The sequence below is a fragment of the Streptococcus sp. C150 genome, assembly GCF_000187445.1.
GTDB lineage: Bacteria > Bacillota > Bacilli > Lactobacillales > Streptococcaceae > Streptococcus > Streptococcus raffinosi.
This window is the reverse complement of the sequence record NZ_GL698449.1, coordinates 847,645-901,695: the sequence shown is the minus strand read 5'-3', so window position 1 is coordinate 901,695 and position 54,051 is coordinate 847,645. Positions and strand designations below refer to the sequence as shown.

Here is a 54,051-nt window from a genome sequence, read left to right as displayed (position 1 = left end):
CAATTTCGCTGGCACTTGAAGCAGTAGTATCAACTAAAAGCAGGTCTCCGTAAGCATCATCGTTAGGATGGTGGTCAATTTTGATAAGAAAGTCGCCCTTACTATATCGGTCATCATCAATACGAGGAGTATTGGCGGTATCAGTAACGATAACAAGAGCTCCTTCATAATCCTGATCAGCTACTTCATCCATCTCAGCAATCCAAGATAGAGTTGGTTCATTGATACCCGTTGCAAGGACCTTTTTATCTGGAAAGTTTGTTTTCAAAATTTCCTTCAAACCTACCTGACTACCGATGGCATCAGGGTCTGGTCGTTGGTGGCGATGAATAATAATAGTGTCATAAGCTTTGATTTTTTCTAAAATAGCTTGAAATACAGTCATGAAAATCTCCTTGTGATTTTTTTCTATTATATCATGAATAGAAGCAAAAACGATTAGCCTAAACTAACCGTTACAAAGATTAAATCTCTTTATAATCAACATCAAGGCCACGCTGAACAGCTGGACGGTTGCTGATCTTATCAGCCCAAGCTTGAAGATGCTTGTATTCTTTAACGTTAAGGAAGATACCAGCCTTGTCCCAAATCTTATCCTGAGCAAGTCGGCCATACCAAGACCAGATTGCGATATCAGCGATAGTGTACTCATCTCCAACGATATAAGGTTTGGTTGCAAGTTCTTTATCAAGCAAGTCAAGTTGGCGTTTGGCTTCCATAGCAAAACGGTTGATGGCGTATTCGATTTTTTCAGGAGCGTAATGGAAGAAGTGACCAAAACCACCGCCTAGGAAAGGTGCAGCGCCTGTTTGCCAAAAGAGCCAGTTGAGAACTTCAGTACGTTTAGCGTGATCAGTTGGAATAAGTTTTCCAAACTTTTCAGCCAAGTAAAGGAGGATGTTAGCTGATTCAAAGACACGAACGGGTTGGTCTTCGGAATAGTCCATCATGGCAGGAATCTTTGAATTTGGATTGATAGCAACAAAGTCTGATCCAAACTGGTCACCATCACCAATCTTAATACGATAAGCATCATAACCTGCTTGAGTCACGCCGAGTTCTTTAAGTTCTTCTAACATGATAGTTGCCTTGATACCGTTTGGCGTCGGAAGAGTATAGAGTTGGAAAGGTTGATCGCCTTTTGGTAAGGTTTGTTCAAAACGGGTGCCAGCAGTCGGTTGGTTAATACCACCCCAGGCTCCTCCCATAGCAGCTGGATTTTCCCAAACTTCGGGTAAAATATAGTCAGACATGATAATTCTCCTTGTATCCTTGATAGTTACATCCTAACAAAATGCTAGTGGCATTTCAAGAATCTGCCACGTCTCATTAGCTCTAGCATCTTGACTTTTTTCTATGGAATGATAATATAGTAAAAATTAATTTTATTTGATTAACAAAAACAAAGATTGGGAGAGTAAAAAATTTGACAGCTATCGATTTTCATCACTTGGCTAAAACAGAATTACACTGCCATTTGGATGGTTCTTTGTCAATAGAGACCATTCGTCATCTTGCTAAATTAGCACAGATTGAACTGCCAGAAGATGACGAAGAGCTCAAACACCATGTGACAGCTCCACATACCTGTGAGAGTCTTCTAGATTATTTGGAGGCTTTCGATTACATTCGCCCACTGTTACAGACTAAGGAAGCTTTAACCCTTGCTGCCTATGATGTGGCTAAGCAGGCTGCTCTTGAGAATGTCATCTATATTGAAGTGCGTTTTGCACCTGAATTATCTATGGATAAGGGGCTTACTGTCGTTGAAACTATCCAAGCTGTTTGTCAAGGGTTACGTCAAGCTCAGGACGAATTCGGTATTGTGGCTAAGGTCTTGGTTTGTGGAATGCGTCAATCGGACCAAGATTTGACTTCTCGTATCCTTGATGAAGCCAATAAGGTTGAAGAGACTGATTTTGTTGGCTTTGATTTTGCTGGTGATGAGCATCATTATGGACCAAAGGCTATTGAATCTTTGATTGAACAAGTTCAGACTTACGACCGTCCTATGACTTTCCACGCAGGTGAATGTGGCTGCCCAGCCTTTCTAGCTCAGTCTATTGCAATGGGAATCAAGCGTAATGGACATGCGACTATCCTGGCTCAAGAGCCTGAACTTTTGGAAGAATTTGTAAAAAATGGTGTCACAGGTGAATTGTGTCTGACAAGTAATCTTCAGACCAAGGCAGCTGTGACTGTTGCTGATTTCCCTTACCTAAAAATGAAAGCAGCGGGGGCAAACATTACGATTAATACGGACAATCGTACCGTTTCTGATACAAACCTAACCAAAGAATACGAACTCTATCACAAGCATTTTAACACTTCTGTTCAAGATTTCTTTGTTCACAATAAGACAGCGATTGAGGCTTCCTTTGCTAGTAATGAAGAGAAAGAAGAACTTCTTGAAAAATTGACTCAGGCTTATTCATAAGAAATAAGGTTAAGATAAAGCAGATGTAAGAGCTAAACGAGTGTAGCTCAAACAGAATGACTAAGTGCTCTGTTAAAAAGGTTGGTACTGATTTTCTTATTTGAGTCAAGAATAAGAAGACAATGTGAATTTTTTCAAAAATTGTTCAGTATCAGGCCCTTTTGCGTCTCGAATTATGATAAAATAAGTACAAAATATATTTTAGAGGAGTCTGGTTTGGCACAGCTTTATTTTCGCTACGGCACCATGAATTCGGGAAAATCTATTGAAATTCTAAAGGTGGCCCATAATTATGAAGAACAGGGAAAACCAGTTGTGCTTATGACTAGTCGTCTGGATAATCGAGATGGTGTAGGTTATATTTCTAGCCGAATAGGTATGAAACGTAAGGCTTATCCAATTGGTAATGACACGGATATTTTTGGATACATTGCTGCTATGAATCCCCGTCCTTATTGTGTTTTGATTGATGAGGCTCAATTTCTGACTCGGGCAAATGTCTATGATTTGGCACGTATTGTTGACGAATTGGATATTCCCGTAATGGCATTTGGCTTAAAAAATGATTTTCAAAACAACCTGTTTGAGGGATCAAAGTATCTCTTGCTTTTATCTGACAAGATTGATGAAATAAAAACCATCTGTCATTACTGCTCTAGGAAGGCAACTATGGTTCTACGCATGGAAAATGGAGAGCCGGTTTATGAAGGGGCACAGGTTCAAATTGGAGGTCATGAGAGTTATATTTCCGTTTGTCGAAAGCACTGGTTTAACCCACCTCGCAAGAAAATAGTTCCTTTGAAAGAGGATTAAAAACGATTATCAGTTATACAAGGAGTAACAGTAACAAATGAACATTTATGATCAGTTGCAGGCGGTTGAAGACCGTTACGAGGAATTAGGAGAGCTACTTAGTGACCCTGAGGTTGTTTCGGATACTAAGCGTTTTATGGAATTGTCTCGTGAGGAGGCTAATACCCGTGAAACTGTAACCGTTTACCGTGAATACAAGCAAGTTATCCAAAACATCACAGATGCTGAGGAGATGATTAAGGAAGCAAGTGGTGATCCTGACTTGGAAGAAATGGCTAAGGAAGAACTCAAAGAATCCAAAGCCGCTAAAGAGGAGTACGAAGAACGTTTGAAAATTCTTCTCTTGCCAAAAGACCCTAATGATGACAAGAATATCATCCTTGAAATCCGTGGGGCTGCAGGTGGTGATGAAGCAGCTTTGTTTGCGGGAGACCTCTTAAATATGTACCAAAAATACGCTGAAACACAAGGTTGGCGCTTTGAGGTCATGGAAGCATCATATAATGGTGTTGGAGGTATCAAAGAAGTGGTTGCCATGGTTTCAGGACAATCAGTCTACTCTAAACTCAAATATGAATCGGGAGCGCACCGTGTACAACGTGTCCCTGTGACTGAGAGCCAAGGACGTGTCCATACTTCAACGGCAACTGTCTTGGTCATGCCAGAAGTTGAAGAAGTGGATTATGAAATTGATCCTAAAGACCTTCGTGTTGATATCTATCACGCTTCTGGTGCTGGTGGTCAGAACGTCAATAAGGTTGCGACTGCCGTTCGTATGGTCCATATTCCAACTGGCATTAAGGTTGAAATGCAAGAAGAACGTACGCAACAGAAAAACCGTGATAAAGCCATGAAGATTATCCGTGCCCGTGTGGCTGACCACTTCGCACAGATTGCTCAAGATGAACAAGATGCTGAACGTAAATCAACTGTTGGTACAGGAGACCGTTCAGAGCGTATCCGTACGTACAACTTCCCACAAAATCGTGTGACGGATCACCGTATTGGTTTGACCCTTCAAAAACTAGATACGATTTTAGCTGGTAAACTAGATGAAGTTGTTGATGCTTTGGTTCTTTACGATCAAACACAAAAATTGGAAGAGCTTAACAAATGATTTTAGCGGATGTCCTGGCTGACTATGAGAAGGAACTTGGGGCTGTTGGAGAAGAGCAGGAGGCTCTGTCCTTTGTCTATCGTGGTTTGAAACACTGGGATTTGACGCAATTTATTCTTCATCTACGACAAGAAGTTTCAGAGGAAGACGAAAAGCTTCTTTCTAGTATCTTTAATCAACTAAAAGCGCATAAACCTGCTCAGTATATCCTAGGTTTTGAAGATTTTCATGGCTTACGTTTTCAAGTTGATAAGCGTGTTTTGATTCCTCGTCCTGAAACTGAGGAATTAGTGGAGCTAATTTTGGCGGAAAACCCAAAGACAGAGCTTAAGGTTCTTGATATTGGAACAGGGAGTGGTGCTATTGCAGTGTCTCTGAAAGAGAGTTGTCCTCTTTGGCAAGTGACAGCCAGTGACTTGTCTGTGGATGCTTTAGAACTTGCTAGAGAAAATGCCAAGCTCAACCGAGTAGACATCAGTTTTATTCAATCGGATGTTTTTGAAAATATTTCTGGTAGTTTTGATATTATTGTGTCCAATCCTCCCTATATTTCTGAAAATGATAAGAACGAAGTTGGTTTAAATGTCTTGACTAGTGAGCCCAAGTTGGCTTTGTTTGCTGATGAAGATGGCCTTGCCATTTATAGACAGATTATTGAGAGGGCTGCTAAGCATCTAAGTCCTCAAGGAAAACTCTATTTTGAGATTGGCTATAAGCAGGGCAGTGATTTGAAGAAACTCTTGTCTCTACATTTTCCAGATAAGTGTGTGCGTGTCCTTAAGGACCAATTTGGGCAGGATAGAATGGTTGTGATCGATGATGGAAACTAACACGGATTTAAAAGCAATCTTGGCAAATGGAGGGGCAGTCGTCCTTCCCACAGAGACGGTTTATGGTCTTTTTGCTAGAGCTTTGGACGAGAAGGCGGTCAATCATGTCTATGAGCTGAAAAATCGTCCTAGGGATAAGGCTATGAATTTGAATGTCGCTTCTTATGAAGATATCTTGACCTATTCAAAAGAGCAACCCGACTATCTCAAAAAACTTTACGATGCTTTTTTGCCTGGACCTTTGACCATCATTTTAAAAGCTAATGGCCAAGTACCTAAGTGGATTAATTCGGGTTTGGCGACGGTTGGCTTTCGCTTGCCAAACCATCCCGTGACTAGAGAATTGATTCAAGCTGAAGGACCTCTGATTGGTCCATCCGCTAACAAGTCGGGGATGGCAAGTGGCCGTTATTTTGACCACATCAGAGCGCAGTTTGATTTTCAGGTGACAGGCTATCAAGATGATGATGCCCTGTTGGGCCTAGATTCGACGATTTTGGACCTGTCTGATACTCCAGCTAGAATACTTAGACAGGGAAAGATTACAAAAGATGACCTATTGGCAGCTCTACCAGAGTTGACCATAGAATAAATGACTAACAGAGACCCGGGAAAGTGTGAGAAAACTTTCAGTTGTGTATGGGTGAGTTGAGAAAAACCCATTAGACCAATAAATAGGAGATCTCAATGATTTTTGACAAAGAAGATTACAAAGCATTTGACCCTGAACTTTGGGAAGCCGTTGCCAAAGAAGAAGAACGCCAGCAGAACAATATTGAATTGATTGCTTCTGAAAATGTCGTTTCTAAGGCTGTTATGGCGGCTCAAGGAACACTTTTGACTAACAAATACGCTGAAGGCTATCCTGGTAAGCGTTACTACGGTGGTACAGATGTTATTGATGTGGTTGAAACCCTTGCTATTGAACGTGCTAAGAAACTTTTTGGTGCAAAATTTGCCAATGTACAACCTCACTCAGGTAGTCAGGCCAATGCTGCTGTTTACATGTCTTTGATTCAACCAGGTGACACTGTGATGGGTATGGATTTGTCAGCTGGTGGTCACTTGACACATGGTGCGCCAGTTAGTTTCTCTGGTAAGACTTATCACTTCGTTGCTTACAATGTTGATAAGGAAACTGAGCTTCTTGATTATGATGCTATCCTTGCTCAAGCAAAGGAAGTAAAACCAAAACTCATCGTTGCGGGGGCTTCAGCTTACTCACGTATCATTGATTTTGCTAAATTCCGTGAAATCGCTGATGCAGTAGGTGCTTATCTCATGGTAGATATGGCTCATATTGCTGGTCTTGTGGCATCAGGCCATCATCCAAGTCCAGTACCTTACGCACATGTGACAACCACAACAACTCACAAGACTCTCCGTGGTCCTCGTGGTGGATTGATCTTGACTAATGATGAAGACATTGCTAAGAAAATCAATTCTGCCGTCTTCCCTGGTTTGCAAGGTGGTCCTTTGGAACACGTTATTGCAGCTAAGGCTGTTGCCCTTAAAGAAGCACTTGATCCTGCCTTTAAGGAATACGGTGAAAATGTCATCAAGAACGCCGCAGCTATGGCAGATGTTTTCAATCAACACCCAGACTTCCGTGTCATTTCAGGCGGAACCAATAATCACCTCTTCTTGGTCGATGTGACTAAGGTTGTTGAAAATGGTAAGGTTGCTCAAAATGTTCTTGAAGAAGTGAATATTACCTTGAACAAAAATGGTATTCCTTATGAACAATTGTCACCATTCAAAACATCTGGTATTCGTGTAGGTAGCCCAGCTATTACAAGTCGTGGTATGGGTGAAGCTGAGAGCCGTAAGATTGCTGAGTTGATGATCCAAGCTTTGGAAAATCACGACAAACCAGAAGTTTTGGAACACATTCGTGGTGAAGTCAAAACACTTACAGATGCTTTTCCACTTTATTAAGGGATTATGTTAGATTTATATATTAAACGCATTATCATTCATCAGTTTTCGCCAAATGATACGGAGCTGGTATTGGCAGAAGCGCCTCTTGAAATAACACCACGTTTGGATGAGTATTTCCGGAAGAAACTGTCAAAAGTTTTCTCGGATGAGGCTAAACGTGGGTATTTCGAAGCAGAAAATGTTTTCATCAGTCATCTAGGGGATGATTTGATGGAAAGTTCTGTCAAAATTGCCCAACTTTGGAAGGAAGAATTTGTCATTTCTGAAGATCAAAAGACCAATGATTTGGTCTTTATTCAGTTTGACAAAGAAGGACAAGAGTATTTTGCATTCTTGCGCATTGCCCTAAAGGACAGTTTGATTCATTCTTTGGGAGATAGCCAGCATCCAATTCAATTGTCACAAAATAATCTGCCTTCTGCGGCTCAGACACCAGATGAAGCTTTGATAATTAACCGTAGCAGTAAGCAGTATTATCTGATTGAAAAGCGTATCAAACACAACGGTAGTTTTGCCAATTATTTCTCTGAAAATCTCTTGCAGGTCCAACCTGAACAGTCTGTCAAGAAGTCAATTAAGATGGTTGAAGACACGGCTCAAAAAATTGCTGAGAATTTTAATCAAGATGACTTTAACTTCCAAGGAAAAATGAAATCGGCTATTTTCAATAATTTGGAAGAAGACCAGGAATTGTCTCCTGAAAAATTGGCAGACCAGCTTTTTGATAATAATTTGACAGCTCGTTTGACCTTCGTTGATGAGCTTAAAGAGGCTATTCCTGAGCCTATTTCGGTCTCAGATATTGACCATTCTCGTCAAATTAAGAAATTAGAGAATCAAAAGCTATCGTTATCAAACGGAATTGAGTTAATTGTGCCTAATAACGTCTATCAGGATGCTAACAGTGTTGAGTTTATTCAAAATCCTGATGGCACCTATTCAATTCTCATCAAAAATATCGAGGATATCATCAATAAATAATATGTTTAAATGGATAAGACGTCTGGTGGTTCTTGTGCTAGTCCTCTTTCTAGGAATTCAAGCCTATCGTCTGCATGCCAATATACAACATGTCTTAGCTTATGAATCCATGGTTAAGGAAGTGTTGGCAGAGGATGATGTTGATAATACAACCAATGTAGATTTGGTCCTAGCAATGATTTACACAGAAACCAAGGGGAAGACAGATGACGTGATGCAGTCCAGTGAAAGTTCTTCAGGGGTTACTAACTCCATCAAAAATCGAAAAGAAAGTATTCGTCAGGGGGTGACAGTACTTTCAGAGAATCTGGAAGAGGCTGCCCACCATAAGGTGGATCCTTGGACAGCAGTGCAAGCCTATAATTTTGGTAAAGCCTATATTGATTATGTAGCTGATAATGGTGGAGTAAACACTGTTGAACTAGCAAAGGCCTATTCTAAAAATGTCGTTGCTCCAAGTCTTGGAAATACCAGTGGAAAGACCTACACCTATTACCAACCAGTTGCCATGTACTATGGTGGTGGAAAGCTTTATACAAATGGCGGAAATATTTATTACGCTAAGGAAGTACAGTTTAATCTCTTTTTGATGCGTATGTTCTCACGTCTCTAAGAGTGGCTACTTCATTTTTAAGGAAAGACCAATGAAAGCATTATTAGTTTATTTTAGGGGATATGTCAAAGACAGTATCCTGGGACCCGTGTTTAAATTAATCGAAGCCTGTTTTGAACTCCTCGTTCCGCTAGTGATTGCTGGAATTGTCGACACAACTATTCCGAATAAAGACCAAAATCATCTGTTTATGATGATTTTTCTCTTGTTTGGACTTGCCTTTGTTGGCGTTGTTGTTGCTGTTTCAGCTCAGTATTTTTCATCTCGAGCAGCAGTTGGCTATGCGCAAGGTTTGACTAATAATCTTTATGCCAAAATCATGCGATTATCAAAGGAAAAGCGTGATGAGATAGGAACTTCGAGTTTGGTGACACGCCTAACTGGTGACACTTTTCAGATTCAAACGGGGATTAATCAATTTTTACGACTCTTTTTGAGAGCTCCCATTATTGTGACAGGTGCTATTATTATGGCATTTCGGATTAGTCCACGCTTGACCCTCTGGTTCCTTGGTATGGTTCTAGTGTTGACGCTTATTATTGTGGTGGCAAGCCGTATCGTCAATCCCCTATATGCTAAAATTCGGGTGATTAATGAGTCAATTGTTACTAGTACTCGTCAGCAACTTGAAGGAATGAGGGTTATCCGAGCCTTCGGACAGAGTGAGCGTGAGTTAGATAACTTTACAACTGTCAATAAAGACTTGAAGACCTGGCAACTCAAAACCGGGGTCATAGCAAGTCTCATTAGTCCTTTGACTTTTTTGGTTGTTAATATGACCTTAATTGCCATTCTTTGGCAAGGAAATCTCCAGATTCAAGGTGGACTCTTGACGCAAGGAATGCTGATTGCCTTGGTTAATTACCTCTTGCAAATTTTGACGGAGCTCCTTAAATTAGCCATGATGTTAACTAATCTCAATCAAAGTTTTATATCTGCTAAACGTGTAGAAACTATTTTCAATCTTGAGGATGAGGACATTAAGGCACCTTTAACAATTAAGAAGGCTGATCAAGAAGCGTTAGTGCTTGCTATAGACCAGATGTCCTTTACCTATCCGACAGCTAGTCAGCCATCTCTTCAGGGGAGTAACCTTAGACTGACCGAAGGAGAGTCTCTAGGCATTATTGGAGGTACAGGTTCGGGTAAATCGACCTTGGTCAACTTAATCATGAACTTATATCAACCTCAGCTTGGCAGCTTAACCATCTTTAATAATCAAGCATCACCAAAAAATCTAAAGGAATGGCGTTCTTGGGTGGCCTATGTCCCTCAAAAAGCTGAGTTATTTAGGGGAACCATTCGTTCTAATCTGACCCTGGGACTTAAGCATGAACCTAGCGACCAGGAACTATGGCATGCGCTTAACATGGCTCAAGCTGCTGACTTTGTTCGAGATAAGGAACTTGGTTTAGATGAGCCAGTCGAGTCATTTGGCCGTAATTTTTCTGGTGGTCAACGTCAGCGTCTGACTATTGCGCGTGCTTTGATGAGACCAGCACCTTTTTTGATTTTGGATGATTCAACCTCAGCATTGGATTATTTGACTGAGAGTCGACTATTAGCAGCCATAAGAGAAAATCTTACATCAACCAGCTTGATCATTATTTCGCAAAGAACCAATAGTTTAAAAGCTGTCGATCAGATTTTGGTTCTTGATAAGGGCCATCAACTTGGTCTGGGTAATCATGAAGAATTGCTTGCCACTAACAAACTTTATCAAGATATTCATTATTCTCAGCATCAAAAGGAGGCTGCTGATGAAAGCTAGAAATAATAAGTCAACGCTTAGACGTCTCGGTCGAGACATCTTAAGTCAGCGCTCTCTCTTAGTCATAGCGACAGTTGGTACTATTATTCAGGTTGCTTTAACGGTTTATTTACCTATTTTGATTGGTGATGCAGTGGATGCTGTTCTCAAAAAGAATGCTGTCCTTCTAATATCACGTTTAATATGGCAAATGCTTGCGGTTATCGTAGCTAATAGTGCTATCCAGTGGCTAAATCCTTTGATTTATAACCGTTTGATATATTCTTACAGCGAGAGTTTGCGTGAGAGGGTTATGATGAAAATTCATGCCCTGCCTCTCAGTTACCTTGATCGTCAAGGAACTGGAGATATGGTTAGTCGTGTGACGACTGATAGTGACCAACTGAACAACGGACTTCTCATGGTTTTTAACCAATTTTTCGTTGGTCTCTTAACCATTTTTGTCATTATCATTACCATGGCTCGCTTAGATTGGTTCATGATGCTTCTGGTTCTGGTGATGACCCCTTTATCTGTCCTTGTCGCTCGCTTCATTGCCAGAAAAAGTTATCAACTTTATCGACATCAGACCAAGTGGCGAGGGATGCAGACCCAGCTGATTGAGGAAAGTCTTACCCAAGAAGCTCTGGTCCAAAGTCTAAATGCCCAAAGTCAGATGGTCCGAAACTTTAGAGAAGTTAATGGTAAGTATGCTGCTTATTCAAGGGGGGCAATCTTTTATTCATCAGCGGTCAATCCGGCCACTCGCTTTGTCAATAGCCTTATTTATGCGCTGATTGCAGGTGTCGGAGCTTACCGTATCATGTCAGGTGGTGCTTTTACAGTCGGCCAATTAACAACCTTTCTCAACTATGTCACGCAATACACAAAACCTTTCAATGATATTTCATCAGTCCTTTCAGAGCTTCAAAGTGCTCTTGCCTGTGCTGATCGTCTCTATATGATTTTGGATGAAAATGAAATCCCAGAAACGGGTCATTTGGTTTTGGAAGAGGAAGACGTGCAGGGACAATTTCAATTTAACCATATTCAATTTGGTTACTTACCAAACAAATCTCTTATCAAGGATTTGAACATTGATATTCCTGCTGCAAGTACTGTTGCAATCGTTGGTCCGACAGGTGCAGGTAAATCAACCCTTATCAATCTCTTGATGCGCTTTTATGATTTAGACAAGGGCCAATTGCGACTGGACGGCAGATCGATTACAGATTACACTCGAGAGAGTCTTCGTAAGCAGATTGGTATGGTGTTACAAGAGACCTGGCTTGAAGTTGGAACTATCCATGATAATATCGCCTACGGCAACCCCAAAGCTAGCCGAGAGGAAGTTATAGCTGCAGCTAAAGCCGCAAATGCTGACTTCTTTATTAATCAGTTACCTCAAGGCTATGACACTTATCTAAGTGATGCGGGTCAATCTCTTTCTCAAGGGCAACGTCAGCTACTGACGATCGCTCGTATATTTGTTAATTTGCCTAAGATTCTTATCTTAGATGAAGCTACCTCAAGTATTGATACCCGTACGGAGCTTCTCATTCAGGAAGCGTTCGCTAAACTAATGAAGGGCCGAACGAGTTTCATCATTGCCCACAGACTCTCAACCATTGAAAATGCCGATCTTATTTTAGTCATGAATAATGGGGATATTGTTGAGTACGGAACTCATCATCAACTAATGCAAGCTAAGGGTATGTATTATCAAATGCAGACAGCCCAAAAGACACAAAACAGTTAAAACAGAGCTTTTTTAGCTCTGTTTTTAAGATATTTAGGTATTAGTTTGTGCAAAAATAACTAGTGATGAAATTGAATAATTTTTCCTTTTTTATTGGAAATAATAAGAATAAGATGGTAAACTAGAGTGGATATTATATAAAAAGAAGGTATCGAAAATTAGAATGTTAAAAAACAAAAATGTCCTTGTTTTTTGGGGACAAACCTTGCTTTATTTCATCATTTTTATGGCTCTAATATATCTCTACAATTACCTGGGACAAGGTCAAGGTAATTTTATCTATAACGAATTCTAGGAAGAATAATGACGAACACAAAAATTAAAGATATGCTTGAAACGATTGAGCAATTTGCTCAATCTCAACCAGACTTTCCTGTTTACAATATTCTTGGGGAAGTCCATACTTACGGTGACCTAAAGGCTGATTCAGACAGCCTAGCTGCTAAGATTGATAGTCTTGATATTCCAGAAAAATCACCAGTTGTGGTTTATGGTGGTCAAGAGTATGAGATGTTGGCAACCTTCGTTGCTCTAACTAAATCTGGTCATGCCTATATTCCAATTGATAGTCACTCAGCTCTTGAGCGTGTGACAGCTATTGTTGAAGTGGCCGAGCCGAGTCTGATTATTGCTATTAACGATTTCCCACTAGAGGATATTAAAGCGCCAATTGTGACTCTAGATCAAGTGAAGGCAAGCTTCGCTAACAAATCTAGTTATGAAGTGACCCATCCTGTTAAAGGTGATGATACTTATTACATCATCTTTACATCTGGAACGACGGGTAAACCTAAAGGCGTACAGATTTCGCACGATAATCTCCTTAGTTTCACCAACTGGATGATTACGGACAAGGAGTTTGCGACTCCAAAACGCCCACAAATGCTGGCCCAACCACCTTACTCATTTGACTTATCAGTGATGTATTGGGCGCCGACTTTGGCACTTGGAGGTACACTCTATGCGCTTCCTTCAGCTATTACTCAGGACTTCAAAAAGCTCTTTGAAACGATTTTCTCACTTCCGATTGCTATTTGGACCTCAACACCATCCTTTGCTGATATGGCCATGTTGTCTGAAGATTTCAATGCAGAGAAGATGCCAGAGATTACGCATTTCTATTTCGATGGAGAAGAGTTAACCGTTAAAACTGCTCAAAAGCTTCGCCAACGTTTCCCAGAAGCACGTATTATCAATGCTTATGGTCCAACAGAAGCAACCGTAGCCTTGTCGGCTGTAGCAGTAACTGATGAAATGTTAGCTAATCTTAAACGCCTGCCAATTGGTTATACCAAGGAAGATTCACCGACTTATATTATCGATGAGGACGGAAATATCCTTCCAAATGGTCAACAGGGTGAAATTATTGTATCAGGTCCAGCAGTTTCAAAAGGTTACATGAACAATCCTGAAAAGACTGCGGAAGCCTTCTTCGAGTTTAATGGACTTCCTGCCTACCATACTGGTGATGTGGGTACTATGACTGATGAGGGTCTCCTTCTTTACGGAGGACGTATGGACTTCCAGATTAAGTTCAATGGTTTCCGTATTGAGTTAGAGGATGTTTCACAAAACCTTAACAAGTCTAAGTACATCGATTCAGCAGTAGCTGTACCGCGTTACAATAAGGACCATAAGGTTCAGAATCTCTTGGCTTATGTCATTCTTAAGGATGGCGTTCGTGAGCAGTTTGAGCGTGATATTGATATTACCAAGGCGATCAAGGCTGACTTGGAAGACATCATGATGTCTTACATGATGCCAACTAAGTTCCTCTATCGTGAGAGCCTGCCTTTGACACCAAATGGGAAGATTGATATCAAGGGGCTTATCAGTGAGGTCAACAACCGATGATAGACTTCTTGAAACAGCTTCCTCATTTAGAGGCCTATGGTAATCCTTTCTATTTCATCTATCTTGGACTAGCTTTATTACCGATTTTTGTAGGACTCTTCTTTAAAAAGCGTTTTGCGATTTACGAATGTTTGGTTAGTTTAGCTTTCATTGTTTTAGCCTTGACGGGTACCCATGCGAGTCAACTATTAGCCTTGCTTTTCTATATCGTATGGCAAATCATTTGGGTTTATTCTTACAAGCGTTACCGCAGTCGAAAGGATAATAAGTGGGTCTTTTACCTGCACTCCTTTCTTGTGGTTCTACCTTTAGTTTTTGTTAAGGTTGAGCCAGCTATTAATGGTAACCAGTCGCTTTTTAACTTCCTTGGTATTTCTTACCTCACTTTCCGTGCAGTAGGTATGATTATCGAGATGCGTGATGGGCTGCTTAAAGAGTTCACACTAGGAGAATTTCTCCGATTCATGCTCTTTATGCCGACCTTCACAAGTGGTCCTATTGATCGCTTCAAACGCTTTAATGATGACTATCAAGCTATTCCTGAGCGTGATGAGCTGTTGAACATGTTAGAGCAAGCTGTAAAGTATATTATGCTTGGTTTTCTCTATAAGTTTGTTTTGGCTCAGATTTTTGGAAGTATGCTTTTACCACCATTAAAAGCACAAGCCTTGAGCCAGGGCGGTATCTTTAATCTACCAACGCTTGGTGTCATGTATGTTTATGGGTTTGATCTCTTCTTTGATTTTGCGGGCTACTCTATGTTTGCCCTCGCAGCATCTAATCTCATGGGGATTAAGAGCCCAATAAACTTTGACAAGCCTTTCATTTCACGTGATTTGAAAGAATTTTGGAACCGTTGGCATATGAGTTTGTCTTTCTGGTTCCGTGACTTTGTCTTTATGCGTATGGTTATGGTTTTGATGAGGAATAAGGTTTTTAAAAATCGTAATACCACATCAAACGTGGCCTATGTTCTCAATATGCTGGTAATGGGATTCTGGCATGGGGTTACCTGGTACTATATTGCCTACGGTATTTTCCATGGTATCGGTCTCGGTATTAACGATGCTTGGTTACGTAAAAAGAAAACTATTAATAAAGAACGTAAAAAAGCAGGTCTTGAGCCTCTTCCTGATAACAAATGGACAAAGGCTTTAGGAATCTTTATCACATTTAACACTGTTATGTTGTCATTCTTGATTTTCTCAGGATTCTTGAATGAACTTTGGTTCACTAAAAAATAAGTAAAGGAAATATAAAAATGGATGTAAAATCACAAGTTATTGAAATTATTGATGAGCTTTTCATGGAAGATGTTTCTGACATGATGGATGAAGATCTCTTCGACGCTGGTGTCCTTGATTCAATGGGGACTGTTGAACTTATTGTTGAATTGGAATCACGTTTCGATATTCGTGTGCCAGTTTCAGAATTTGGTCGTGATGACTGGAACACTGCCAATAAGATTGTTGAAGGGGTAACGGAGCTTCGCAATGCTTAAGCGTTTATGGCGGATTTTTGGTCCAGTAATTTGTGCTCTTGTCTTAGTAGTAGTGGTTATTTATTGCTATCCACAAGGCAGAAAACATAATTATCAGACTGATAAACGTAATGCAGTGACACTGACGACAGCTAACTTTAAGAGTCGTATTAATAAGACAAATGCCCTTTCCAATAAAGAACATCGTTTTGTACCTTTCTTTGGTTCTAGTGAGTGGTTACGTTTTGATGCCCTTCATCCAGCAGTTTTAGCTGAAAAATACGATCGTAACTATCGTCCATATTTTATTGGACAACGTGGTGCCGCCTCTTTAAACCAGTATCTTGGGATGCAACAAATGCTTCCTGAACTCAAAAATGGTACAGCTGTTTACGTCTTGTCTCCTCAATGGTTCACTAAGAAGGGTTACAATTCAGCAGCCTTTCAACAGTTCTTCAGTAATGATCAGCTCAGTAGTTTCTTGAATCAAAATGAAACTGATGAGAATTCAGAGTATGCTGCAAAGCGTATCTTAGAGATGAAGCCTGAGATTGCGATGAAGTCTCAACTTACTAAGGTCGCGAAAGGTCAAGAACTAAACGCTTTTGATAAGACTTATGTACAATTCTTGGCTGAGCTTAATAAACGTGAAGACGCCTTATTTAGTCCATTTGCAGCACCAAATAATGCCAATTACGATAAAAAAGTTCTTCCCTATTTAAAAGAATTGCCTGATGAATTTTCTTATGAAGCCCTTGATCAAGTTGCAGTAAGAGATGCGGAAGAACATACGAAATCAAATAGCTTTGGTATTGATGATCGTTTCTATAAGAAACGCTTGTCTAAAAAAATTGGCAAGCTTAAAGGCTTCCAAGAACACCTTTCTTATGAAGTTTCACAAGAATACGGTGACCTACAATTGGTTCTCAATCAATTTGCTAAATTAAAAACTAATGTTATCTTTGTCATTCCACCAGTCAATAGTAAGTGGATGGCCTATACAGGACTTAACCAGGAAATGTATGATGCAACAGTTTTGAAGATTCGTTATCAATTGGAAAGTCAAGGTTTTACCAATATTGCTGACTTCTCAAAAGATGGAGATCAAGCTTACTTTATGCAAGATACCATTCATATGGGCTGGAAAGGTTGGGTAGCCTTTGATAAGGCTGTTGATCCTTTTGTAAGTAATCCAACACCTGCCCCAAGTTATCACTTGAATGATCGTTTTTATAGCAAGGATTGGGCAAACTACACAGCCAACCCAAATGAATTCAAGTAATATTGTTTAACAAAAAGAGGCCTGGAGAAGGCCTTTTTGTTATGGGTAAAAATCATTTTGACTTCAACTTACAGTCTGTTAACTCATTGTACGAGCATATAAGTAATAAAAAGTGACAGATTTAAAATGATTTTACTGGTGCAATACATTCATATTTGGATTTCATACGAAGGCTTCAGAACATCCTATTTTTAAGCTATAGCAAGTTTGTAAGGATATATTGATTTCATTCTAAATCTTTACTAAGCTATGATTTAATGAATCAATTTATACTATGCGATGGACAGAATAGTGAACAAATAAAAAGGATTGGAGGTAATTAGAAACGTCCAATCCTTTTTGAGATTTAGCTAAATAGTTTATGCTAATTCTTTTTTGTAAGGGCCTTTCGAATGAAATCTGCTGGTATAATCAATACAGCAATCAGAAGAGCAACGATATAGTGATGAATATCCATTGGAACAGTACTAAATACTTTTCCACCGAATTGGATAATCAAGGTTTGAACAACAGCGATAGAAATCATTACAATTGAGAATTTCTTGTTTTCGCTGATATGTTCAAACACATTGAATCCATTACTACGTGTATTAAGCGAGTTGAAAATGACGGCATAGATAAATACAGTAAATGTAAATGTTGTTACCATTTCAAAGTTTCCAGTTCCATTTGTGATAAAGTCTTGGATACCACCAACATTTTTGAGAATTGCCAAACATACGACAGTAATGAAGACACTAGCTACACCGATAGCAGACTTCATATAGCCAGTAAGAATATTTGCTTTCTTAGCAACTGGTTTTTCGTTCATATAACGATCTAGCGTAGGCTCTTCACCAAAGGCAAGGGCAGCAAGTGTATCCATGATAAGGTTAATCCACAGAATTTGGATAATTGTAAATGGCTCTTTGAGACCTAAAAGTGGTGAGAGAAGTGACATGGCAATAGTCGTCACGTTAACGGTTAACTGGAAGATAATAAATTTACTTACTGACTTACTCATGGTGCGTCCATAGAGGACAGCTTTTTCAATCGAAGTCAATGAATTATTCAAGATAACGATATCTGAGGCTTCTCGTGCGACTTCAGTACCGTCACCCATTGAGAAGCCGACATCAGCTGATTTGAGGGCAGGTGAGTCGTTAACTCCATCTCCTGTCATACCAGCGACCATATCAAGGTCCTGAGCAGCTTCAATAAGGCGTTTTTTATCCATTGGAAGAGCACGGCTAACAACTTTCAAGAAAGGTAATTTTTGCTTAAGTTCTTGATCTGAAAGGGCAGTGAGTTCATCATGAGTTAGAACAAGGTCGTTTTCTCCAGTAACAATACCAGCCTCCTTAGCAATGGCAACGGCAGTTTCCTTACGGTCACCAGTTACCATAACGACTTGAACACCTGCACGGTTCATGGTTTCAACAGTTTGTTTAATTGAAGAACGGACATTATCACGGATACATACGATACCAATCAAGACTTTATCATTACCATTTGTATTAAGGATAGCAAGCAAACGCATTGAACGGTTCGCTTGTTCCAAAGATAATTCTTGGAAACGAGCTTTAATATCATCTGTAAAGTTTTGCTTATGTCCATCTTTATCAAGATAGTAGTAACAGTCATTTAGGATAAATTCTGGTGCACCCTTGATGTAGGTTTTTCCGTCATTAGTCGTCACACTTGCAAATTTTGTTGCTGAGTTGAATTGTTGCTTCTCAGTAATAGAGTTGGTATCAAAATTAAGGCTATCACGTCCAATAAGGAAGTCAAGAAGTGCACGGTCTGTAGCATTACTACCAACAGCATTGCCATCTGCTATCATAGCATCGTTATTAAGACCGATACCATTAATCATTTCTGCTTTAAGGCTATCTGACATTGTGTCAAAATCTGTAGCATCAGTTTCACCAGTTGCTGCATAGAGTGTTCCATCAGCAAGGAAAAAGTCAACTACAGATAGTTTACCTTCAGTGATAGTACCAGTCTTATCACTGAAGAGGATATTCATGTATCCAGCTGTTTCAATGGTATCAGGATGGCGAACCAGGATATTTTGAGCCAAAAGTCGACCTGAGTTCATAGAAGAAACAAGGGCCAACATCATTGGAAGTCCTTCTGGAACAGCCATGATGATGATAGTAACCGCAAAGAGAATTGTTTCAATGATAAGAAGGAAAATTGAACCACCATTGAGGTTATTAGCCTTATTGAGGGCAATAAAGCCTAATACAAGGTTGATAACGGAATAGGCACCACCGGCACTATAACCAAGGACACCGATGTTTCCGGCAAGTTGATTAAGCTTTTCTTTAGAAGGAGAATCTTTACTGTCTTCTTGAAGAGAGGTATTAATACCTCCTAAGACTGTATTGTCACCAATTTGTGTAGCCTCCATAACAGCTTCACCAGAAGTCACAACAGTTCCACGGAAGACTTTGAGCTCTGTAAAGAGGTCTGAAGAATCTGGTTCTTCTTGATCACCAAGAGGAAGTTTTTTAGCATCCTCGCTCTCACCATTAAGGACAGCTTGGTTTACTTTTAACTCACCTTCCAGGATGATACCGTCCACTGGAACCTTGTCCCCTGATTGAAGGAGGATTTGATCTCCTTTTACAATATTATCCACGAGAACCTCTTTAAGTTTACCATCACGATAAACCTTAGCATTAGTTTTTGAAGCCTCTTCCTGAAGGGTATTAAATTTTTGCTCGTTACGGTATTGTGAAATGGCTGAAAATCCTGTAGACATCAAAATGGCGAAAATTAGGGAGATAGCCTCATACCAATTAGCTTCACCAATAGTAGGGAAAATCATTCCAACAAAGTTGAAGATAATTTTTAATCCTAAGGCAGCCAAGAGGATAAGAATCCATTGATCTTGGAAGGCTTCGATAAAGATTGAGAGAAGCGAGTTAGCTTCTTTGCTAGAGAGTCTATTATCGCCATGGGTGTTTTTACTTGCTTGAACTTCAGCAGAAGTCAAGCCTTTAAAATTTTTCATTTAAGGTTTTTGTCCTTTCTAAAACTGTTCCTGAGCTTTAAGTTTCAGGATTGCGTTATTTGTCATTAAAGGAATCATAGCTTTAATGACTGCTATCTAGTATTATACTGCATTTAAACTGAAATGGTTAATTATTCAATAGAAGAAATAGTAATAAAACTTAATCGCTAGCAGTGACGGAATGGTAGAAAACACAAAGTGGTCCTTTAAAGCTCAGGTTAACCTCTAATACTTAATTCATACAATCCTCTCACAGCATTACAAGCATAGATAGCTTGAGCTTGTTTTAGGTCATCTAAAGTTAATACCTTTTCTTTAACTTCTTTTTGAGCTATCAGGTGCTGTCTGTAAATCCCATTTAGGATACCAAGTTGCACAGGAGGTGTGTAAAGTTGGTTATTAATTTTGACAACGAGGTTACCGATAGAGGTTTCTAGGAGTTGCCCCTCATGGTTATAGTAGATTTGCTCATGAGGTCCAATACTAAGGTGAGGTCGGTAACTTGTTTTAAAGAAGGTATAGGGGCTATCCAAAGGATGCAATTGCTCTACTAATCTTGCTTGGCAAAAACTATCGGACAAGTCTATTAGTGGAGAATGGTCAAACTTTAGTTCACCGTCTTTTGAAAGAGAGAATTTAAGACGATAGTCTGTGTCAACATCAAAAGACTGACACAGGGATTCTACTTGATAGTGAGCTTCTTCCTTCTTAAAAGGAAAATCAAAGTAGCGGCTGGCCTCTTGTAAGCGATTAAGGTGCTCCTCTATAAAGAGTAATCTTCCTTGATGGACCAGACCAGTTGAAATGAGATCAAATTTAGGATTCTGACGATATAAAACAGCTGCTTTTTGCTTGGTTTCTTCATATTCATCTGCCCAATTGCTATCCCAGGTAATGCCTCCCCCGACACCATAGATAGCTTTTGTTCCCTGCATTTGAAGGGTTCGGATTGCAACATTAAAAATCGTCGGTCCCTGAGGTGGTAAAATACCGATAGCCCCACAATAAACACCACGCGCCTGTTTTTCTACCGCTGAGATAATAGACATAGTAGCTATTTTGGGTGCTCCAGTGATTGATCCACAAGGGAAAAGTGCTTGAAAGACATCACTTAGATTCCTATTTTCTAAGAGCTGTGTTTCAATCGTAGAAGTCATTTGCCAAACTGTAGAGTATTGTTCAACGTGACAAAGGCTTTTGACCTTTTCACTACCTATTTTTGAGATACGGTTCATATCATTGCGTAGGAGATCAACAATCATCATATTTTCTGAACGATTTTTTTGATCATGCGCAAGCCACTGAGCCTGTTTGAGGTCAGTGGCAGTTGTTAAACCGCGATTGGTCGTGCCTTTCATAGGACGTGTGGTTAGTGTATCGCCCTCTTTCTTAAAGAAAAGCTCTGGACTTATTGAAATAATAGAAAGGTCATCATGTTGAATAAAGGCGTTGTAGTGAGCATTCTGCTCGACAACAAGCCGGTTATAGATGGCAAAAGGGTCTGCAGTTAGGTCTTGTTGCAATTGAACAGTATAGTTGACCTGGTAGGTATCTCCTTGTCGGATATGATGATGTATTTTCTGGATAGCTTCCTTATATTCAGAAGCTGAAGTTAGCTCCTTCCATGAATCCGGTAGAGAAACTGGCTCATACGATAATGGAAGAGGTTCCGTTTGAACGGTTTCATGAATGGTGAAATAGAGGAGATATTCAGACATTAAGGGTCCATTCAAAACCTCAAACTTAGGTTCAAAGGCCGCAGACGCTTCGTAGGAAAGGTAGCCCACTGCATAATAGCCTTCTTTTTGATAGGCCTCTACTTGGGCTAGAAGTGGTTTAACTTCATTAATATCTTTGGTTTTTAATTCTTTGAGAGGATTTTTAAAGACTTGTCTCAGCCCAAAATCTTTAAAATCAATAACAGTTTTCTTATGCATAGTTAGAGTATAACATAAGAAGTTTGTCTCTGGTTATTTTTCATGTTTTAAATCTTATTCTCAAAATTTTAACCAAAGATGAACTTTTCAGATAGTTTTACATATGTTATAATGAAAGGAGTAAAAGAAGATTTTAGAGGGAATTATGACTGAAAAAAATAAATTTGAGAAAGGTAGCAGCAACCTTTCAAATAAAAAAACAAAAAAAGGCAATTCTTGGAAACACCAGATGTATGAACTTGAAATTGCCATTGCCAAAGAGTCTAATAACAAAAAGAGAGATGAACTGATTAAAATTCATAATGGCTATATGAATGAATATGACAGTTTAAAGAAACAAATCATTTGGTTAGCCGTTTTGGGAATTTGTTTCCTACTTGTACTAGCAGTTTTTGGTTATTTTATTTGGAATAGTTATAATAGTGAAAATATGTCTTATACATCATCTTGGATTCAAGAGAGAGTGATAGAATCTATTAGGAGTTAGTCATTATAGGTCTGGCTTTCTCTATTAATACAGCAATAAGGAGAAAGGTAAGACTTAAGCTATCAGGTACAGCAACAAGAATCTCTAGACAAATGTCTAGGGATTTTTTGCTACCATACCTATAGTTATTAGCTATAATAATATCTAAGCAGAAGGAGATAACAGAAAGGACAAATCCCTTAGTTTATAGGTTATAGCTAAAAACTATATATAGAGAAAACTAATACCAATTATACAGAAAGCTATTTCTTTGGTAAGATTAATGCAACAACAAAGAGGAGGACACAAGATGTCAACTACTATCATTGGTTTCCCACGTTTGGGTGAATTCCGCGAATTAAAATTTACAACAGAAAAATACTTTAGAAAAGAAATTACAGCAGATGAACTCTTGGCTGCAGCTAAAGACTTGCGTGCTAAGCATTGGAATATTGTCAAAGAAAAAGGTATTACTGAGATTCCTTCAAATGACTTTTCTCACTATGATAATTTCCTTGATGCGGCTTTCTTATTCAACGTTGTGCCTGCATCTGTTCAAAACTTGGATTTAACAGAATTGGAACAATATTTTGCTTTGGCGCGTGGTTACCAAGGTGAAAAAGGGGATGTACGTGCCCTTCCGATGAAAAAATGGTTCAATACTAACTACCATTACATCGTTCCTAAATTTGAAAAAACAACAGAAGTTAAACTTGCTGGTCACAAGATTTTTGATGAGTACCAAGAAGCAAAAGAATTGGGTATCAACACTCGTCCAGTTGTTGTTGGACCATTCACTTTCCTTCAATTATCTGACTTTGAAGATGGTGTAAAAGCTGAAGACTTCGTTGATAGTTTTGTAGCTGCCTACCAAGAAGTTTTTGCTAAATTGACTGAACTTGGTGCGACTCGTATCCAACTTGATGAACCAGCACTTGTTAAAGATTTGACAGCTGATGAAAAAGCACTCTTCTTGAATCTTTACAATAAACTCTTGGCTGACAAGAAAGGCCTTGAAGTCTTGATTCAAACCTACTTTGGTGATGTTCGTGATGTCTATAATGATCTCGTGAACTTGCCAGTTGACGGTATTGGTCTTGACTTTGTCGAAGGTAAGAAGACACTTGAACTTGTTAAAGGTGGTTTCCCAGCTGACAAGACTCTCTATGCTGGTATTGTTAATGGTAAAAATATCTGGCGTAATAACTATGAAAAGAGCTTGGAAATCTTGGATCAAGTTCCAGCTGAAAATGTTGTCTTGACGACTTCATGTTCTCTTCTTCATGTACCATTTACAACTGCTAATGAAGACTTTGAACCAGCCATTTTGAATCACTTTGCTTTTGCCGTTGAAAAATTGGAAGAACTTCGTGATTTGGATGCTATCCGCAATGGTCAAGGTGCTGAAGCACTTGCTGCTAACAAAGAGCTCTTTGCTACTGAACGTATTGGTGAAAACGCTGAACTTCGTGCTCGTATTGCAGGCTTGACAGAAGCAGATTACACACGTTTGCCAGCTTTTGCAGAACGTGAAGCTATTCAAAAAGATGATTTCAAACTTCCATTGCTTCCAACAACAACTATCGGTTCATTCCCTCAAACTAAGGAAGTGCGTTCTAAACGTTTGGCTTTCCGTAAGCATGAATTGTCACAAGAAGATTACGATGCTTTCCTTGCACAAGAAATCGATGAATGGATTAAGTGGCAAGAAGAAGTTGGATTTGATGTTCTTGTCCATGGTGAATTTGAACGTAACGACATGGTTGAGTACTTCGGTCAAAACTTGTCTGGTTACCTCTTCTCTAAAAATGGTTGGGTGCAATCATATGGTATGCGTGGGGTTAAACCACCAATCATCTGGGGTGATGTCACTCGTCTTAACCCAATCACTGTTAAATGGTCTAGCTATGCACAAAGCCGTACAGACAAGCCTGTTAAGGGTATGTTGACTGGACCTGTTACTATCCTTAACTGGTCATTCCCACGTGAAGACATCTCTATCAAGGATTCTACTCTTCAAATCGCCCTTGCTATTAAGGATGAAGTTCTTGACCTTGAAGCAGCAGGCGTTAAAATTATCCAAATCGATGAAGCTGCACTTCGTGAAAAATTGCCACTCCGTCGCAGTGACTGGTACGAAGACTACCTTGACTGGGCTATTCCAGCCTTCCGTTTGGTACACTCAACAGTAGCACCAGACACACAAATCCACACTCACATGTGTTACTCAGAATTTACAGATATTATCCCAGCTATCGATAACTTAGATGCAGATGTTATCTCATTTGAAGCTAGCCGTTCAAACCTTGAAATCTTGGATGAGCTTAAAGCGAAAAACTTCCAAACAGAAGTTGGACCTGGGGTTTACGATATCCACTCACCACGTGTCCCTAAAGACGGTGAAATTGATCACACAATTGAAGCAATCTTGGCTAAAGTTCCAAGTAGCAAAGTATGGATCAATCCAGACTGTGGTTTGAAAACTCGTGGTATCAAAGAAACTAAAGAAAGTTTGATTAAGCTCGTAGCAGCCGCAAAAGCAGCTCGTGAAAACTTGTAATTAACATTATAATACCTTGAAGACCTTCTTACTGAGTGTAGAGGGTCTTCAATAGGTAATGATTCCTAAAGATTTTTGCAAGTAGGCTAGCTAAAATTGTTTCTATGTGGTTCTGAGATGACTAAACACTAAAATTTGCTTTTGTCTCAACAAAAATCTAAAAAGAAGAAGGTAAAATATATGACAAGCCAAACACCATCACTCTCTTTTGAAGTCTTTCCGCCTAATCCAGCTGTAGGTAATGAAAAAATTTTGCTTGCCCTTGAGGATATGAAAGGACTGTCACCCCATTTTATTAGTGTCACAGCTAGTAATAACAAATATAATATCAAAGAGACAACGGTTCCTTTGGCAAACCATATTCAAAATGATCTAGCTATCCCGACAATTGCCCATCTTCCAGCTATTTATTTGACAAAAGAAAAGGTTGCGGACACACTTCGTGAATTAGATGCTGTCGGTGTGCATCGTATTTTGGCCCTTCGTGGTGATATTATCCCAGGGGTTGAACCTCTTAAAGATTTCACATATGCTACTGATTTGATTGAGTTTATCAAGGAAAAGGCTCCTCAATTTGATATTGTCGGTGCTTGTTATCCTGAAGGTCACCCTGATTCACCAAATCAAATCTCCGATATTCAAAATCTTAAGAAAAAAGTTGATTCTGGTTGCTCTAGTCTTGTGACTCAACTCTTCTTTGATAATGAACGCTTCTACGATTTCCAAGATAAATGTACTCTTGCTGGTATTGATGTGCCTATCCATGCTGGTATTATGCCTATTTTGAATCGTAATCAAGCCTTACGCCTACTTAAGACCTGTGAAAATATCCACTTGCCACGTAAATTCCGTGCTATTTTGGATAAGTATGAGCATGATCCTGAATCTCTTAGAGCTGCCGGTTTAGCATATGCTGTTGACCAAATCGTGGATTTGGTTACACAAGACGTTGCAGGAGTTCACCTGTATACGATGAATAATGCAGCGACAGCTAGACATATTTACAATGCGACACATGCTTTATTTAAGAGTCATTCAAATTCTGAGAAGTAATAAAACGATTTTAAAACCACTTATAGATTTATCTATAAGTGGTTTCTTTGTCTCTCAAAAGGTAGTGGCATAAAGATGTTCTGATTTCCCTCAAACTTAAAACAGACATAAAGGAAATCATAAAAAGGTTAGACAGAATCAATGTTCCATCTAACCCCTGTAAGCTTGTATAGTCTGAGAGACTATTCAATATAATCTTGTGTTATTTGATGTCTAAACAGTTAAATCTTATTACCCTACGAAAGCGTTAATTTCTGCTTCAATATTGGCAATCTTTTGTTTAGCATCTGCTTCAGATTCTCCAACTGTTGCAATGTAGAATTTGATTTTTGGTTCTGTACCTGAAGGACGAACGGCAAACCATGAATCATCAGCCAAGAAGTATTTCAATACATTACTTGGAGGAGTTGTCAATTTTTCTACGCCGGCAGCAGTAGTAGCTGTTTGTTCCAAGAAGTCTTCTGTCTTAGCAATATCAGTGTTGTTGAATTGTTTAGGAGCATTGCCACGGAATTTATCCATGATTTTCTTGATTTCAGCAGCACCATCAACACCTGAGAGAGTAACAGAAATAGTTTTTTCTGCGAAGTAGCCGTATTCTTTGTAGATTTCTTCAATACCATCAGCCAATGTCATGCCACGTGAACGGTAGTAGGCTGCGATTTCTGCAACGATAAGAACAGCTTGGATAGCGTCTTTATCACGTACAAATGGTTTGATGAGGTAACCGAAGCTTTCTTCAAAACCAAGCATGTAAGTGTAATTGTGTTGTGTTTCAAATTCATGAATCTTTTCACCGATAAATTTGAAACCAGTCAAGACGTTAAACATAGTAGCGCCGTAGCTTTCCGCAATCTTAGTTACCAACTCAGTTGATACGATTGATTTACAAAGAGCTGCATTAGTTGGAAGGGTACCAGCTGTTTTGTGAGCTTCGAGGATATATTTGGCGATGATAGCACCAATTTGGTTACCTGAAAGGTTGAGGTAAGAACCATCTGGTTGGCGAATTTCAACACCAAGACGGTCTGCATCAGGGTCAGTTGCAACCAATACGTCGGCATCTACTTTACGACCGAGTTCTTCAGCAAGAGCAAAGGCTTCTTGGTTTTCTGGGTTTGGTGATTTGACAGTAGAGAAGTCAGCATCTGGAACAGCTTGAGCTTCAACGACTTGAACAGCATCAAATCCAGCTTGAGCAAGTGCACGACGTGCCAACATTTCACCTGTACCATGAAGTGGTGTGTAGACAATCTTCATGTCACGACCGTATTCATTAATCAAGTCTTGGTTGATGTTGACATCTTTAACTTCTTTCAAGTATTCAGCATCAACATTTTCACCGATGACTTCAATTAGTCCACTAGCCTTGCTTTCTTCTAAATCAGCCAATTTCACTGTGAAAGGATTTTCGATAGCACGGATGAAGTCTGTCAATGCATCTGCATCTGCTGGTGGCATTTGTCCACCATCTTCTCCGTAAACCTTGTAACCATTAAATGGTGCAGGGTTGTGGCTAGCTGTTACCATGATACCAGCAAATGTGTGAAGATGACGTACTGCAAATGACAACTCAGGTGTTGGACGAAGGCTTTCAAATACATAAGATTTGATACCGTGCGCTGCCAAAACTTGTGCAGATTCAAATGCAAATTCTGGAGAGAAGTGACGGCTATCATAGGCAATAGCAACCCCACGTTTTTTAGCTTCCTCACCTTTTGAGTCGATTAATTGCGCCAAACCTTCAGTCGCTTGACGGACCACATAAATGTTGATACGGTTTGTACCAGCACCAATCAAACCACGCATACCAGCTGTACCGAATTCAAGGTTGGTATAGAAGGCATCTTCTTTGGTTTTTTCATCCATTGAGACCAACTCGTCACGAAGGTAAGTTGGTAATTCAGCAAAATCGAGCCATTTTTTGTAATTTTCAGTGTAAGACATAGCATTCTCCTTTATATTCTTAACCACTTACATTATAACAAATTTTTTCAGAAAATTCTAGCGATAATTGTAAATCTTTTTAAAAAGAAAATGGTATCTGAAATGTAAATGAAAATAAAAGAGCCAAGACATATCAGTCTCGACCTAACTAATTATTTTAATCTTTCAAGCGTCGGAACGGCTGCAGTTGCGACAAGAACTGTAGCAATGACTTCAATAAGAGAGTTTGTTGTCAAAATCAAAGCAAGAAAATGTTGAAAGCTGCCACCATAGATGTTGCCGAAGAAGATGTAAATTCCTAATAGAACAAAAATGGTATTGGTCATAGATCCGACAATAGCAGCTGTTACCAAACCAGTACGATTGTGTAACCATCGATAGACGAAGTAAGGAGTCACTCCAATTAAAATACGTGGAACCAGTGCAATAATGAGAGAATAGAGGTTTCCATGTGAGACAAAGGGACTAAAGAGGAAACTTGCTGGTGTCAAGACCAATGTATTCATGGTCACACTAAAGAGTCCCATTAGGAGTCCCAAAATGGCTCCAATCCTAGGTCCATAAATGACGGAAGCGATAACAACAGGAATATGAACCAAGGTCGGTTGAATCCCAGATGGAACAAATTCGAGAATGAAAGACGTCACAAAATGAATGGTGAGCATCACTGCAAAAAAGATGGCAATTCGTGCAATAGCGGTTGATTTTTTCATAAAAATTTTCCTTACGAGTTTGTAGAATAGTATCTGATTTTCAGCACTATCCATAGATTAAATAATTTACTTTTTCAATCGTAGAAGCATAGGAGTGATACTTACTGTCAAAAGTCCAGCAATAACCATTTCGGCAATCGAGTTGGTTGTAAAAATGGTTGCCATTAACGTTTTGCCACCCTGTGAGTAGAAATTAGGAATTAAAAAGTAGATACCTAAGAGTACGAAAAAGGTATTTGTAAAGGCTCCAATGGCTCCAGAAAGTGTCAAGCCTAAGCGGTTTTGAAGTATCTTATAAACAAAATACGGTAAGATACCGATTAATACACGAGGGACAATAGCAATAACAGCAGATGCCCAAGTTCCACCTTCAACAAAGGGACTAAAAAGGTAGCTGCTCACTGTGTAGATCACTGTGTTACGGACGATACTCATAAGTCCCATGAAACCACCCAAATAGGCTCCAATTTTGGGGCCATAGACGATACTAGCAATAATCACTGGAATATGTGTTAGGGTTGGTTTGATGGGGAGTACAAAAGCAGCGAAAATAGTTTGACTGAGCACTTCAATGACCACCATTGTAGCTATCAAGAGTGCCAACTGCGCTGTTTGGTTTGCCTTACTTTTCTTATTCATCTTCATCTCCTATTGTTTGTAGAAAGTTAATTTATTAGCTTAGAGTCAATTGCTTCAAGAATGACATCAATATCAGCCAAAGCACCACGTCCCGTATCTCCACAGGCAAGTACACCAGACTTAGGAAGAATTTCTTGGTAGCCAAGGTCATGCAAAGTATCTAAATTTTTCCTAGTCAATGGATTGTCATACATTTTCGTGTTCATTGCTGGTGCAATTAGTTTTGGGGTGGTGCTGGGTAGTGCTAAAGCAGTAGCTGTGAGCATGTTATCAGCCATCCCGTTAGCTAACTTAGCAATAGTATTGGCTGAAGCTGGAGCGACAATAAAGAGGTCAGCTTCCTTACCTAGGTCAATATGATTGATACGGTCAGCTAATTTTTCTTCCATGACATCAGTGTGAACGGGGTTCTTCGAGAGAACTTGAAGTGTCAGAGGGGTGATAAAGGCTTGAGCAGCTTCAGTCATAATGACGTGAACATCATAACCTTTTTTCTTTAACCTGCTTGTTAAATCAGCTGCTTTATAGGCGGAAATGGATCCTGACACAGCTAGAATGATACGTTTAGTCATGACATATCCTTTCATATAAGGCTTGAGCAATCTCAGATTTTGTTGCCACTTTCTCTTGACTTTGTTCATCAACCAGATAAGCGATATGTTGATTAGCTGAAATGTCACTTAAATCATTTGCTACAATCAGGTCAGCCTGATTGCGTTTAAGACTGGTACGAGCAACCTCAAAAAGTTCCTCCTTGCTGACATTTACGAGAAGTTTGAAGCCAACTAATAGAATATTGGGATTCCATTGTTTGATAAGACTAATAATCTTTGGTGTCTTCTTGAGAAAAAGAACCTGATAATCTGAAGCGGATGAAATTTTGCTTTCAGAGTTAGACTTGTTTAGGAACTCTGTAAGGTCCTCACTATTTTCCAACTCATTAAAATTAGTCATATAAACAGGGGTGTAGTCTGAGACTGCCATGCTATGGATGAGAACGTCATGTTCTTTAACGAGAGGTTCCATGGTTTCAAGAAGACTCTCTACGTTGGTAATTTCAGTAATATTTAGATTTTCTTTTGGTTCTGGTTTAACCGCAGCTTTGGTTGTTACTAAGGTTACTTGGTGACCTTTAGCTATAAATAATTCAGCGATTTTTTTACCAAGGTGTCCTGTTGAATGGTTTGTGATTCCTCGTACGGAATCAATTTTTTCAGTGGTACCACCCGATGTAATCAATATTTTCATAGTAGTATTGTACTAAAAATCGGTGTTTTAGTAAATAAAAGTAAGTATTCTTGGATGTTTACCATATAAAATAAAGTTATAACAATCCATAATTTTTTAAAAACCGAACAATAAAAACTATTCACTTAAAAATAATGCGTTTTTTCTATCTATTTGTTATAATAGAAACTAAGAAAAATATAGAGGAGTGTCTCATGAAATCAGATATCGAAATTGCTCAAAGTGTAGAATTAAAACCAATCACAGAAGTAGTTGAAAAAGTTGGAATCGGCTTTGACGATTTGGAACTCTACGGAAAATACAAGGCAAAATTGTCTTTTGATAAAATCAATGCAGTCAAAGATAATAAACCAGGAAAATTGATTTTGGTTACAGCTATTAACCCAACACCAGCAGGTGAGGGTAAATCAACCATGTCAATCGGTCTTGCAGATGCTCTTAATAAAATCGGTAAGAAAACCATGATTGCCCTTCGTGAACCATCTCTTGGTCCAGTTATGGGTATCAAAGGTGGTGCTGCTGGTGGTGGTTACGCTCAAGTGCTTCCTATGGAAGATATTAACCTCCACTTCACAGGTGATATGCATGCTATCACTACAGCCAATAACGCCTTATCAGCACTTCTTGACAATCATATTCACCAAGGAAATGCACTTGGCATTGACCAACGCCGTATTATTTGGAAACGTGTCGTTGACCTTAATGACCGTGCTCTTCGTCATGTAACAGTTGGTCTTGGTGGACCGCTTAATGGTATTCCACGTGAAGATGGTTTTGATATTACTGTTGCTTCTGAAATCATGGCGATTCTTTGCTTGGCAACGGATATCAATGACCTAAAAGAGCGTTTGTCAAATATTGTTGTTGCCTATCGTTATGACCGTACGCCTGTTTATGTACGTGACCTTGAAATTGAAGGGGCATTGACTCTTATTCTTAAAGATGCCATCAAACCTAACTTAGTTCAAACGATTTATGGTACACCTGCCTTTGTTCACGGTGGTCCATTTGCCAATATTGCTCATGGATGTAACTCAGTTCTTGCAACATCTACAGCGCTTCGCTTGGCTGACTATACAATTACTGAAGCTGGTTTTGGTGCGGATCTTGGTGCTGAAAAATTCCTTGATATTAAAACGCCAAACCTTCCAACGACACCTGATGCCGTTGTTATCGTTGCTACCCTTCGTGCTCTTAAGATGCACGGCGGTGTCGCTAAAACTGACCTTTCTGAAGAAAACGTTCAAGCCGTTCGTGATGGTTTTGCTAACTTGAAACGCCACGTTGAAAATGTTCGTAAATTCGGAATTCCAGCTGTTGTTGCTATTAATGAATTCGTTGCTGACACAGAAGCTGAGATTGCAGCCCTCAAAGAACTTTGTGCAGAAATCAATGTTCCTGTTGAATTGGCTAGTATTTGGGCTAATGGAGCTGATGGTGGTATTGACCTTGCTAATGCAGTAGTAGATGCTGTTGAAAATGGCAATGCTGATTACAAACGTCTCTATTCGGATGATGACAGCTTGGAAGAAAAGATTACTAAGATTGTTACTGAAATCTATGGTGGTAAATCAGTTGTATTTGAGAAAAAAGCTAAAACCCAGCTCAAACAATTTGCAGAATTTGGTTGGGACAAATTGCCAGTATGTATGGCTAAAACACAATACAGCTTCTCTGATAATCAATTCTTACTCGGGGCTCCAGAAGGCTTCGATATCACGATTCGTGAGTTCATTCCTAAGACTGGTGCCGGCTTTATCGTAGCTCTTACAGGTAATGTCATGACCATGCCTGGTTTGCCAAAAGCCCCAGCAGCCCTCAAGATGGATGTTGCTGAAGACGGAACAGCAATTGGTTTGTTCTAATAACAAATATTTCTTGGAAACAGTGCCAGTTGGTGCTGTTTTTTTGCTCTATTTATGAAAAACTTAAGGAAGATAAGATAAACTGAGTCTTAACGAAAGAAAATAAAGCACTAGAAGATTAAGTGTATTTTCGATATAATGGGAAGACTTAGAGAGATATATGACTAGGTTTTGCACCTAGTAAGGGAGATAACTATGATTAAAATATTATTAGTTGAAGATGATTTGAGTTTGTCAAACTCAGTTTTTGATTTTTTAGATGATTTTGCTGATGTTATGCAAGTTTTTGATGGTGATGAAGGTCTCTATGAGGCTGAGAGTGGGGTTTATGACTTAATCCTTCTAGATCTTATGTTACCTGAAAAAGATGGTTTTACGGTCTTGAAGGAGCTACGTGAAAAAGGAGTCACAACACCTGTTCTCATTATGACCGCTAAGGAAAGTCTTGATGATAAGGGGCACGGTTTTGAGCTTGGCGCTGATGATTACCTTACCAAACCTTTCTATTTGGAAGAGCTAAAAATGCGTATTCAAGCACTTTTGAAACGCTCTGGTAAATTTGACCAAAACACCCTCTCTTTTGGGGATGTCCGTGTTAATCTTTCTACGAATTCAACTTTCGTGGAAGACAAAGAAGTAGAACTTCTAGGTAAAGAGTTTGATTTGCTGGTTTACTTCCTACAAAATCAAAATGTCATCCTACCTAAGTCACAAATTTTTGACCGTCTCTGGGGATTTGATAGTGATACTACCGTCTCTGTTGTTGAGGTTTATGTTTCAAAAATTCGTAAGAAATTGAAGGGAACTGACTTTGCGGCTAACCTTCAAACTTTGAGAAGCGTGGGGTATATTTTGAAGAATGCTGACTAAGTTTTTCAATTATCTCTTAAGGAGAATCAAGTCAGACGGTTTTAAGACTTTCATCCATTTCTTTGCGACTTTTTCTGGTATTTTCCTCATCATGACTGTCATGATATTGCAAATTTTGAGTTATGGTGTTTACTCTAATGTTGATTCTAGTTTGAAAATTGCAGCAAACAAATCAAATTCTTATTTAGAAATGGAGATGTTGAAACGAGAACTCTTTGTGACTTCTGAGGTAGATCAAAACAATACGACAACTATTTATCAGACATATGATACCAAAGGGTCTTTAGGGCAGCCTAAAACCAGTGCTAATAATCAAGATTCTAAAAAGAAAAAATCTAAGATGGAAGATGCTCCTCATGATTTATCAGTGGCTGCTAATACAAATGTTCTCGTTCTTGATAAAGATGGCAAGGTCTTAAATACTGTTGATAAATTTTCTAGCTTGACCAATCTCTCAATTGATAGAAGTAATCTTGACATTATTAGTCAAGGTAGTGCTCAGAATTACTTCAATCAAACTGAAAAGTATCGTTTGATTACTGAAAAGGTAGATAGTAGTCTATACCCTGATGCTAAGTATGTTGTTATCGCTATTAACACGACTCAGTTAGAGGAGGCGACTGAACGTTACGTTAAGCTAATCGTCATTATGATGAGTTTCTTCTGGCTGTTGTCTGTAGCAGCAAGTATGTATCTGGCCAAATGGTCAAGACGTCCTATCCAAGAAAGTTTGAAAAAGCAGAAGGCCTTTGTTGAAAATGCTAGTCACGAGTTAAGGACGCCTCTTGCAGTCATTCAAAACCGTCTTGAAGTTCTTTTCCGTAAGCCAGAGAGTACAATTTTAGACAATTTGGGGAATATTGCATCAAGTCTAGATGAAGTCCGTAATATGCGTCTTTTGACAACAAATCTTTTGAATTTGGCCCGTCGTGATGATGGGATTAAGCCAGAGATTGAAACGATAGATTCAGCTTTCTTCGATACTGTTTTTGCTAATTATGCGATGATTGCTGAAGAAAGTGAGAAGGGCTTTACTGCTCGAAATCAAGTTATTCGTCCTATTCAGACTGATAAAACCTTGTTGAAACAGTTGATGACGATTTTATTTGACAATGCTGTTAAATATACGGAAGATGATGGACAGGTGACCTTTACCGTTCGCACAAATGATCGACATCTTTATATCTCTGTTGCGGATAATGGTCCTGGTATCTCAGATGCTGATAAGAAAAAAATCTTTGATCGATTTTACCGGGTGGACAAGGCCAGAACCAGACAAAAAGGTGGCTTTGGACTAGGCTTATCCTTAGCACAGCAAATTGTAGTTGCACTTAAGGGAACGATTACTGTAAAGGATAATCAACCTAAAGGGACTATTTTTGAAGTTAAAATTACTGGAGTATAACTGCATGAAGAAAACCCCTGCTAGCTTTTAGGCTAGCAGGGGTTGTTGTCTTTAATGATTTTTAGACACTAAAAAAACTCCTTATGGAGCTTTAGATTAGTTAGCCAATTTAGCTGCAAGACGTGATTTATCGCGGCTTGCTTTGTTTTTATGAATCAAACCTTTTGAAGCGGCTTTATCGATGCTTGCTGATGCAGCGCGGAAAGCTTCTTCAGTTGGGTTAGCGTTGAATGCTTTAATAGCAGTACGCAAAGCTGATTTTTGAGCTGAGTTTTTTTCGTTTTGTTTAACGTTAAGTTCAGCGCGTTTGATAGCTGATTTAATATTTGCCAATGTTTTCACCTCCAAATTTATCTAACTATGTCATTATACGTTATTTTAGGTCCCTTGGCAAGCTTTTTCTATTTTTTTAAATGAATGAGGTCAATTTTGTGATTGTCACCTTTATGAAGAATGAGTTCAGCACGGTTACGTGTAGGTTCGATATAATTTTCCAAATTAACCAAGTTTATATCTCGCCAGGTCTTTTGTGCTAGAGCTAAAGCGTCTTCTTTTCTGATTTTGGTGAAACGATGGTAATAGTTTTTTTCATCATTCTTTGCGAGATCCAAAAGGGTTTGGAAGCGCTCAAGGTACCAAGTTTCAATATTATCGACACCAGCATCAATATAAAGGGAAAAGTCAAAGTAGTCTGTCATATAGAGACGTTGGTTGAGAGGGTTTTGGAAAACATTGATTCCTTCAACGATTAAAAAATTTGGTTGCTTAATCTCTTGTGTTAGCCCTGGTACAATATCGTAGATTTCATGAGAATAGACAGGAATTTTGACATCCCCACCATTTTTTATAATGTCTAAAAAATTGAGCAGTAATGGCATATCATAAGATTCGGGGAAACCTTTACGATCAAGGATTCCCTTGTCAATTAAAACTTGGTTAGGATAGAGAAAGCCATCAGTTGTGACGAGTTCGACCTTAGATTGCGGAAAAGTCCTTTGCAACAAGAGTTGGAGCAAACGACTGGTGGTTGATTTGCCGACAGCAACCGAACCCGAAACACCAATAATAAATGGACGGTTAGTCTGCGTTTTTTGCAAAAAAATACTTTTCGAGAAGGTTAAATCGTTGGCAGTTTTTTGGTAAATGCGAATGAGATTGATAAGGGGGAGATAAATATCACTGACTTCCTGAACATCGATCTTATCGTTTAGGCTTCGAATGGAATCAAGTTCTTCAGCAGTCAAGGGAGCGTTAGCCTCTTGGTGGAGACGTTGCCATTCTTTGCGAGAAATCGTCTCAAAATTGATAAATTCATTTAGCATAAGTCTCATTATAGCAGAAAAAGCAAGAAAATGTAAGCCCTATCATATAACTAGCGTTAGCCTTCTATTTCTGATAAAATAGAAAAAACTACAATTAGAAGGACACATTATGTCAAAAATGTACTATGCTGAGACGCCAGATGCGGCTCACGATATTCATGATTTAAAGGTAAATTTGCTAGGAGAAAGTTTCCAGTTTTATACGGATGCTGGGGTTTTTTCAAAAAAGATGATTGATTTCGGAAGTCAAGTGCTCTTAAATTCACTAGATTTAGAGGATGGAAAAACACTTCTGGATGTGGGATGTGGTTATGGACCACTTGGGATTAGTCTAGCCAAAGTTCAAGGTGTCAAAGTCACTATGATTGACATCAATAGTAGGGCGATTGATTTGGCTAAACAAAACGCCGAACGAAACAAGGTTGACGTTGATATTTTCCAATCGAATATCTATGAAAATGTTACTGGAAATTTTGACTATATTATTTCTAATCCACCTATCCGTGCTGGGAAGAAGGTGGTTCATCAAGTTATTGAGGAAGCATATGATCATCTCAATCAAGGTGGTACTTTGACTATTGTCATTCAGAAAAAACAAGGAGCTCCTTCAGCAAAGGCTAAGATGGGAGATGTTTTTGGTAATGCTGAAGTTGTTAAAAAAGATAAGGGATATTATATCCTGAGAAGTGAGAAAATATGAGAACAGTTGATTTAATCGAGAAGAAAAGAGATGGTGGAGAATTAAGCACTGAGGAGATTACCTATCTCATCAATGGCTACGTCTCTGGTGCTATTCCAGACTATCAAATAGCCGCCTTAGCGATGGCTATTTACTATCAGGGGATGTCTATTCGTGAAATCCATGATTTAACCACGGAAATGGTGGTTTCTGGTGAGCAGTATGATTTGTCAGAGATTCCAGGAATTAAGGTTGATAAGCATTCGACCGGTGGTGTTGGTGACAAGGTCACTATTATTCTCATGCCACTTGTAGCGAGTTTTGGTGTACCGGTTGCTAAGATGAGTGGTCGTGGTCTGGGTCATACGGGAGGTACCATTGATAAGTTAGAGTCTATCAAGGGTTATCAGGTTGAGCGTACCAAGAAAGAATTTATTGAGCAGGTTAAAGCAATTGGTATTTCACTGATTGGTCAGTCAGAACACCTCGTTAAGGCTGATAAGTTGCTTTATGCTCTTCGTGATGTGACTGCTACGGTTGATTCCATTCCTCTTATCGCAAGTTCTGTCATGTCTAAAAAAATTGCAGCAGGTGCGGATAAGATTTTACTGGATGTTACCGTTGGTCAAGGTGCTTTCATGAAAAATATGTCCGATGCCGAAAAGTTGTCTGAGACCATGGTGGCATTAGGTCGTGAAGTCAATCGTGAAACAATTGCTGTTATTACTGATATGAGTCAGCCTCTAGGCAAGGCCATAGGTAACCGTTTGGAAATAACCGAAGCCCTTGAAATTATGCAAGGTAAGGGGCGTGAAGATATTACTGATTTTATCTGTGAATTGGCTGAGATATTATTGACATTAGCCCAAGTTGACGTTAGCCAAGAAGATATTCGTCACCATTTAGTCGGAGGACAAGCCCTTGCTAAGTTTGAAGAGCTTATCCAAGCTCAAGGGGGAGATTTGCAAGATCTTTATCGCCAAAGTAGTGCCCCAGTTGTGACTGAGATTTTTGCAGATGAAGCTGGCTATATTGAAGAACTACCAGCGATGGCTTTCGGGAAATTTGCTATGCAATTAGGTGCCGGTCGTGCTACAAAAACGGATAGTCTTAATTACGAAACTGGAATTGTTTTTGAAAAGAAAGTCGGTGATTCTGTGGCTCAAGGAGACCTTGTTGCTAAGGTTTATAGTCAAGAAAATTTAAATAAAAAATTGCTGACTGAATTCAAAAAAAATGTTATTATTGGTAAAGTGTGTAAAAAACCGACAGAAATATTAAAAATCATTTCCTAGGTCTTCATCTAAACTTAATTAAGGAGCTTATTTATGCCTGTTAATAGCTATATTGACCATACTTTATTAAAAGCAGATGCTAATGAAGAACAGATTCATGCCTTAATTGATGAGGCTAAGGAATATCAATTTGCAAGTGTTTGCGTCAATCCAACATGGGTGAAGACTGCTGCCAACTTTCTTAAAGATAGTTCAGTTAAGGTTTGTACGGTAATAGGATTTCCGCTTGGAGCATCAACATCTACCGTCAAGGCCTTTGAGGCTAAAGATGCTATTGCTAACGGGGCTGATGAGATTGATATGGTTATCAATATCGGTGCTCTTAAGTCTAGAAATTTTAAATTAGTTGAAGATGACATTAAAGCTGTGGTAGAGTCTAGCGGTTCAAAGCTTGTTAAGGTTATTATTGAAACTTGTCTTTTAACAGATGACGAAAAGGTTAAGGCATGTCAATTAGCTAAGAGTGCTGGTGCTGACTTTGTTAAGACCTCTACAGGGTTTTCTACTGGTGGTGCTACTATTGAAGACATTGCGCTTATGCGTAAGACTGTTGGTCCTGACATGGGTGTTAAGGCATCAGGTGGGGCTCGTACACTTGAAGCAGCACAAGCCTTTATCAAAGCTGGTGCTACCCGTATTGGAACGTCATCAGGTGTTGCTATTATGAAAGGGCAAGAAAGTCATGAATGCTACTAAAAAAGCTCAGGTGATAGAAGCAGCTCTTTTAGCAGCAGAAAACGCCTATGTTCCCTACTCTCAGTTTAGAGTTGGAGCAGCATTGCTAACCAAAGAGGGAAAAGTTTTTCAAGGGTGTAATATTGAAAATGCATCATTTGGTTTAACCAATTGTGCAGAAAGAACAGCTATTTTTAAGGCCGTTTCTGAAGGACATCGGGATTTTACGTGTCTTGCGATATATGGAGATACAAAAGATCCTATCTCACCCTGCGGAGCTTGTCGTCAAGTAATGGTGGAATTTTTTAAATCAGATTCTAAAGTGATTCTTATCGCTGAAGATAAATCGACAGTCGAGATGACAGTCGGAGAGTTGTTACCATACTCTTTTACAGACTTACAATAGTCTGAATTATTTTATTCTTTATTAAGCAAGTTATCTTGCGAGTTATAGGAGGAGTGTTCAAGATGAAATTGAACAAGAAAATTATCGGACTTGGCCTTGTTGCTGTTGCGGCACTTGGTCTTGCAGCTTGTGCTCGTGGTGGACGAGGTGGCTCAGCAGCTGATTCGAAAGTTAAAGCTGCAATTGTTACAGATACTGGTGGTGTTGATGATAAATCATTTAACCAATCAGCATGGGAAGGTCTTCAAGCTTGGGGTAAAGCTAACAAACTTGAAAAAGATTCTGGCTACAATTACTTCCAATCTGGTTCAGAGTCTGACTTTGCAACAAACTTGTCTTCAGCACAAAGTCAAGGCTACAATCTCATCTTTGGTGTTGGTTTTGCTCTTCATGATGCAGTAGCAGACGCAGCTAAAGAACACGAAGATGTGAACTATGTAATTATTGACGATGTTATTAAAGACCAAAAGAACGTTGAAAGCGTTTTGTTTGCTGATAACGAAGGTGCTTACCTTGCAGGTATCGCAGCAGCTATGCAATCAAAAACAAATAAAATTGGTTTCATCGGTGGTCAAACATCAGACACAATTACACGTTTTGAAGCTGGTTTCACAGCTGGTGCTAAGTCAGTAAAACCTGACATTGATGTACAAGTTCAATATGCTGAATCATTCTCTGATGCAGCTAAAGGGACAACAATCGCTTCAACAATGTACGCTTCAGGCGTTGACGTAATTTACCAAGCTGCTGGTGGTACTGGTACTGGTGTCTTCACAGCTGCTAAAGAAGTTAACGAAAAACTTGATGCTGACAGTGATAAAAAAGTATGGGTAGTCGGTGTTGACCGTGACCAAACAGCAGAAGGTAATTATACATCTTCAGACAAGAAAAAATCTAACTTTGTTTTGACTTCAACAATCAAACAAGTTGGTACAGTTGTTAAAGATATCGCTAACGGACAACTCAAAGGCGATAAATTTGAAGGTGGTAAAACTAAGACTTACGGTATCAAAGACGGTGGCGTTGACATTGTAACATCTAATCTCCCTTCAGATATCAAAGATGCAGTCGTAAAAGCTAAAGATCAAATCAAGAATGGTGAATTGAAACCAACAGATGGTCTTAGCAAATAATAGTTAAGCATAAGTTTTTATAGAGCTTAAACTGGGACAATTTTTGTCTCAGCAAAGGGAAGCAGTTAATGATCCCCTTTGCTGAAATAAAGATTATTCTTGAAAGGAGATTGTATGACGAAGCCAAATGTCATTGAGATGCACGATATTACCAAAAAATTTGGTGAATTCGTGGCAAATGATCATATCAATCTTGATGTGAGACAAGGAGAAATCCATGCCCTCCTCGGTGAAAATGGTGCAGGTAAGTCAACTTTAATGAATATGCTTTCAGGTCTTTTGCAACCTACGAGCGGAACCATTAAGGTTAAAGGTCAAGAGGTGACGATTGATTCACCGTCTAAAGCAACGAAACTAGGGATTGGAATGGTTCACCAACACTTTATGTTGGTTGAAGCTTTTACAGTTGCTGAGAATATCATCCTGGGTAGTGAGGTAACCAAAGCTGGTGGAGTCCTTGATATGAAGAAGGCTATCAAGGAAATTACTGAACTCTCTGAAAGATACGGTCTTGCAGTTGACCCAACAGCTAAGGTAGCAGATATCTCTGTTGGTGCTCAACAACGTGTTGAAATTCTCAAAACCTTGTACCGTGGAGCTGATATTTTGATTTTCGATGAGCCTACAGCCGTTTTGACACCTTCTGAAATTACGGAACTTCTAAACATCATGAAAACCTTGGTTAAGGAAGGTAAGTCTATTATCCTTATCACCCATAAGTTGGATGAGATTCGTGCTGTTTCTGATCGTGTTACGGTTATTAGACGTGGTAAATCAATTGATACGGTAACGATTGAGGGGGCAACAAATGCTGATTTGGCTGAAATGATGGTTGGTCATCAGGTTTCCTTCAAGACAGAGAAAATTCCTTCAAATCCAAAAGAAGTTGTTCTTTCTATTAAAGATTTGGTGGTTAACGAGAACCGTGGAATTCCTGCTGTTAAAAATCTGTCATTAGATGTTCGTGCTGGTGAGATAATTGGTATTGCCGGTATCGATGGCAATGGTCAGACAGAACTTGTCCAAGCGATTACAGGGCTTCGTAAAGTTAAGTCAGGTGATATTACTATCAAGGGTGAATCGATTATTCATAAGACAACTCGTCAGATTACAGAGATGAGTGTTGGTCATATTCCTGAAGATCGTCATCGTGATGGTATGGTCCTTGAAATGACAGTTGCTGAAAATATCGCTCTTCAAACCTACTACAAAGAACCAAATTCTAAGAATGGTATCTTGAACTATAATATCATCAATGCAAAAGCGCGTGAATTGATGAAAGAATTTGATGTTCGAGGTGCAGGAGAATTAATTGCTGGTGGTGAATTGTCTGGTGGTAACCAACAAAAAGCTGTTATCGCTCGTGAGATTGACCGTGACCCAGAACTTCTTATTGTTAGTCAACCAACTCGTGGTCTTGACGTTGGTGCCATTGAGTACATCCGTAAACGTATTATTGCTGAACGTGATAAAGGGAAGGCTGTTATTGTTGTCAGCTTTGAATTGGATGAAATTCTTGATATGTCAGACAGAATTGCCGTTATCTATGATGGTGCAATTCAGGGAATTCTAGATCCTGCTGAAACGAATAAGCAAGATCTTGGTATTCTTATGGCTGGTGGACAATTGAATAAGGAGGAAGCAAATGTCTAAAAAAGTACAAAATTGGGCAGTTCCTTTAATTGCTGTCCTCTTGGGAATGCTGATCGGAGCCGTTTTGATGTTAATTTTCGGTTACGATCCATTCTGGGCTTACTATGATCTCTTCTCAACGGCCTTTGGTTCATTGAAAAATATTGGTGAAATTCTTCGTGCCATGAGTCCGTTGATTCTGATTGCACTTGGATTCTCTGTTGCCTCTAAGGCAGGTTTCTTTAACGTTGGTTTGCCAGGACAGGCCTTGGCAGGATGGGTTTCTGCCGTATGGTTTGCTTTATCATTTCCTGATTTGCCAAAGGTGGTTTCAGTTATCTGTACAGTCATCATTGGCCTGGTTGCAGGCGGTATCGCTGGGGCTATTCCAGGTATTCTCCGTGCTTACTTGGGAACAAGTGAGGTCATTGTAACCATTATGATGAACTACATCATTTTGTATGTGGCAAACAATATTATTCGCTTTGGATTTACAGCTGATATGTTGCGTTCCTCAGAAGCTTCTAACAAGGTTGTAGCCTCAGCTAGTTATCAAACAGAGTATTTATCTCAAATAACTGGTGGTTCGCGTTTCAATATTGGTTTCTTCCTTGCTCTTGCGGCTGCCTTCTTAGTTTGGTTCTTGCTTAAGAAAACAACAACTGGTTTTGAAATTACATCTGTAGGTCTTAATCCTCATGCGTCAGAGTATGCAGGGATGTCATCTAAACGTGTTATTATCATGTCAATGATTATCTCAGGTGCTCTTTGTGGTCTTGGAGGAACAGTAGAAGGTCTTGGTACATTCCAAAATGTCTTTGTTCAAAACTCTTCATTGGCTATCGGTTGGAACGGTATGGCGGTTGCGCTCTTAGCGTCTAACTCACCTATCGGTATCCCATTTGCCGCACTTCTTTATGGTGTCTTGTCTATTGGTAAGAGTGGTATGATTGGTGTGCCACCTGAAATTATCGATGTTGTATCAGCCTTGATAATCTTCTTTGTTGGTGCTAACTACATCATTAGATATTGGGTTCGCCCTCGTCATAAATCAGTGAAAGCTAAAGGAGGACAAAACTAATATGGACTTTATTACTATTTTAGCCTTGATTGTTGCCTCTATGTTGAAATATTCAGCACCATTGATTTTTACAAGTATCGGTGGAACTTTCTCTGAACGAGGCGGTATCGTAAATGTCGGCCTTGAAGGAATTATGGTAATTGGTGCTTTTGCAGGTGTTCTCTTTAACTTAACTTTTGCAGAAAGTTTTGGAGATGTGACACCTTGGATTGCTGCGATTGTAGCAGGTCTGGTTGGTGTTCTCTATTCATTGGTCCATGCTGTTGCGACAATTAACTTCCGTGCTGACCACGTTGTCTCTGGTACAGTGTTGAACCTTATCGCACCATCTTTGGCCGTCTTCTTGACACGTGTTATCTATGGTGCTGGTCAAACGCCTGCTATCAGTTATAACTTTAAGACTGTATCATTCCCAATCTTGAATCATATCCCTTTCTTGGGTAAAGTTTTCTTCACGAATGTTTCTTTGGTAGCATATGTTGCTATCTTGGTTTCGGTAGCATCATGGTGGCTTATCTTTAAGACTCGCTTTGGTTTGCGTCTTCGTTCAGTCGGAGAACACCCACAGGCAGCAGATACACTTGGGATTAACGTCTACCGTATGCGTTACTATGGCGTTATGATTTCAGGTTTCCTTGGTGGTGTTGGTGGTGCGGTTTATGCACAATCAATCTCAAACAACTTTGCCATTACAACGATTGCAGGTCCTGGTTTCATCGCCTTAGCTGCCATGATTTTCGGTCGTTGGAGCCCAATTGGTGCAATGCTCTCAAGTTTGTTCTTTGGATTGTCACAATCATTGGCAATCATTGGAAAACAGTTGCCTGTTATTTCACATGTACCAAACGTCTATTTGCAAATTGCACCATATATCTTGACAATTATTGTTTTGGCTGCATTCTTCGGTAAAGCCGTTGCACCTAAAGCAGATGGTGTTAACTATATTAAATCTAAATAAGCTCGCTAAAGAGTTTCAAATGAGAAGGCCTAAGGGTCTTCTTTTTCTGTACTCAAAAAGCCCAACATTGCCAAAGTGAGAACGGCAGTGATGAGCTTATCTTTTTATGAAAAATGTGGGTTAAAGACTTTTTCGTGACCGATAGTGGTGTCCCATCCATGACCTGGGAAAACTCGATAGTGATTAGGAAGAGTGAAGAGTTGCTTTTGAATGCTAGAGAGTAACTGGTCGTGGTTACCTGTTGGAAGGTCCCATCGCCCAACTGTTTCTTTAAAGAGGGCATCACCAGAAAAAACAGTCTCTTCCTTGTCAAAGATAAAGGAAACACCGCCAATAGAATGTCCAGGAGTTGGAACAACTTTAAAATAGAAGTCGCTAATGTTATAGTCCTTGGTGAAATCAAAGTAGTAGTCAGCAGGATTGACAATCACATCCTCCATATCATCATGACGTGGAAGACCAGATAAATTATCAACAGGATTCATCAACCAGTCTTTTTCAGCCTCAGCGACATAAACAGGAGGATGCTTATGCGCTTGACGGATAGCTTCAACACTCATAATGTGATCGTAATGCGTGTGGGTCAAAAGGATAGCTGAGATGGGTTTGGAAATAACTTCAAGCTCTGTCAAGATTTTAGAAGTATCACTTCCTGGATCAATGACTAAACAAGCTGTATCGTTTTCTAAAATATAGGTATTCTCCTGAGCAACAGGGTTTAAAATTCGTTTTATTTTCATAGGACTAGTGTAACACGATTTTTAGGCTTTTTCCATTGTTGGAATAAAGACTTTGTCTTTTTTTGGTGTTTTGGATATGCTATAATAAGGTCACTATGAGTGAAAAAAACACCAATAAATATGCCATTGTTGATTTGGAAGCAACATTTGCCTCGTCAATGGCTAGTATTATACAGGTGGGAATTGTCATCATGCAAAATGGTCAGGTGATTGACGAATTTGCAAGTGATGTGAACCCGCACCAAAAACTCGATGATCATATTATTCATTTGACGGGTATTACAGATCAGCAGTTAGCTCAGGCACCAGATTTCTCAGAAATCGCTCGTAAGATTTTTGACTTAATTGAAGATTGTATTTTTGTTGCCCATAATGTCAAATTTGATGCCAACCTACTCTCAGAAGCTCTTTTCATGGAGGGCTATGAATTAAGGACACCCCGTGTTGATACAGTTGAGTTGGCTCAGGTTTTTTATCCGACATTGGAACACTATAAACTCTCTCATTTATCTAAGGTCTTAAATCTTGACTTAGCTCAAGCCCATACTGCTATTGAGGATGCAAGGGCTACAGGTCAACTTCTTTTTCATTTAATGGATAAAATAGCTAGTTTACCTAGACAAACCATTGATTTACTCTTGACCTTTTCTGATAATTTGCTTTTTGAGTCTGAGTTAGTCATTCGTGATGCCATAAGAGGACAAAAGCATGAACTTGCGAAAGAGTATATCATGCTTGAGGAGTCTGGTATTGTCCTTCGAAAGCCATTGACTTATAAGAATGAACGCAAATTATCTCAAGATTTTGAAACCAATATTGCACTCCTAGGTTTGGAAACAAGACATAAGCAAGAAAAATTTGCTGAGGCGGTCAGAAAAGAACTGGATAATACTGACATTTCCATGATTCAAGCTCAGACAGGAATTGGGAAAACATATGGCTATCTTCTTCCCATTTTGGCACAAGCAAATGTAGATAAAGTCGTTGTAGCTGTTCCAACCAAGCTTCTTCAAAATCAAATTATGAGTCAAGAAGCTAAAAGTTTAGCTGAAATCTTCAATATTAATTTTCACAGCCTTAAGGGACCGCAGAATTATATTAAGTTGGATTCCTTTTATCAAACCTTACTACGTCAGGATAGTAATCGTTTGGTCAATCGCTATAAGATGCAACTTTTGGTTTGGTTGACAGAGACGGAGACTGGTGATCTTGACGAGATAAGACAGAAGCAGCGCTACATGGCTTATTTTGATGAGATTAAACATGATGGTAAGTTAAAGGCAGATAGTCTTTTTAAGGATTACGATTTTTGGCAACAGTCCTATCAAAAGGCCAAAGAGGCTAAAGTTGTTGTCACTAATCATGCCTATCTCTTAACCCGTATGGAGGATGACCATGATTTTGTCAGAGGGAAAACGCTTGTCATTGATGAGGGGCAAAAGATGGTTCTGGCTTTAGAACAATTTTCTCGTTACCAAGTGAATTTAACAAGTCTTTTGCAACAGATCCATCGTATTCTTGATCATGGTAACCCATCCTTACTGCAACAGCGTTTACTTGAAAATTTGCAGTTTGAAATTAGTCATTTGATTCAGGAACACCAACAATTCCCACAAAAACAGTATAATCGTCAGCAATTAGATTGTTTGCTTCAGACCATAACTGAACTTGAAGGGGAAAGCGGTTTGGTGGAAATGTTATCTCCATTTCAAACACCCCTTTACAGCCATTTTTGGCTTGAAACTGACTACTATCAGGAACATCGGGTGTCTTATCTAAAGGCTTCACGTCAGGAACTTTTGAAACTGTCTGCCTATCTTCCGAGTGCTCAGAAGGTGTTGATTGTCTCAGCAACCATTGATATTGGTCCTGAAGTTGATGTGGCAGATTTATTAGGGCTAAATCAGGTGCATAAGGTTAGTCTTCCAATGGACAACCTTCTCAGTCAGGCAATTTGGATTGATCAAAGCATGCCTATGATTGGTGTTGTATCTGAAGAAGACTATGATAAAGCTGTCGCAAAACGTCTTCAGAAGTTGACTAAAACGGAATATCCTATATTAGTCTTATTCACATCTCGAAAAAGCATGTTAGCTGTCTCAGATTTGCTGGATTTACAGGAAGTACATCACCTCACTCAAGAAAAGAACGGTACGGCTTTTAACGTCAAAAAACGTTTTGATAGAGGTGAGACTAATATGCTTCTTGGAATGGGTTCTTTCTGGGAAGGTGTTGATTTTGCTCAACAAGATAGGGTTATTGAGGTCATCGCACGTCTTCCATTTGACAATCCTAAAGATCCATTCTATCAAAAATTGGAGTCGTGGTTTTCTAAACAAGGGAAGCATACTTTTAATAGCTACAGTCTTCCTATGACAATTTTGCGTTTTAAACAGGCTATTGGGCGTTCGCAAAGACGTCCGGATCAGCGTTCAGCTATACTTCTTTTAGACAACCGCCCCCTAGTCAAGAGCTATGGGAAGCTATTTTTGAAAGAAGTTTCTCAAGAGATTTCGCTTGAACGAACTAAATTTAAGACATTCAATGAAGATATCCAGACATTTCTGCAAAAGGAAAGTTAGCTATATAATATCAATCAAATTTTAAGATGAAAGAGTTTCTCAGACCTAAAAAGATGACGTTAAATATCCATTACTAGCGACATAGCTATGTAAAGATTTATCATTTTCTGATATAATAATTTCAGAAACTTTTTTAGGAGAAATTATGCGTAAACAACGATCAGCTTTGACGAAAAAGCAACAGATTATTTTGGGAATAATTACAATCGTTGCGACCTTAATTGCCTCTATGACAGCTTTACTGATTGTAGCGACAAAGCCCTATATTGATGCTGAAAAGCAAGTGATTGCCATAGCTGAGAGTAAGGCGGATATTAGGACTGTTTCTGAATTTGATATCTACCATGGTCTAGAGACCTATTATGGTCTTCTTGGTAAAACGAGTAAAGGTGAAAAGCTTGCCCTCATTGTCAGTAAAGATTCAGGTGTGGTTGATATTTACAAGCAGTCTGATGGTATTAGTAAGTCAGTAGCAGAGAAAGCTGCCAAGGCGTATGGTGCTAAGAAGATTTCTTATGTGCATTTAGGAAAGTATAAGAAAACTCCTATTTGGGAAGTGAAGTCAGGAACCAAGTATTTTCTGGTCGATTTTATCTCGGGTCAGGTTATTAAAGTGGAAGGACTATAAAAATGACAAAATTATCAAATCGTGTATTAGAAATGGGTGAAAGTGTTACTTTAGCAGCCAGTGCGCGTGCTAAAGCCCTAAAAGCTCAAGGACGTGATATCTTGAGTTTGACACTTGGAGAGCCAGATTTCGTTACTCCAAAGAATATTCAGAAAGCTGCTATTGCCTCTATCGAAAGTGGTAAAGCAAGTTTTTATACCGTAGCCTCTGGTCTTCCAGAACTCAAAGAAGCTATCGGTAGCTATATGGACAAATTCTATGGTTATTCTGTAAAACCAAATGAAGTTGTAGTCGGAACTGGTGCTAAGTTTATTTTGTACGCTTTCTTTGCTACTGTTATCAATCCTGGTGACGAAGTAATCATTCCAACGCCTTGTTGGGTTTCTTATGTAGATCAAGTGAAAATGGTTGAAGGTGTTCCGGTCACTTTCCAAACGACTGAAGCAAATCACTTTAAAGCTACAGTAGAACAGCTTGAGGCAGCTCGCACTGAAAAAACGAAAGTGGTCTTGCTTAATTCACCATCAAATCCAACCGGAATGATTTATAGCAAGGAGGAATTGCAAGCAATTGGCGATTGGGCAGTTGAGCATGATATTTTGATTTTAGCTGATGATATCTATGGTCGCTTGGTATACAATGGCAATAGTTTCACACCAATTTCAAGTCTTTCTGATGCCATTCGTAAGCAAACTATTGTCATCAATGGTGTTTCAAAGACTTATGCCATGACAGGTTGGCGTGTTGGTTTTGCTGTTGGTGATCCAGAGATTATTGCAGGTATGGCTAAGGTCATCAGTCAAACAACCTCTAATCTTACAGCCGTTTCTCAATATGCTGCTATTGAGGCTTTGACAGGAGATCAAACTTCTATCGAAGAAATGCGTCAAGCTTTTGAAGAACGTTTGAATACCATCTACCCACTCTTAGCTGAAGTGCCTGGATTTGAAGTTATCAAACCTCAAGGTGCCTTCTACCTCTTCCCTAATGTTAAAAAGGCTATGGAAATCAAAGGCTATACAGATGTCAATGATTTTACCAATGCCATCCTTGAAGAGGCTGAAGTCGCATTGGTAACTGGAGCAGGATTTGGTGCTCCTGAAAATATTCGTCTCAGCTATGCTACAGACCTAGATACTTTGAAAGAGGCTGTTAGCCGAATCAAAGCATTTATGGAAAAATAAATTTTAATATAGTTCAACAGAAAAGAGAAGTAATTTACATGTCTAAACAATTAGTTTCAATTATTGATGTGCCTAAACACGTTGGTGAAGAAATCACTATTGGTGCCTGGGTAGCTAACAAATCTGGAAAAGGGAAATTGGCCTTTCTTCAGTTGCGTGATGGGACTGCTTTCTTCCAAGCTGTCGTTTTCAAACCTAACTTTATCGAAAAATACGGTGAAGAAGAAGGTACTGAAAAATTTAATGTTGTCAAACACCTTAGTCAAGAAACATCTGTCTATGTGACAGGTGTGGTCAAAGAAGATGAACGCTCTAAATTTGGTTATGAGCTTGATGTAACAGCAGTGAAAGTTATTGGTAAATCTGAAGATTACCCAATCACACCCAAAGAACATGGTACAGACTTCTTGATGGATAATCGTCACCTTTGGTTGCGTTCACGTAAGCAAATGGCTATCCAACAAATTCGTAATGCCATTATCTATGCAACTTATGATTTCTTTGATAAAAATGGCTTCATCAAATTTGATAGTCCAATCTTGTCTGGTAACGCTGCCGAAGATTCAACAGAATTGTTTGAGACAGACTACTTTGGAACACCTGCTTTCTTGAGCCAATCTGGTCAGCTTTATCTTGAAGCTGGTGCTATGGCTCTTGGTCGTGTCTTTGACTTTGGTCCTGTTTTCCGTGCTGAAAAATCAAAAACACGTCGTCATTTGACTGAGTTTTGGATGATGGATGCTGAGTATTCATTCTTATCACATGATGAGTCGCTTGATTTGCAAGAAGCATATGTCAAAGCTCTTATTCAAGGCGTTATTGACCGTGCACCACAAGCTCTTGAAATTCTTGAACGTGATGTCGATCTTCTTAAGAAATACATTGCTGAGCCTTTCAAGCGTGTGTCTTATGATGAAGCAATCGACCTTCTTCAAGCCCATGAAAATGACGAAGATACAGACTACGAGCATCTTGAACATGGGGATGACTTTGGTTCACCACATGAAACTTGGATTTCTAACTATTTTGGTGTTCCAACATTCGTTGTTAACTATCCAGCAAGTTTCAAGGCATTCTACATGAAACCAGTTCCTGGTAATCCTGAGCGTGTTCTTTGTGCCGATCTTTTGGCACCTGAAGGTTACGGAGAAATCATCGGTGGTTCAATGCGTGAGGATGACTACGATGCGCTTGTTGCTAAGATGGATGAACTCGGTATGGATCGCACAGAATACGAATTCTACCTTGACCTTCGTAAATACGGTTCAGTACCTCACGGTGGTTTTGGTATTGGTATTGAACGTATGGTTACCTTTGTAGCTGGTACGAAACACATTCGTGAAGCTATTCCATTCCCACGTATGTTGCACCGTATCAAACCATAAGTCAATTTTCTAGGAGTGCAGGTGTATGAAAAGATGGTTACTTGGCTTGTCAGCCTTACTTTGTTTGGTTTTAATGGTTGCTTGTAGCAAATCTGCTCCCTCTTTACAAGGTGAGTGGAAAGCTCAGGACGCTCTTAAAAAAGATTATAAGATCATTTTTAAGAAAGATAAAGTAACGATTGGTAAGCAGGACTATGATTATACTTTGAATGGTCCTAAAGCTAAAGATGGTTTTACTTATTATTCTCTTAAGTTGAAAGACCAAGGAAATGAAACCAGTTATACTGTATTTTTCCCCACAAAATCAAAAGAGACAGCCCTCTTTTTGCAACCCAATAATGATAAAGAGCCCCTGAAAGGCCAAATGCTCTTTGCGCTCAATAAAAAAGAAAAACCGGATTACTATGACTATGTCAAAAAGTATCTGAAATAATAAGAGAAGGATTAGTCTTGAGCTAATTCTTTTCTTTTTGAAAATACCTGTTTCAATTTTCAGAATATTTTGCTATAATAACAGCATATTAGACAAAGGAGAAAAATTATCATGGCAAAAACTATTCATACTGATAAAGCACCCGCAGCAATCGGTCCTTATGTTCAAGGTAAAATCGTAGGAAATCTTTTGTTTGCTTCTGGTCAAGTACCATTGTCACCAGAAACAGGTGAAATCATTGGTGAAACCATTCAAGAACAAACTGAACAAGTGCTAAAAAATGTTGGTGCCATTTTGGCGGAAGCTGGAACAGATTTTGATCATGTTGTCAAAACAACATGCTTCCTAAGTGACATTAACGATTTCGTTCCATTTAACGAAGTTTATGCAACTGCATTTAAAGCTGACTTTCCTGCTCGTTCAGCAGTTGAAGTGGCACGCTTGCCAAAAGACGTTAAAATTGAAATCGAAGTTATTGCTGAGATTGATTAATGAAGAGAGCCTTGGCTCTTTTCTTTTTGGCTCAACTGTGATAAACTATAGCTGAAATAAATTTTCGATGTTTGGGAGACACCATCGCTAAAAAAAACCAGTAATGGCGTTTTTTGGCTCCCTCTAGGGAGCTTTTTATGTGTCTCAAACATCAGAGATAAAGAGGAATATTATGAATCGTCAATCTGCTTTGGTCGTCTTTAGTGGCGGTCAAGACTCTACAACCTGCCTATTTTGGGCTTTAAAACATTATGAAACTGTTGAACTAGTTACTTTTGCTTACGGGCAACGTCATAGCTTGGAAATTGAAGTAGCTAAAGAGATTGCAAAAGAGCAAGGTCTTAAACACCATGTTTTGGATATGTCCTTGCTTGGACAAATTACTGAAAATGCCTTAACATCTGATATTGAGATTGAGTCTGAAGAAGGTGAAGTGCCTAATACCTTTGTGGACGGGCGTAATCATCTTTTCCTTTCTTTCGCTGCTGTGTTGGCTAAGCAACGTGGGATTACTGATATTGTGACAGGTGTTTGTGAGACAGACTTTTCTGGTTATCCAGACTGTCGTGATGTTTTTGTCAAATCACTTAATGTCACACTTAACCTTGCCATGGCCTATGATTTTGTCATCCAAACGCCACTCATGTGGTTGGATAAGGCTGAGACTTGGGCGTTGGCTGATCAACTTGGAGCTTTCGACTATGTTCGTGAAAAAACGCTGACTTGCTATAACGGTATCATAGGTACAGGATGTGGGGAATGTCCTGCCTGTCATTTGCGTCAAAGAGGTCTTGAAAAATATCTTGCAGAAAGAGGAGAAGCTTAATGTTTTTTGCACCTAAAGAAATCAAGACTGAAACAGGTGAGTCTTTGGTTTATAATCCTCACCGTACATTGGTTTCTAAAGAGTTTACTTTTGATGCTGCCCATCATCTCTTTCATTATGAAGGAAAATGCAAATCGCTTCATGGTCATACCTACCATCTTCAAATAGCAGTGAGTGGTTACTTGGATGAGCGTGGCATGACCTATGATTTTGGTGATCTTAAGAATATTTATAAGAATTATCTGGAACCTCATCTGGATCACCGTTATCTCAATGAAACTTTGCCTTATATGAACACAACTGCGGAAAATATGGTTTTCTGGATTTTCCAGATGACGAGTCAACATCTGCCAGAGGAGAGGGGACTTCGTTTGGAATATGTACGCCTTTATGAAACACCAACAGCTTTTGCAGAGTTTAGACGGGAGTGGTTGGATGACTAGGGAACGCGTACTTAAACTACCAGTACTTGAAATTTTTGGACCGACCTTTCAAGGGGAAGGTCGAGCCATCGGGCAAAAGACCATGTTTGTGAGAACAGCAGGGTGTGATTACCACTGTGATTGGTGTGATTCAGCCTTCACTTGGGATGGCTCAGAGAAGCCTACTCGAATGACAGCCGATGAAGTGATTGCAGCTTTGGATGCGCTCGGTACCTATGACTATGTTACTCTATCTGGAGGAAATCCAGCGCTTTTAGCAGCCAATATGGCGGAACTCGTTTCAAAACTCAAGGCGAGAGGCGTAACTTTGGCTGTTGAAACCCAAGGATCTCGTTGGCAGGAGTGGCTAAGAGATATTGATCAGATTACTCTAAGCCCGAAACCACCATCATCAAAGATGGAAGTCAATTTGGAAACACTTGATTTTATTGTCTCTCAGCTTGATCCTGATAAAGTGACCTTCAAGGTTCCCGTCTTTGACGATGCTGACTTGGATTTTGCTAAAATGATTCAGGAACGTTATCAGCCAGATGTGATGTTTCTCTCAGCTGGTAATCCTGAACCCAAAGCAGAAGGAAATATTGTCCAGTACCAACTAGAACGCCTCAAAGAACTCTGGGAGACAGTAGCTGCAGATGATTCGTGGGGGAACGTCCGTGTCCTCCCTCAACTGCATACCCTACTCTACGACAATGAGCGTGGTGTTTAGGAAGGATGAAAGGACATCCTACAACCATCAAAATTATACAAGAAAAGGAAGAAAAATGTCACAACAAGAAGAAATGAAAAAACTCACTCTCCTAGGTAATAAGGAGACACCTTATATTTTTGAATATTCTCCACAAGTCTTGGAGTCTTTTGATAATCGTCATACTGATAATGATTACTTTATCAAATTCAACTGTCCAGAATTTACCTCACTTTGTCCGATTACTGGGCAACCTGACTTTGCCAGCATTTATATTTCTTATATTCCAGACCAGCTCTGTGTTGAGTCTAAATCATTGAAGCTTTACCTCTTTAGTTACCGTAATCACGGAGATTTCCACGAAAATTGTATCAATACCATTGGTAAGGATTTGGTGGAGCTTTTGAATCCTCGCTACCTTGAGGTGTGGGGTAAATTTACACCTCGTGGTGGTATTTCAATTGACCCATATTTTAATTACGGTCGTCCAGAAACTAAGTATGAAAAAATGGCAGAGCAACGACTTTTTAATCACGACCTCTACCCAGAAAATATTGATAATCGTTAATATTGTCCAAAGCCTATTATTTTTGAACAACCCTTCCACATGCCAAAGATATTTCACATACATATGATAGTTCTGGTATTGTCTACCGTTGAGAATCAGATGGTTCAGTTGTTGCTAATAAATGGTTGAATAGTGGTGTTCGTGAATTGCTTATGAATCCTAATACGACTCAAGCTGCAGTAGCTTGCGTCATTGCTGGAGATGGTACTTATTACTGGACTTTGAATTACCAATAATATGATTTTCAATCAAATATCCTAAAAGAGGAAAGAGTCTGAGACTAATCTTGGATTCTTTTCCTTTATCCATTGAACGATTAAGGATTCATTGTGGTATAATA

General features: G+C 39.2%; 51 protein-coding genes and 1 pseudogene. 40 read left to right on the top strand and 12 right to left on the bottom strand.

The genetic code is table 11. From position 1 onward, the window contains the following. Together HMPREF0848_RS04215 and yghU are read right to left on the bottom strand one after the other, a co-directional pair. A partial coding sequence (locus tag HMPREF0848_RS04215) for a DHH family phosphoesterase (protein WP_008534853.1) occupies positions 1-385 on the bottom strand: 385 nt, incomplete at its 3' end. Positions 386-464: 79 nt separating this feature from the next. Then, positions 465-1,253 (bottom strand): glutathione-dependent disulfide-bond oxidoreductase, encoded by a 789-nt coding sequence (gene yghU / locus HMPREF0848_RS04210; RefSeq protein WP_008534852.1) that lies wholly within the window; start codon positions 1,251-1,253, stop codon positions 465-467. Positions 1,254-1,426: 173 nt separating this feature from the next. On the opposite strand from yghU, the gene add reads away from it, so the two are divergent. The 15 genes from add (at position 1,427) to dltD (ending at position 16,857) form a co-directional block, all read left to right on the top strand. After that, complete coding sequence (gene add, locus HMPREF0848_RS04205; protein ID WP_008534851.1) at positions 1,427-2,437, top strand: adenosine deaminase; 1,011 nt, start codon at positions 1,427-1,429, stop codon at positions 2,435-2,437. Between the two features lie 216 nt (positions 2,438-2,653). Beyond that, on the top strand, positions 2,654-3,250 hold the full coding sequence (locus tag HMPREF0848_RS04200) for a thymidine kinase (protein ID WP_008534850.1): 597 nt from the start codon (positions 2,654-2,656) through the stop codon (positions 3,248-3,250). A gap of 37 nt (positions 3,251-3,287) precedes the next feature. After that, a complete protein-coding gene (gene prfA / locus HMPREF0848_RS04195) occupies positions 3,288-4,367 on the top strand; it encodes a peptide chain release factor 1 (RefSeq protein ID WP_002887844.1) in 1,080 nt (359 codons plus the stop codon). Beyond that, positions 4,364-5,197, top strand: a complete 834-nt coding sequence (gene prmC, locus HMPREF0848_RS04190) for a peptide chain release factor N(5)-glutamine methyltransferase (protein ID WP_008534849.1) — start codon at positions 4,364-4,366, stop codon at positions 5,195-5,197. The genes prfA and prmC overlap by 4 nt, the downstream gene beginning before the upstream one ends. Next, positions 5,184-5,789 (top strand): L-threonylcarbamoyladenylate synthase, encoded by a 606-nt coding sequence (locus HMPREF0848_RS04185; RefSeq protein WP_008534847.1) that lies wholly within the window; start codon positions 5,184-5,186, stop codon positions 5,787-5,789. The genes prmC and HMPREF0848_RS04185 overlap by 14 nt, the downstream gene beginning before the upstream one ends. Positions 5,790-5,884: 95 nt before the next feature. Beyond that, positions 5,885-7,135: a serine hydroxymethyltransferase gene (glyA, locus tag HMPREF0848_RS04180; RefSeq protein ID WP_008534845.1), complete on the top strand. Its 1,251-nt coding sequence runs from the start codon at positions 5,885-5,887 to the stop codon at positions 7,133-7,135. Between the two features lie 6 nt (positions 7,136-7,141). Further along, on the top strand, positions 7,142-8,119 hold the full coding sequence (locus HMPREF0848_RS04175) for a nucleoid-associated protein (protein ID WP_037608920.1): 978 nt from the start codon (positions 7,142-7,144) through the stop codon (positions 8,117-8,119). A 1-nt stretch (position 8,120) separates the two neighbouring features. After that, complete coding sequence (locus HMPREF0848_RS04170; RefSeq protein ID WP_037608918.1) at positions 8,121-8,732, top strand: lysozyme family protein; 612 nt, start codon at positions 8,121-8,123, stop codon at positions 8,730-8,732. 31 nt (positions 8,733-8,763) lie between these two features. Then, positions 8,764-10,503, top strand: a complete 1,740-nt coding sequence (locus HMPREF0848_RS04165) for an ABC transporter ATP-binding protein (protein WP_008534840.1) — start codon at positions 8,764-8,766, stop codon at positions 10,501-10,503. Then, positions 10,493-12,241 (top strand): ABC transporter ATP-binding protein, encoded by a 1,749-nt coding sequence (locus HMPREF0848_RS04160; RefSeq protein WP_008534839.1) that lies wholly within the window; start codon positions 10,493-10,495, stop codon positions 12,239-12,241. The genes HMPREF0848_RS04165 and HMPREF0848_RS04160 overlap by 11 nt, the downstream gene beginning before the upstream one ends. A gap of 163 nt (positions 12,242-12,404) precedes the next feature. Then, complete coding sequence (locus HMPREF0848_RS04155) at positions 12,405-12,536, top strand: teichoic acid D-Ala incorporation-associated protein DltX (protein ID WP_021145197.1); 132 nt, start codon at positions 12,405-12,407, stop codon at positions 12,534-12,536. Positions 12,537-12,544: 8 nt separating this feature from the next. Next, positions 12,545-14,095: a D-alanine--poly(phosphoribitol) ligase subunit DltA gene (gene dltA / locus HMPREF0848_RS04150; RefSeq protein WP_008534838.1), complete on the top strand. Its 1,551-nt coding sequence runs from the start codon at positions 12,545-12,547 to the stop codon at positions 14,093-14,095. Then, on the top strand, positions 14,092-15,339 hold the full coding sequence (gene dltB, locus HMPREF0848_RS04145; protein WP_008534837.1) for a D-alanyl-lipoteichoic acid biosynthesis protein DltB: 1,248 nt from the start codon (positions 14,092-14,094) through the stop codon (positions 15,337-15,339). Before dltA ends, dltB begins: the two co-directional genes overlap by 4 nt. 17 nt (positions 15,340-15,356) lie before the next feature. Next, positions 15,357-15,596: a D-alanine--poly(phosphoribitol) ligase subunit DltC gene (gene dltC / locus HMPREF0848_RS04140; protein WP_002887828.1), complete on the top strand. Its 240-nt coding sequence runs from the start codon at positions 15,357-15,359 to the stop codon at positions 15,594-15,596. Next, complete coding sequence (gene dltD, locus HMPREF0848_RS04135; RefSeq protein WP_008534836.1) at positions 15,589-16,857, top strand: D-alanyl-lipoteichoic acid biosynthesis protein DltD; 1,269 nt, start codon at positions 15,589-15,591, stop codon at positions 16,855-16,857. Before dltC ends, dltD begins: the two co-directional genes overlap by 8 nt. A gap of 364 nt (positions 16,858-17,221) precedes the next feature. On the opposite strand, the gene HMPREF0848_RS04130 is transcribed toward dltD, so the two are convergent. Together HMPREF0848_RS04130 and pabB are read right to left on the bottom strand one after the other, a co-directional pair. Beyond that, positions 17,222-19,858, bottom strand: coding sequence for a calcium-translocating P-type ATPase, PMCA-type (locus HMPREF0848_RS04130; protein WP_008534835.1), 2,637 nt, complete (start codon positions 19,856-19,858; stop codon positions 17,222-17,224). A 218-nt stretch (positions 19,859-20,076) separates the two neighbouring features. Further along, entirely contained in the window at positions 20,077-21,795 is a 1,719-nt protein-coding gene (gene pabB / locus HMPREF0848_RS04125; RefSeq protein WP_008534834.1) for an aminodeoxychorismate synthase component I, read from the bottom strand. A 145-nt stretch (positions 21,796-21,940) separates the two neighbouring features. Between pabB and HMPREF0848_RS04120 the strand changes: the two genes are divergently transcribed. From HMPREF0848_RS04120 to metF, 3 genes are all read left to right on the top strand, one after another. Continuing rightward, a complete protein-coding gene (locus HMPREF0848_RS04120) occupies positions 21,941-22,282 on the top strand; it encodes a hypothetical protein (RefSeq protein ID WP_008534833.1) in 342 nt (113 codons plus the stop codon). Between the two features lie 289 nt (positions 22,283-22,571). Continuing rightward, complete coding sequence (gene metE, locus HMPREF0848_RS04115; RefSeq protein ID WP_008534832.1) at positions 22,572-24,821, top strand: 5-methyltetrahydropteroyltriglutamate--homocysteine S-methyltransferase; 2,250 nt, start codon at positions 22,572-22,574, stop codon at positions 24,819-24,821. 180 nt (positions 24,822-25,001) lie between these two features. After that, entirely contained in the window at positions 25,002-25,874 is an 873-nt protein-coding gene (gene metF, locus HMPREF0848_RS04110; protein ID WP_021145206.1) for a methylenetetrahydrofolate reductase [NAD(P)H], read from the top strand. A 231-nt stretch (positions 25,875-26,105) separates the two neighbouring features. Here metF and HMPREF0848_RS04105 read toward each other — a convergent pair whose 3' ends face one another. The 5 genes from HMPREF0848_RS04105 to HMPREF0848_RS04085 form a co-directional block, all read right to left on the bottom strand. Beyond that, complete coding sequence (locus HMPREF0848_RS04105; RefSeq protein ID WP_008534829.1) at positions 26,106-27,821, bottom strand: phospho-sugar mutase; 1,716 nt, start codon at positions 27,819-27,821, stop codon at positions 26,106-26,108. Between the two features lie 152 nt (positions 27,822-27,973). Next, the gene (locus HMPREF0848_RS04100; protein WP_008534827.1) at positions 27,974-28,534 is read right to left on the bottom strand and encodes an ECF transporter S component; all 561 of its coding nucleotides are present in this window, start codon (positions 28,532-28,534) and stop codon (positions 27,974-27,976) included. 66 nt (positions 28,535-28,600) lie between these two features. Beyond that, on the bottom strand, positions 28,601-29,173 hold the full coding sequence (locus HMPREF0848_RS04095; protein ID WP_008534825.1) for an ECF transporter S component: 573 nt from the start codon (positions 29,171-29,173) through the stop codon (positions 28,601-28,603). A 26-nt stretch (positions 29,174-29,199) separates the two neighbouring features. Continuing rightward, a complete protein-coding gene (coaC, locus tag HMPREF0848_RS04090) occupies positions 29,200-29,745 on the bottom strand; it encodes a phosphopantothenoylcysteine decarboxylase (protein ID WP_037608914.1) in 546 nt (181 codons plus the stop codon). Continuing rightward, a complete protein-coding gene (locus HMPREF0848_RS04085) occupies positions 29,738-30,421 on the bottom strand; it encodes a phosphopantothenate--cysteine ligase (protein WP_008534821.1) in 684 nt (227 codons plus the stop codon). The genes coaC and HMPREF0848_RS04085 overlap by 8 nt, the downstream gene beginning before the upstream one ends. A gap of 194 nt (positions 30,422-30,615) precedes the next feature. On the opposite strand from HMPREF0848_RS04085, the gene HMPREF0848_RS04080 reads away from it, so the two are divergent. The 3 genes from HMPREF0848_RS04080 (at position 30,616) to HMPREF0848_RS04070 (ending at position 34,561) form a co-directional block, all read left to right on the top strand. Then, the gene (locus HMPREF0848_RS04080; protein ID WP_008534819.1) at positions 30,616-32,286 is read left to right on the top strand and encodes a formate--tetrahydrofolate ligase; all 1,671 of its coding nucleotides are present in this window, start codon (positions 30,616-30,618) and stop codon (positions 32,284-32,286) included. Positions 32,287-32,481: 195 nt separating this feature from the next. Then, the gene (locus tag HMPREF0848_RS04075; protein WP_008534817.1) at positions 32,482-33,156 is read left to right on the top strand and encodes a response regulator transcription factor; all 675 of its coding nucleotides are present in this window, start codon (positions 32,482-32,484) and stop codon (positions 33,154-33,156) included. Then, on the top strand, positions 33,146-34,561 hold the full coding sequence (locus HMPREF0848_RS04070; protein ID WP_037608911.1) for a sensor histidine kinase: 1,416 nt from the start codon (positions 33,146-33,148) through the stop codon (positions 34,559-34,561). Before HMPREF0848_RS04075 ends, HMPREF0848_RS04070 begins: the two co-directional genes overlap by 11 nt. Positions 34,562-34,657: 96 nt before the next feature. On the opposite strand, the gene rpsT is transcribed toward HMPREF0848_RS04070, so the two are convergent. Then, the gene (rpsT, locus tag HMPREF0848_RS04065) at positions 34,658-34,894 is read right to left on the bottom strand and encodes a 30S ribosomal protein S20 (RefSeq protein WP_003093369.1); all 237 of its coding nucleotides are present in this window, start codon (positions 34,892-34,894) and stop codon (positions 34,658-34,660) included. Positions 34,895-34,962: 68 nt separating this feature from the next. Next, positions 34,963-35,883, bottom strand: coding sequence for a type I pantothenate kinase (coaA, locus tag HMPREF0848_RS04060; RefSeq protein WP_008534813.1), 921 nt, complete (start codon positions 35,881-35,883; stop codon positions 34,963-34,965). 109 nt (positions 35,884-35,992) lie between these two features. Between coaA and HMPREF0848_RS04055 the strand changes: the two genes are divergently transcribed. The 8 genes from HMPREF0848_RS04055 to HMPREF0848_RS04020 all read left to right on the top strand — a co-directional run bounded on the left by HMPREF0848_RS04055 (position 35,993) and on the right by HMPREF0848_RS04020 (position 43,742). Then, complete coding sequence (locus tag HMPREF0848_RS04055) at positions 35,993-36,583, top strand: class I SAM-dependent methyltransferase (RefSeq protein ID WP_008534811.1); 591 nt, start codon at positions 35,993-35,995, stop codon at positions 36,581-36,583. Then, positions 36,580-37,857: a pyrimidine-nucleoside phosphorylase gene (locus tag HMPREF0848_RS04050; protein WP_008534810.1), complete on the top strand. Its 1,278-nt coding sequence runs from the start codon at positions 36,580-36,582 to the stop codon at positions 37,855-37,857. The genes HMPREF0848_RS04055 and HMPREF0848_RS04050 overlap by 4 nt, the downstream gene beginning before the upstream one ends. Before the next feature lie 33 nt (positions 37,858-37,890). After that, positions 37,891-38,553, top strand: a complete 663-nt coding sequence (gene deoC / locus HMPREF0848_RS04045; RefSeq protein ID WP_008534808.1) for a deoxyribose-phosphate aldolase — start codon at positions 37,891-37,893, stop codon at positions 38,551-38,553. Beyond that, positions 38,540-38,938, top strand: a complete 399-nt coding sequence (locus HMPREF0848_RS04040) for a cytidine deaminase (protein ID WP_008534807.1) — start codon at positions 38,540-38,542, stop codon at positions 38,936-38,938. Before deoC ends, HMPREF0848_RS04040 begins: the two co-directional genes overlap by 14 nt. Before the next feature lie 68 nt (positions 38,939-39,006). Beyond that, positions 39,007-40,071 carry a BMP family lipoprotein gene (locus HMPREF0848_RS04035; protein WP_314461582.1) on the top strand — a complete coding sequence of 355 codons (1,065 nt, stop codon included), beginning with the start codon at positions 39,007-39,009 and terminating at the stop codon, positions 40,069-40,071. A 114-nt stretch (positions 40,072-40,185) separates the two neighbouring features. Next, positions 40,186-41,724, top strand: a complete 1,539-nt coding sequence (locus HMPREF0848_RS04030; protein ID WP_037608909.1) for an ABC transporter ATP-binding protein — start codon at positions 40,186-40,188, stop codon at positions 41,722-41,724. Further along, entirely contained in the window at positions 41,717-42,784 is a 1,068-nt protein-coding gene (locus HMPREF0848_RS04025) for an ABC transporter permease (protein ID WP_008534804.1), read from the top strand. The genes HMPREF0848_RS04030 and HMPREF0848_RS04025 overlap by 8 nt, the downstream gene beginning before the upstream one ends. Position 42,785: 1 nt before the next feature. Then, a complete protein-coding gene (locus tag HMPREF0848_RS04020) occupies positions 42,786-43,742 on the top strand; it encodes an ABC transporter permease (protein WP_008534803.1) in 957 nt (318 codons plus the stop codon). Positions 43,743-43,846: 104 nt separating this feature from the next. On the opposite strand, the gene HMPREF0848_RS04015 is transcribed toward HMPREF0848_RS04020, so the two are convergent. Then, the gene (locus HMPREF0848_RS04015) at positions 43,847-44,482 is read right to left on the bottom strand and encodes an MBL fold metallo-hydrolase (RefSeq protein WP_008534802.1); all 636 of its coding nucleotides are present in this window, start codon (positions 44,480-44,482) and stop codon (positions 43,847-43,849) included. Between the two features lie 95 nt (positions 44,483-44,577). Here HMPREF0848_RS04015 and HMPREF0848_RS04010 point away from each other — a divergent pair, with 95 nt between their 5' ends. From HMPREF0848_RS04010 to HMPREF0848_RS10955, 11 genes and pseudogenes are all read left to right on the top strand, one after another. Further along, on the top strand, positions 44,578-47,064 hold the full coding sequence (locus HMPREF0848_RS04010; RefSeq protein WP_008534801.1) for a bifunctional DnaQ family exonuclease/ATP-dependent helicase: 2,487 nt from the start codon (positions 44,578-44,580) through the stop codon (positions 47,062-47,064). Positions 47,065-47,209: 145 nt separating this feature from the next. Continuing rightward, positions 47,210-47,692: a cell wall elongation regulator TseB-like domain-containing protein gene (locus HMPREF0848_RS04005; protein WP_008534800.1), complete on the top strand. Its 483-nt coding sequence runs from the start codon at positions 47,210-47,212 to the stop codon at positions 47,690-47,692. A 2-nt stretch (positions 47,693-47,694) separates the two neighbouring features. Then, positions 47,695-48,876 (top strand): pyridoxal phosphate-dependent aminotransferase, encoded by a 1,182-nt coding sequence (locus tag HMPREF0848_RS04000; protein WP_008534799.1) that lies wholly within the window; start codon positions 47,695-47,697, stop codon positions 48,874-48,876. A gap of 38 nt (positions 48,877-48,914) precedes the next feature. Further along, a complete protein-coding gene (asnS, locus tag HMPREF0848_RS03995; protein ID WP_008534798.1) occupies positions 48,915-50,261 on the top strand; it encodes an asparagine--tRNA ligase in 1,347 nt (448 codons plus the stop codon). A 25-nt stretch (positions 50,262-50,286) separates the two neighbouring features. Further along, positions 50,287-50,694, top strand: coding sequence for a hypothetical protein (locus tag HMPREF0848_RS03990; protein WP_008534796.1), 408 nt, complete (start codon positions 50,287-50,289; stop codon positions 50,692-50,694). A gap of 111 nt (positions 50,695-50,805) precedes the next feature. Continuing rightward, entirely contained in the window at positions 50,806-51,186 is a 381-nt protein-coding gene (locus tag HMPREF0848_RS03985; RefSeq protein ID WP_008534794.1) for a RidA family protein, read from the top strand. A 172-nt stretch (positions 51,187-51,358) separates the two neighbouring features. After that, a complete protein-coding gene (gene queC / locus HMPREF0848_RS03980) occupies positions 51,359-52,012 on the top strand; it encodes a 7-cyano-7-deazaguanine synthase QueC (RefSeq protein ID WP_008534792.1) in 654 nt (217 codons plus the stop codon). Beyond that, a complete protein-coding gene (queD, locus tag HMPREF0848_RS03975; protein ID WP_008534790.1) occupies positions 52,012-52,455 on the top strand; it encodes a 6-carboxytetrahydropterin synthase QueD in 444 nt (147 codons plus the stop codon). The genes queC and queD overlap by 1 nt, the downstream gene beginning before the upstream one ends. Further along, complete coding sequence (queE, locus tag HMPREF0848_RS03970; RefSeq protein ID WP_008534788.1) at positions 52,448-53,164, top strand: 7-carboxy-7-deazaguanine synthase QueE; 717 nt, start codon at positions 52,448-52,450, stop codon at positions 53,162-53,164. Before queD ends, queE begins: the two co-directional genes overlap by 8 nt. 55 nt (positions 53,165-53,219) lie before the next feature. Next, entirely contained in the window at positions 53,220-53,711 is a 492-nt protein-coding gene (gene queF, locus HMPREF0848_RS03965) for a preQ(1) synthase (protein WP_008534786.1), read from the top strand. Between the two features lie 116 nt (positions 53,712-53,827). Next, positions 53,828-53,947 (top strand): annotated as a pseudogene (locus tag HMPREF0848_RS10955) (hypothetical protein); the annotation flags it as partial. Positions 53,948-54,051: the final 104 nt, after the last annotated feature.

Excerpts from the sequence above, each read along its gene's own strand:
- HMPREF0848_RS04030 (WP_037608909.1), top strand. The coding sequence starts at position 40,186 with ATGACGAAGCCAAATGTCATTGAGATGCACGATATTACCAAAAAATTT.
- yghU (WP_008534852.1), bottom strand. The coding sequence starts at position 1,253 with ATGTCTGACTATATTTTACCCGAAGTTTGGGAAAATCCAGCTGCTATG.
- queC (WP_008534792.1), top strand. The coding sequence starts at position 51,359 with ATGAATCGTCAATCTGCTTTGGTCGTCTTTAGTGGCGGTCAAGACTCT.
- HMPREF0848_RS04070 (WP_037608911.1), top strand. The coding sequence starts at position 33,146 with ATGCTGACTAAGTTTTTCAATTATCTCTTAAGGAGAATCAAGTCAGAC.
- deoC (WP_008534808.1), top strand. The coding sequence starts at position 37,891 with ATGCCTGTTAATAGCTATATTGACCATACTTTATTAAAAGCAGATGCT.
- HMPREF0848_RS04155 (WP_021145197.1), top strand. The coding sequence starts at position 12,405 with ATGTTAAAAAACAAAAATGTCCTTGTTTTTTGGGGACAAACCTTGCTT.
- dltC (WP_002887828.1), top strand. The coding sequence starts at position 15,357 with ATGGATGTAAAATCACAAGTTATTGAAATTATTGATGAGCTTTTCATG.
- HMPREF0848_RS04105 (WP_008534829.1), bottom strand. The coding sequence starts at position 27,821 with ATGTCTTACACTGAAAATTACAAAAAATGGCTCGATTTTGCTGAATTA.
- glyA (WP_008534845.1), top strand. The coding sequence starts at position 5,885 with ATGATTTTTGACAAAGAAGATTACAAAGCATTTGACCCTGAACTTTGG.
- HMPREF0848_RS04120 (WP_008534833.1), top strand. The coding sequence starts at position 21,941 with ATGACTGAAAAAAATAAATTTGAGAAAGGTAGCAGCAACCTTTCAAAT.
- HMPREF0848_RS04075 (WP_008534817.1), top strand. The coding sequence starts at position 32,482 with ATGATTAAAATATTATTAGTTGAAGATGATTTGAGTTTGTCAAACTCA.
- HMPREF0848_RS04000 (WP_008534799.1), top strand. The coding sequence starts at position 47,695 with ATGACAAAATTATCAAATCGTGTATTAGAAATGGGTGAAAGTGTTACT.
- dltB (WP_008534837.1), top strand. The coding sequence starts at position 14,092 with ATGATAGACTTCTTGAAACAGCTTCCTCATTTAGAGGCCTATGGTAAT.
- HMPREF0848_RS04170 (WP_037608918.1), top strand. The coding sequence starts at position 8,121 with ATGTTTAAATGGATAAGACGTCTGGTGGTTCTTGTGCTAGTCCTCTTT.
- HMPREF0848_RS04100 (WP_008534827.1), bottom strand. The coding sequence starts at position 28,534 with ATGAAAAAATCAACCGCTATTGCACGAATTGCCATCTTTTTTGCAGTG.
- coaC (WP_037608914.1), bottom strand. The coding sequence starts at position 29,745 with ATGACTAAACGTATCATTCTAGCTGTGTCAGGATCCATTTCCGCCTAT.
- HMPREF0848_RS04025 (WP_008534804.1), top strand. The coding sequence starts at position 41,717 with ATGTCTAAAAAAGTACAAAATTGGGCAGTTCCTTTAATTGCTGTCCTC.
- metF (WP_021145206.1), top strand. The coding sequence starts at position 25,002 with ATGACAAGCCAAACACCATCACTCTCTTTTGAAGTCTTTCCGCCTAAT.
- coaA (WP_008534813.1), bottom strand. The coding sequence starts at position 35,883 with ATGCTAAATGAATTTATCAATTTTGAGACGATTTCTCGCAAAGAATGG.
- prmC (WP_008534849.1), top strand. The coding sequence starts at position 4,364 with ATGATTTTAGCGGATGTCCTGGCTGACTATGAGAAGGAACTTGGGGCT.
- HMPREF0848_RS04095 (WP_008534825.1), bottom strand. The coding sequence starts at position 29,173 with ATGAATAAGAAAAGTAAGGCAAACCAAACAGCGCAGTTGGCACTCTTG.
- asnS (WP_008534798.1), top strand. The coding sequence starts at position 48,915 with ATGTCTAAACAATTAGTTTCAATTATTGATGTGCCTAAACACGTTGGT.
- HMPREF0848_RS04160 (WP_008534839.1), top strand. The coding sequence starts at position 10,493 with ATGAAAGCTAGAAATAATAAGTCAACGCTTAGACGTCTCGGTCGAGAC.
- HMPREF0848_RS03990 (WP_008534796.1), top strand. The coding sequence starts at position 50,287 with ATGAAAAGATGGTTACTTGGCTTGTCAGCCTTACTTTGTTTGGTTTTA.
- HMPREF0848_RS04050 (WP_008534810.1), top strand. The coding sequence starts at position 36,580 with ATGAGAACAGTTGATTTAATCGAGAAGAAAAGAGATGGTGGAGAATTA.
- metE (WP_008534832.1), top strand. The coding sequence starts at position 22,572 with ATGTCAACTACTATCATTGGTTTCCCACGTTTGGGTGAATTCCGCGAA.
- HMPREF0848_RS04010 (WP_008534801.1), top strand. The coding sequence starts at position 44,578 with ATGAGTGAAAAAAACACCAATAAATATGCCATTGTTGATTTGGAAGCA.
- queF (WP_008534786.1), top strand. The coding sequence starts at position 53,220 with ATGTCACAACAAGAAGAAATGAAAAAACTCACTCTCCTAGGTAATAAG.
- dltA (WP_008534838.1), top strand. The coding sequence starts at position 12,545 with ATGACGAACACAAAAATTAAAGATATGCTTGAAACGATTGAGCAATTT.
- HMPREF0848_RS03985 (WP_008534794.1), top strand. The coding sequence starts at position 50,806 with ATGGCAAAAACTATTCATACTGATAAAGCACCCGCAGCAATCGGTCCT.
- HMPREF0848_RS04165 (WP_008534840.1), top strand. The coding sequence starts at position 8,764 with ATGAAAGCATTATTAGTTTATTTTAGGGGATATGTCAAAGACAGTATC.
- HMPREF0848_RS04005 (WP_008534800.1), top strand. The coding sequence starts at position 47,210 with ATGCGTAAACAACGATCAGCTTTGACGAAAAAGCAACAGATTATTTTG.
- prfA (WP_002887844.1), top strand. The coding sequence starts at position 3,288 with ATGAACATTTATGATCAGTTGCAGGCGGTTGAAGACCGTTACGAGGAA.
- dltD (WP_008534836.1), top strand. The coding sequence starts at position 15,589 with ATGCTTAAGCGTTTATGGCGGATTTTTGGTCCAGTAATTTGTGCTCTT.
- queE (WP_008534788.1), top strand. The coding sequence starts at position 52,448 with ATGACTAGGGAACGCGTACTTAAACTACCAGTACTTGAAATTTTTGGA.
- HMPREF0848_RS04055 (WP_008534811.1), top strand. The coding sequence starts at position 35,993 with ATGTCAAAAATGTACTATGCTGAGACGCCAGATGCGGCTCACGATATT.
- HMPREF0848_RS04085 (WP_008534821.1), bottom strand. The coding sequence starts at position 30,421 with ATGAAAATATTGATTACATCGGGTGGTACCACTGAAAAAATTGATTCC.
- HMPREF0848_RS04185 (WP_008534847.1), top strand. The coding sequence starts at position 5,184 with ATGATGGAAACTAACACGGATTTAAAAGCAATCTTGGCAAATGGAGGG.
- HMPREF0848_RS04175 (WP_037608920.1), top strand. The coding sequence starts at position 7,142 with ATGTTAGATTTATATATTAAACGCATTATCATTCATCAGTTTTCGCCA.
- HMPREF0848_RS04080 (WP_008534819.1), top strand. The coding sequence starts at position 30,616 with ATGAAATCAGATATCGAAATTGCTCAAAGTGTAGAATTAAAACCAATC.
- pabB (WP_008534834.1), bottom strand. The coding sequence starts at position 21,795 with ATGCATAAGAAAACTGTTATTGATTTTAAAGATTTTGGGCTGAGACAA.
- HMPREF0848_RS04130 (WP_008534835.1), bottom strand. The coding sequence starts at position 19,858 with ATGAAAAATTTTAAAGGCTTGACTTCTGCTGAAGTTCAAGCAAGTAAA.
- HMPREF0848_RS04015 (WP_008534802.1), bottom strand. The coding sequence starts at position 44,482 with ATGAAAATAAAACGAATTTTAAACCCTGTTGCTCAGGAGAATACCTAT.
- HMPREF0848_RS04020 (WP_008534803.1), top strand. The coding sequence starts at position 42,786 with ATGGACTTTATTACTATTTTAGCCTTGATTGTTGCCTCTATGTTGAAA.
- HMPREF0848_RS04040 (WP_008534807.1), top strand. The coding sequence starts at position 38,540 with ATGAATGCTACTAAAAAAGCTCAGGTGATAGAAGCAGCTCTTTTAGCA.
- queD (WP_008534790.1), top strand. The coding sequence starts at position 52,012 with ATGTTTTTTGCACCTAAAGAAATCAAGACTGAAACAGGTGAGTCTTTG.